Source organism: Stenotrophomonas sp. PFBMAA-4 (genome assembly GCF_030053215.1).
Classification (GTDB): domain Bacteria; phylum Pseudomonadota; class Gammaproteobacteria; order Xanthomonadales; family Xanthomonadaceae; genus Stenotrophomonas.
In genome coordinates, this window is sequence record NZ_JASGBW010000007.1 from 1 (window position 1) to 54,596 (window position 54,596).

Here is a 54,596-nt window from a genome sequence, read left to right on the forward strand (position 1 = left end):
TGGCGTGGATCTACCGCTCTGGTAGGTGCCGACCGTTGGTCGGCACGATCCCTCCGTGGTGGGTAGAGCCGGCCGCTGGCCGGCTGCGCCTTTCTGCTTTCTGTAGAGCCGAGCCATGCTCGGCTGCGTTCCGCACTTCAAAAGCCAGCCGACCAGCAGTCGGCTCTACCACTCGGTGCCCGGCCACCCGTCGGCATCCATCCACGCATGGCGTGGATCTACCGCTCTGGTAGGTGCCGACCGTTGGTCGGCACGATCCCTCCGTGGTGGGTAGAGCCGGCCGCTCGCCGGCTGCGCCTTTCTGCTTTGCGCCTTCTGTAGAGCCGAGCCAAGCTCGGCTGCGTTCCACACAGTCGAGCATGGCTCGACTCTACAAAAGCACCGTTACGAAGAAGGGCGGCCTCGTGGCCGCCCTCCAGAAGCAAGCCGACTGACAGTCGGCTCTACCATCAGCCAGCCGACCAACCGTCGGCGCTATCGTCGGCTTTACCGCTCGGTGGCCGACTCGACCACCATGTCCAGCACGTAGGCCTGCGAGGGGGCGTCGGCCGGCGGGTTCTTCACCGCGAAGCGCTTCACGCGCACCACGTTGCGCACGCCGTCTTCGTGGGTATAGCCCTCGATGGTGCCGTAGAAGTTCTCGAACTTGCCGGGCTCGCCCTGCTTCAGGCCCTTGTCGTCGAACTTCACTTCACGCACCTGCAGGCACTGGTAGTCCGGAATCAGCGGGTGCGAGCACTTCTCGGTCTTCGCGGCCACTTCCAGGAACACGGTTTCGCCCGGGCCACCGAAGCGGGTTTCGGCGGTGGGTTCCGGCGCGAACACCAGCACGTCGCCCTTGGCGGTGGTCAGGGTCAGCGTGCCGTCGGCATCCTGCGCGGTCTTCAACTCGCCCTGCAGGCGGCTGGAGACCGCTTCGTCCAGCGCCATCAGCGCCTTGTCGGTGCAGGCCATCATGGTCGATGCCATCGCGCCCACCTTCAGCGTGCCGTTCTCCAGCGTGTAGCCACCGCCCAGGCGGTTGCAGGTGTTGCTCACCGACAGGCGGCCGTCGGCGAAGTCCAGGGTGACCGGCTTGTCATCGCGGGCAAACAGCGCATCAATGCGCTTGCCGTCGGCCGCGGTGGCCTGCTTCAGCAACCAGTGCTGGCTCTGCAGGCGCTGCGCATCCAGATGCGCCAGCGTCTGCTGGTCCGCCGCCCTGGTCGCGGCCGGAGCCACGTCGTCGCCGCCGGTGCCGGCGGGGGCAGGGGTCTGGCTGCACGCGGCCAGCAGGGCCAGCGGGAGGAGCAGGGTGAGCTTGCGGTTCATGGTGATGAGTCTCCTTGAGGAACCAGGGAAAACGGACCGGCGCCGGCGATGGGGTTGCCCGGCGCCGGCGCTGTTCAGCTACCGGCAGGCAACCAGAGCAGCAGTGCAGCGCCCAGGGCGATGCGGTAGACGGCGAACGCGGTGAATCTGTGCGACTTGATGTAGCCCATCAGCCACTTCACTACGACGAAGCCGGTGATGGCGGCGGCAACGAAGGCCACGCCGACGTCGGTCCAGTTCTCGCTGGCCAGGTTTCCTTCCTTGGCCAGTTCCAGGAAGGTGTAGGCACTGGCGGCGAACATGGTGGGAATACCCAGCAGGAACACGAACTCGGCGGCCGCCGCGCGGCGGCTCAGGCCCAGCAGCATGGCCAGGAAGATCGCCGAGGCCGAACGCGAGGTACCCGGGAACACGCCGGCCACCACCTGCGCCAGGCCCACGCCGATCGCCACGGTCCAGGTCACCTGGTCACGGTCGGGCAGGCGGGCGGTATAGGCCTCCACCAGCAGCATCCAGACGCCGCCGATGATCAGCGCCCAGGCCACCGGGCCCACGGTCTCCGGCAGCGACCAGCCGGCCTTGCGCACCACCAGGCCGACCACTGCGGTCACCAGGAACGCCGCGCCCAGCTTGAACACGTACTCGCGGTTCTCGCGCTGGCCGAAGCCGGTGGCCAGCTGCAGCAGGCGCTGGCGGAACACCAGCACCACGGCCAGGATCGCGCCGGCCTGGATGATGATGTTGAAGAAGTCCGAGCGCGCGCCCAGCCAGTGCTGGGCGATCAGCAGGTGGCCGGTGCTGGAGATCGGCAGGAATTCGGTGAGGCCTTCGAGGATGCCCAGCAACAGGGCGGAGAGCAGATCGGACATGGGTGGAATGGGCGCCGGCAGCGGAAGGAAGAAGGTCGAGAGGATAGACGATCCCTGCCGCACCAAACGGGTGCGCTGGGGCGTGCATGCACCCCTTTGGTGCGCACTGGCCCGCACCGCGCCGGGGCGTGCTGTTTGAAATCAACAACTTGCGGGCGCGGAAAAGTTGGCACGGTCATTGCTCCACCTCAGTAGGCATTCATCCCCATCCGAGGTCGTACCGATGTCCGTGGAAACCGTTGAGAAGCTGATCAAGGACAACCAGATCGAGTTCGTCGATCTGCGTTTCGTGGATATGCGTGGCGTCGAACAGCACGTCACCTTCCCGGTCAGCATCATCGAACCGTCGCTGTTCGAAGAAGGCAAGATGTTCGACGGCAGCTCCATCGCCGGCTGGAAGGGCATCAACGAATCGGACATGGTCCTGCTGCCGGACCCGGCCAGCGCCTATGTCGATCCGTTCTACGCCGATCCGACCATCGTGATCAGCTGCGACATCCTCGACCCGGCCACCATGCAGCCGTACGGCCGCTGCCCGCGCGGCATCGCCAAGCGCGCCGAGGCCTACCTGAAGTCCTCCGGCATCGCCGAAACCGCGTTCTTCGGCCCGGAGCCGGAATTCTTCATCTTCGATTCGGTCCGTTTCGCCAATGAAATGGGCAACACCTTCTTCAAGGTCGACTCGGAAGAAGCGGCCTGGAACAGCGGCGCCAAGTACGACGGCGCCAACAGCGGCTACCGTCCCGGCGTGAAGGGCGGTTACTTCCCCGTTCCGCCGACCGACACCCTGCACGACCTGCGCGCTGAAATGTGCAAGACGCTGGAACAGGTCGGCATCGAAGTGGAAGTGCAGCACCACGAAGTGGCCACTGCCGGCCAGTGCGAGATCGGCACCAAGTTCAGCACCCTGGTGCAGAAGGCCGACGAACTGCTGCGCATGAAGTACGTCATCAAGAACGTGGCCCACCGCAACGGCAAGACCGTCACCTTCATGCCCAAGCCGATCGTCGGCGACAACGGCAGCGGCATGCACGTGCACCAGTCGCTGTCCAAGGGCGGCACCAACCTGTTCTCCGGCGACGGCTACGGCGGCCTGAGCCAGCTGGCGCTGTGGTACATCGGCGGCATCTTCAAGCACGCCAAGGCCATCAACGCCTTCGCCAACTCGGGCACCAACAGCTACAAGCGCCTGGTGCCGGGCTTCGAAGCCCCGGTGATGCTGGCCTACTCGGCCCGCAACCGTTCGGCCTCGTGCCGCATTCCGTGGGTGTCCAACCCGAAGGCGCGCCGCATCGAAATGCGCTTCCCCGATCCGATCCAGTCGGGCTACCTGACCTTCACCGCGCTGATGATGGCCGGCCTGGACGGCATCAAGAACCAGATCGACCCGGGCGCACCGAGCGACAAGGACCTGTACGACCTGCCGCCGGAAGAAGAGAAGCTGATCCCGCAGGTCTGCTCCTCGCTGGACCAGGCCCTGGAAGCGCTGGACAAGGACCGCGAGTTCCTCAAGGCCGGCGGCGTGATGAGCGATGACTTCATCGACGGCTACATCGCGCTGAAGATGCAGGAAGTGACCAAGTTCCGCGCGGCCACCCACCCGCTGGAATACCAGCTGTACTACGCCAACTGATCGGGCGGCGATGGCGGTGGGACCTCCCTCCCACCCGCCGCCATCGCCTCCGTTCGTCGCGGCTGGGGAGCCGCATGGCGGGCCCAGGCCCGTCGTGGTAGAGCGGACCGTTGGTCCGCTGCAACAGGGGCAAGAGAGACCGGATACGCGACATGGGCCGCCCTCCCTCCCGCGTCGGTCGTGCAAGGAGAGAGGCACGGCCGTCCCGGCCCATTGCGTGTCCGGTGCAACAGCCATGGCCATCACCACGATGGCCCATGGTTGCCTGATGCCATCGCGCCGCTGCGCGGTGGCCCCATCCACCATCGGGACATGCGCATGAAACTGATCTCCGCCATCATCCGGCCGTTCAAGCTCGACGAGGTCCGCGAGGCCCTCTCCGACGCGGGCGTGTCGGGCATCACCGTGACCGAAGTGAAAGGTTTCGGTCGCCAGAAGGGCCACACCGAGCTGTATCGCGGTGCCGAGTACGTCGTCGATTTCCTGCCCAAGATCAAGATCGAAACCGTGGTGACCGACGAGCGTGCCGACGCGGTGATCGAAGCGATCCAGTCGTCTGCAGGCACCGGCAAGATCGGCGACGGCAAGATCTTCGTCACTGCCGTCGAGCAGGTCATCCGCATCCGCACCGGCGAAATCGGTGCCGACGCGCTGTAACCCCTTCCGGAGACTCCCCCAATGAAGATGCGCCTTCTCACCGGGTGGCAAGCCCGGTTCCATCTCGTGTGCCTGTTGATGCTGCTCAGCGCGCTCGCCGCCGGTGCGTGGCCGGGCACTGCCCACGCCCAGGCCGAGGTTTCACCGCTGCCCAGCGAAACCGTCGCGGTCGAGCCGCTGCAGGCCCCGGTTGCCGCCGCGCCCGCCGCCGCTGAAGCCGCCGCCCCTGCCTTCGACCATGGCGACGTGGCCTGGATGCTCACCTCCACCCTGCTGGTGCTGCTGATGGTGGTGCCCGGCCTGGCCCTGTTCTACGGCGGCCTGGTGCGTTCGAAGAACGTGCTGTCGGTGCTCAGCCAGATCCTGGTGGTGTTCTCGCTGGTGCTGCTGCTGTGGGTGTCCTACGGCTACAGCGCGGTGTTCAGCGCCGGCAATCCGTTCTTCGGTTCGTTCACCGAGTTCGCCTTCCTGAAGGGCTTCACCCCCGATTCGGTCGGCAACACGCCCATCAAGGGCCTGCCGGATTACCTGTTCGTTGCGTTCCAGTCGACCTTCGCCGGCATCACCACCGCGCTGATCGTCGGCGCCTTCGCCGAACGCATCAAGTTCCGCGCGGTGCTGCTGTTCTCGGCGCTGTGGTTCACCCTCAGCTACATCCCGATGGCACACATCGTCTGGGGTGGCGGCTACCTGGGTGAGATGGGCGCGATCGATTTCGCCGGTGGCACCGTGGTGCACATCAACGCGGGCGTGGCCGGCCTGGTCGGTGCCTGGTTCCTGGGCAAGCGCCTGGGCTATGGCCAGACCGCGCTGAAGCCGCACAACGTGCCGTTCACCTACATCGGCGCGATGCTGCTGTGGGTGGGCTGGTTCGGCTTCAACGCCGGCTCGGCCGCAGCGGCCGACACCGTTGCCTCGCTGGCCTTCCTCAACACCGTGCTGGCCACTGCCGCAGCGGTGCTGGGCTGGACCCTCACCGAAGCGATCACCAAGGGCAAGCCGTCGGCCCTGGGTGCCGCCTCGGGTGCGGTGGCCGGCCTGGTCGGCATCACCCCGGCCTGCGGCACCGTGGGCCCGCTGGGTGCCATCATCATTGGCTTCGTCGCCGGTGTGGTCTGCGTGTGGGGTGTCACTGGCCTGAAGCGCCTGCTGAAGGTGGACGACACCGCCGACGTGTTCGGCGTGCACGGCGTCGGCGGCATCGTCGGTGCCATCCTCACCGGTGTGTTCAGCGCGCAGTCGCTGGGCGGCACCAAGGCTGATCTGGATATCGGCCATCAGGTGTGGGTGCAGGTGGTCAGCGTCGGCCTCACCGTGGTGTGGTCGGCGGTGGTGACGGCGGCCATCCTGCTGCTGGTGAAGGTGGTGGTGGGCCTGCGCGTGACCGAAGAGGCCGAGCGTACCGGCCTGGATGTCACCTCGCACGGCGAATCGGCCTACGAGGCCTGAGGTAACAGCGGGCAGCCTTCTGCCCTGGTGGCTGCCATGAGCCCTGGTGGGTGCCGACCGTTGGTCGGCACTCCCCTCGGCCCTCTGTTCTGGTGGGTGCCATGAGTTCCGGTGGGTGCCGACCGTTGGTCGGCACTGCAGCCCTCCAGCCACGCATGGCGTGGCTCTACTGCATCCTTCATGGCCGGCACCGCCCTCCGCCATGGTGGGTACCGACCGTTGGTCGGTACCGCGGCATGCATCCTCGCGCCTGATCGCGCACAATCGGGCACATGCACCCGATCCGCACGTCCCTGATGCTCTCGGCCTGCCTGCTGCTGGCTGCCTGTGCTTCCACCCCCCAGGCGCCGCGCAATCCGCTGGCCACCTGGGTTCCGTCGCCGAACCAGAACGCACGCGATCCGGTGGTCATCGTCATCCACCACACCGAACAGGATTCGGTGCAGCAGAGCCTGCACACGCTGCGCACCGCCAACAGTGGCGGCCGGGTCAGCGCGCACTACCTCATCGGTGCCGACGGCCACCGCTACCAGCTGGTCAGCGACGAGCGCCGCGCCTGGCATGCCGGCGCCGGCCGCTGGGGCACCATCACCGATCTCAACTCGGCTTCCATCGGCATCGAGCTGGACAACAACGGCAGCACGCCGTTCCCGCCCGCGCAGATCGCCTCGCTGATCCTGCTGCTGCGTGACCTCACCGAGCGCCTGAACATCCCGCCGCGGCAGGTGATCGGCCACGCCGATCTGGCGCCGACGCGCAAGGCCGATCCCAGCCGCTTCTTCCCGTGGCAGCAGTTGGCGCAGGCCGGTTTCGGCGTGTGGCCGCGCGCCAGCGATGGCCCCGCACCGGAAGGTTTCGACGCCTGGAACGCGATGGCCCGCTTCGGCTACCCGCTGGAGGATCGCGAGGCGGCCGTCGCGGCGTTCCATCGCCGCTTCCGCGGCAGCGACGACCTGCCGAAGACACTGGACGCCGAAGACGCACGCATCCTGCATTCGTTGCTGCTGCAGACGCCGTAGCCGGTAGCGCCGGGCCATGCCCGGCGAGCGCGCAGCGCGGGATCCGCTTTCCACCGGGCATGGCCCGGCGCTGCCAAAGGTTGCCCCGCCACCATCGGCCCCACTACATTGCGACGATGATCACTGTTCCGTCGTCGCCGCGCGCGCTCCTCACCCTCCTGGCCGTTGCCCTGCTGGCCGGCTGCGCCACCACCGGCACCCGCCCCGATGCAAAAGCCACGGCCAAACCCGCTGCTGCCACCTACGCCAAGGTGGACTGGAAGGCGCTGCCGGCGGTTTCCGATACCGACCTGCTGGCCGGCTTCAGTGCCTGGCGCAGCAGCTGCACGCGGCTGAAGAACGATGCGGTCTGGGCCGGGCCCTGCGCGACCGCGGCTACGGTGTCCGACCAGGACCCGGCGGCGATCCGCCAGTTCCTGCAGCGCGACCTCGAGGTGTACGCACTGCGCGCCGGTGGCCATCAGGCTGATGGCCTGATCACCGGCTACTACGAACCCATCTATCCCGGCAGCCTCACCCGCACGGCCACCGCGACGGTGCCGGTGTACGGCACGCCCGATGACCTGGTGGTGGTGCAGCTGGACAGCCTCTACCCCGAGCTGAAGGGCAAGCGCCTGCGCGGCCGCCTCGACGGCAAGGTGCTCAAGCCGTACGACGACGCCGGCACCATCGCCAGCAAGGGTTCCAAAGCGCCCGTGCTGGCCTGGCTGACCGACCCGATGGACCTGCAGCTGCTGCAGATCCAGGGCTCGGGCCGCGTGCGCCTGGCCGATGGCACCCAGGTGCGGCTGGCCTATGCCGAGCAGAACGGCCACCCCTACCGCGCCATCGGCCGCTGGCTGGTGGACCAGGGCGAGCTGAAGAAGGAAGACGTCACCATGGACGCGATCCGCGCCTGGGCGAAGGCGCACCCTGCGCGCGTGCCGGAGCTGCTGCGCAGCAATCCCAGCTACGTGTTCTTCGTGCGCAGCGCCGACAGCCCGGAAGGCCCGCGTGGTTCGCTGAACGTGCCGCTCACCGCCGGCTACAGCGTGGCCGTGGACCGCAGCGTGGTGCCGCTGGGCAGCCTGCTGTGGCTGTCCACCACGCGCCCGGACGGCAGCCCGGTGGTGCGCCCGGTGGCCGCGCAGGACACCGGCGGTGCCATCGCTGGCGAAGTGCGCGCCGACCTGTACTGGGGCAGTGGCGACGCCGCCGGCAAGCTGGCCGGTGACATGAAGCAGAAGGGCAACCTCTGGATGCTGTGGCCGAAGGGCACCTCCCTGCCGAACTGAACCAGAAGGGGTCGGATCACTTTACAGAGGAAAGGGCTCTGACCCCGGATGCCTGATAATGGCGCCATTCCGAACTCTCCGGCCGCCGCTGCGGCCAGGACCCCTGCAATGAAGAACGTCAAAAGCAACAACGCGAAGAAGTACTACAAGCACTGGGCCGAATCGGGCCTGGGCAAGGGCAACGTGCTGATGGAAGCCCGCGGCGAGAAGATCGTGCGCCAGGTGGAGATCTACGGCACCAAGCTGGTCTGGGCCGACGAGCACGGCCAGAGCGACGACCGTTTCCTGCTGGCCGACCAGCCGGTGTCGTTCCTGGATTTCGACGAGGACGACGAAATCTCCGCGCGCGAGTTTGAAAGCGCCTGGAAGAAGGCCAGGGAAGCCACCGGCTACCCGGTGTAAGCCGCCGCTCCACCCCGCTTTTGTAGAGTCGAGCTTGCTCGACTGCTTCACCTCGTAGAGTCGAGCTTGCTCGACTGCTCCCGGCAACGGCAGTCGAGCAAGCTCGACTCTACGGGTCTCGTGCGTGAAATGTTATATGATTACATTTCATCCGCGCCCTTCCATCCCCATGAAGACCTCCACGCTGGTGGCCGCCCTCGCGACCGCCCCGTTCGCCCCTGAAGCCTTCGCACAGTCCGCCGATGCCGCGCTCACCCTCGGCAAGGTGCAGGTGCACCAGCATGGCGAAGGCCAGTTGAGCGCCCACCAGGTCCTGACCTCGGTGGACGAGCTGGGCGCGGACCAGATCGAAGACCGCAATGTCTCGCACAGCTGGGAGCTGCTGGGGCAGATGCCCGGCATCCAGCTCACCGAAACGCGGCAGGGTGCCGAATCGGGCAAGGTCAGCTTCCGCGCCTTCAACGGCGAGGGCTACCTCAACGCCATCAAGACCCTCATCGACGGCATCCCCAGCAACGTCAACAGCGGCAACCAGCGCTTCATCGACATGCTGTTCCCGCTGGAAATCAGCTACATCGAAGTGGTGCGCGGGACCAACGATCCGCGCTACGGGCTGCACAACATCGGCGGCAACGTGAACTTCGGTACGCGCCAGGGCGGCAACTACACCGATGCGCGGCTGGCCTACGGCAGCTACAACACCCGCGATGCGCAGCTGGCAGTGGGCCGCGAAGCGGATGGCTTCGCGCAGAACTACTTCGTCGGCACCCAGGCCAGCGATGGCTACCGCGACCACGACACCTCGAAGAAGTACTCGCTGGGCGGCAAATGGTTCTACGGCTCGCTGGACGAAGGTCTGCGCGTGGGCCTGACCGCGCGCGCGTACCACCACGAAGCCGACGAACCCGGTTTCATGACCGCTGACGAACTGCACGCGCATCGCCGTGGCAGCGACCTGCGCAACGGCAACGATGGCGATGACCGCGACATGCAGCAGATCGCCGCGCACGTGGACCTGAAGCTGTCCGACGCGCTCACCTTCGGCACGCGGCTGTACTACAACCGCTACGAAGACGACCGCCGCGTGACCTTCAGCGACCTGCCCACCGGCAACCTGCCGCGCCAGCGCCGCGTCTGGGATGAACGCCAGACCGGTCTGCTCAGCACGCTTACGTGGCAGGCCAGCTCCGCGCTTACCGTCGAAGGCGGCCTGAACTACGAGCAGCAGGACAACGGCTATATCCGCGAGCGCTACGCCTACGCCGAACCCACCGATTTCAGCCAGGCACCGGCGCGCGTGCAGAACGACGACCGCCACAGCTTCGATAACTGGGGTGCCTACGTGCAGGCCATCTACCAGCCGGCCGAGGCATGGAAGATCGTGCCGGCCTACCGCGTGGACCGCTTCAGTGGCAGCACGCACCTGATGAACGGCGTCAGCGGCCGCCTGCAGGACTACGGCACCATCGGCCAGCCGAAGCTGAGCGTCATCCACAGCCTGGGCGACACCACCCACGTCTACGCCAACTGGGGCCGCACCTTCCAGGTGCTCACCGGCTCCACCGCACCGGCCTACCTCACGCCGGGGCAGGCGCCGGTGCAGCCGTCCACCAACACCGGCATGGAGCTGGGCCTGAAGTTCCAGCCCTTCCATGGCAGCCAGGCGCGCCTGGCGGTGTGGCAGCAGGACGCGGAAAACGAGGTGTCCAACATGCCGGCCACCGGCACCACGGTCACCCTGGGCAAGACCCGCCGCCGCGGCGTGGATGCGCAGCTGAGCCTGCAGTTGGGCGACGACTGGACGGTGTGGGCCTCGCACGCCTACCAGGAAGCGAAGATCACCCGCGACGACCGCGACGCCGCCCTTTCGCTGCAGGGCAGGGAAGTGGCCGCCACCCCGCGCCACATCAGCAACCTCGGTGTGGACTATCGCGCCAGCGACGCGTTGCGCCTGGGCCTGCAGGCACGCGCGCAGGGCGATTACTACCTGGAAGAGCGCAACGAGGCCGGCAGGTTCGGTGGCTTCGCCGTGCTCGACCTCAGCGCCGCGTACCAGATCACCCCGCGCTGGAGCGTGGACGTGCAGCTGAAGAACGTCACCGGCCGCGAGTACGCCTACGCGTGGTACGACAGCTTCTTCTGGGACAGCGCCCGCCCGATGTTCTCGCCCGCCCCGGGCCGCAGCGTGTTCGTCGGCCTGAACATGAAGCTGTAACCGGAATGGGGTCAGATCCCTTTCCCGACGGAAAGGGATCCGACCCCGGACCCCGCAGCGCAAGGGGTCAGAGCCCTTTCCTGACGGAAAGGGATCCGACCCCGGACCCCGGTTTTGCACTACATTGGTGCAATGTCCGACCCCGCACCCCCGCCATCCCTCGATGCCCTCGGCACGCCGCTGGCCTGGGCCGGGGCCGATGGCCGCATCATCGGCTGCAATCCGGCCTTCGCCCGCTGGCTGGGCGTGAGCGTCCGCCGCCTGATCGGCCAGCCGCTGGCCGCGCTGGAAGTGCAGGGCGAGGCGCTGGCCCATTTCCTGGCCCGTGACGAGCGCGACAGCCTGCGGCTCAACCGCCTGGCGCTGGCCCTGCCAGGCGAGGGCGCACGTTTTGCCGAGGGCTGGATGAGCCGCCGCGACGATGGCGGCTGGCTGCTCGAAGCCCATCCGGTTGACGAGTTTCCCGGGCTCGACCCGACCCAGGCCCTGCCCAGCGCGCTCAGTGCCGCGCTGAAGGGCCTGGCGCACGAGCTGCGCAACCCGCTGGCCGGGTTGAAGGGCGCGGCGCAGCTGCTGGCCCGCCGTGCCGCCCAGCGCGATGCCAGCGAGCGCGAACTGATCGAGCTGATCGGTTCGGAGATCGAGCGCCTCAACGGCCTGCTCGACCAGCTGCTGTCGCCGGCACCGGCCGCGCCGCATGCACCGCTGAACATCCACGCCTCGCTGGAACGCGTGCTGCGCCTGGCCGAAAGCGAGGCTGGCTGGGCCGTGCGCCTGCAGCGCGACTACGACCCCAGCATTCCCGAATTCGATGGCGATGCCGACCGCCTCACCCAGGCGGTGTGGAACCTGGTGCGCAACGCCATCCAGGCCGGCGCCGGGGTCATCACCCTGCGCACGCGCGTCGAGCACGGCGTGCGCATCGCCGAACAGCTGCACACGCTGGCCCTGCGCCTGGAAATCGCCGATGACGGCCGTGGCGTGCCTGAGGAGCTGGCCGAGCACCTGTTCCTGCCGCTGGTCAGTGGCCGCGCCGAAGGCACCGGCCTGGGCCTGGCACTGGCCCAGCAGGTCGCGCGCGAACACCGCGGCACGCTCACCTACCGCTCGCGCCCGGGCCATACCGTGTTCACCCTGCTGCTGCCGATCGGCAACGGCGCCGCCCCGGCCGAGGAGGCCCCGCGCGATGTCTGATTCCCCCACCACCGCGCAGCGCATCTGGGTGGTCGACGATGACCGCGCCGTGCGCTTCGTGCTGTGCACCGCGCTGCGCGAGGCGGGCTACCAGGTCGTCGATTTCGACAGCGCCGCCCCTGCGCTGAAGGCCCTCAACGAAGGCCCGGCGCCGGCGCTGCTGTTCACCGACGTGCGCATGCCTGGCGACGATGGCCTGGTGCTGCTGGACAAGCTGAAGGCCGCGCTGCCGCAGTTGCCGGTGGTGGTGATGTCGGCCTACACCGATGTGGCCAGCACGGCCGGCGCGTTCCGCGGCGGCGCCCACGAATTCCTGTCCAAGCCCTTCGATCTGGATGATGCGGTGGCCCTGGCCCAGCGCGTGCTGCCTGCCGTGGCACCGGCACTGGCCGCGCCCACGCCGGTGGCCGATGCGCCCAGCGACCAGCCACCGCAGCTGGTGGGCGATACGCCGCCGATGCGCGCGCTGTTCCGCGCCATCGGGCGCCTGGCGCAGGCGCCGCTGGCGGTGCTCATCACCGGCGAAACCGGCACCGGCAAGGAACTGGTCGCCAATGCCCTGCACCGCGAATCACCGCGCGCACAGGGACCATTCGTTGCGCTCAACACCGCCGCCATTCCGGCCGAACTGCTGGAAAGCGAACTGTTCGGCCACGAGGCCGGCGCCTTCACCGGTGCGCAGCGCCGCCACATCGGCCGCTTCGAGCAGGCCAACGGCGGCACGCTGTTCCTTGATGAGATCGGCGACATGCCGCTGCCGCTGCAGACCCGCCTGCTGCGCGTGCTGGCCCAGGGCGAATTCTTCCGCGTTGGTGGCCGTGAGCTGATCCACGTGGACGTGCGCGTGGTGGCTGCCACCCACCAGGACCTGGAAGGGCTGGTTGCGCAGGGGAAATTCCGTGCCGACCTGTTGCACCGCCTGGACGTGGTGCGCCTGCAGCTGCCGCCACTGCGCGAGCGCCGCGAGGACATCGCGCAGCTGGCCACCACCTTCCTGGCGGCCGCCGCGCACAAGCTCGACACGCCGCCCAAGCGGCTCACTGCTGCCGCCCTGCAGGCGCTGCGCGAGCACGACTGGCCCGGCAACGTGCGCGAACTGGAGAACGTCTGCTGGCGCATGGCGGCACTTGCCGCCGCCGACACCATCGGCGTGGCCGACGTCGATACCGCGCTGAACCGCACGCGCAGCCGCCGTGGCAGTGCCGCAGGCGCCGACCCGGGGCAGTGGGAAACGCTGCTGTCCGAATGGGCGCGGCGGCAGCTGGCCGAGGGCGCTGAAGGCCTGCACGCGCAGGTGCGCGAACGGGTGGACCACGCCTTGCTGGAGGCAGCGCTGCAGATTACCCATGGCCGCCGCGCCGAAGCCGCCGCGCGGCTCGGCCTGGGCCGCAATACGCTCACCCGCAAGCTGGGCGCGGGCCGCCGCCGCGGGAGCCATTGAACGGCCCGTGCACACGGTCCTCGCGCCCGCTTGCCGAACTGTTGATCCGCCATGGACGATGCCGTCCGTAGTGTTCCCTGCAAGGAGTTCCTGATGCGCCTGTCACCTGCCATCCTGCCGCTGTCCGCCGCCGTGCTGCTGTCTGCCTGTGGCAGCGCGCCGCAGAAGTCGCAGCCCACCCCGCCGCCGGTGGTCACCACGCCCGTGGCCCAGCTGGCCGAAGCGAACCTGGCGCCGGCCTCGGCCAGCATCGTCAGTGGCCGCCTGGTGCTGAAGACCGAAAGCGGTGGCGTGCACCTGACCGGCCTGGTCGGTGGCCTGCAGCCGATGCAGCAGGCCGGCTTCCACATCCACGAACGCGGTGACTGCAGCGCGGTGGATGCCAGCAGCGCCGGCAACCACTTCAATCCCGCTGGCAGCGCGCACGGCCGCGCCGGCAGCGGCAAGCACCACCTGGGCGACATCGACAGCCTGCAGGCCGATGCCCAGGGCCGCGCGAATATCGATGTGCACCTGAAGGGCGTTACCCTTGGGGGAGGCGCCGCCACCGATATCGCCGGACGTGCACTGGTCGTGCATGCCAACGCCGATGACTATCGCAGCCAGCCCGCCGGCAATGCCGGCGTCCGCATCGCCTGCGGTGTGATCCGGGTTACCCGCTGATCGCCACGGGCTTCATTCCAAGGAGAGTTCCATGCGTCTGATCCATACCTCGCTGTTCGCGGCCATCGCCGCCCTGGGCCTGGCGGCCTGCAACCAGCAGCCGGCCGCCCCGGAAGCCGAAGCGCCGGCCACCACTCCGGCCGAAGGCTCGGCAGCACCGGCTGATCCGGCCGCTGCACCGGCTACCGAAGCTGCACCGGCCACCGATGCCACGGCCACGGCCGAACTGGCACCGACCCAGGGCAACGAGACCAAGGGCAGCGTCACCTTCAAGGTGGTCGACGGCAAGGTGCACGTGACTGGCCAGATCAGCGGCCTGAAGCCGGGCAGCGAGCACGGCTTCCACATCCACGAGAAGGGCGACTGCAGCGCGCCGGACGGCATGAGCGCCGGCGGCCACTTCAACCCGGGCAAGCAGGACCACGGCAATGTATCGGCCGACCCGCACCACGGCGGCGACATGCCCAACATCAAGGCCGACGACAAGGGCGTGGCCACCATCGACGGCCCGGTCTCGAGCAACGTCAACATCGGCAAGGGTGATGACTTCGACATCATCGGCCGCGGCCTGATCGTCCACGCCGACGCGGACGACTACAAGACCCAGCCGACCGGCAACGCCGGCGCGCGCCTGGCCTGCGCGGTCATCCAGAAGGCCCCGTAAGGAACAATCGCTTCCTGTAGAGCCGAGCCCATGCTCGGCTGCTCTACAGGCGGCCTGAGCCGAGCATGGGCTCGGCTCTACAACTACCCGCACGGGCGTTGTGGATCAGCGCGCCAGCAGCTCGCGCGCGTCCTGCCCGGCCTCGCAGTGCACGAACAGGACCGGCACGCCGTGTGCTTCCAGCACCGCGGCCATCTGCCGCTGGCGCATCAGGAACTGCTCGTAGATGCCCTGCAGGCGGTCGCAGTCGCCCTTGCTGTGGTTGTAGTACGCGCACCAGCCGGCCGGATCGAACAGCGCCATGCGCGCCTCGCCCTGCGTATAGCGCAGCAGCGGCTCGGGTGCGTTCTCCAGCCACTCGTCCTGGCCCGGGGCCAGGATCGCGGTCTCGATCAGCGGCCACAGCGCGGCCAGGCCCTGGTTGTCGTACTGCATCGACATCATCGCGGCCAGGTCGTTCACGGTGAAGTAGCGCGCGTGCTCGATGCGGGCACCGAAGCTGTTCTGCGCCATCAGCGCGGTATCGGCGTGTGCCATGCCGTTAGCCAGCAGCACGTCTTCCAGGGCATCGGCCACGGCCGCGGTGGTGGCCACGTCGCTGCCGGTCAGCAGGAAGGGCACCACGCGCAGGCCACCGCCCACCAGCGTTGCATCGGCCTGGAACGGCAGCGGCACCTCACCATCGGCGCCGGCACCAAAGGCCAGCAGGCGCGGGCCCTGGCTGCGGCCCGGGGCACGCATCTGCAGCTCTTCCAGGCGGCGGTGGATCGGCCAGCCCGGGCGCAGGATTTCAGCGGGGTCGAAATGGGCGGCGGCGAACACCAGGTCCAGCTCGGCCACCTGCGGCACCAGCTTGGCCAGGTCACGGCCGATACGGTCGGCCAGTTCACCGGCCTGGTCGGCGCTGAGCACCGCCTGGCGGGGGATTTCGCCGTTGGCCAGTTCCAGGGCCAGCACGCCAAGGGCATTCATCGCGGGGTCGGGTTTGCTCATGGTTCCACGGTTGGCCCATCACAGGGCGGCAGCTACACTTGGCGCCATTATGCCTGCTCCGTCGTGCAGGCCATGTTGCAGACACCCTCATCCATGCCAGGTATCTCCATGCCCAACGCTCGTCCCGTCGCCATCCTCGGTGGCGTCCGCATTCCGTTCTGCCGCCAGAACACCGCGTATTCGGATGTCGGCAACCTCGGCATGTCGGTGCGGACACTGGGCGCGCTGGTCGAACGCTTCGGCCTGCACGGCCAGCAGCTCGGCGAAGTGGCGATGGGTGCGGTCATCAAGCATTCCAGCGACTGGAACCTGGGCCGTGAGGCCACGCTGTCCTCCGGCCTGTCGCCGTTGACCCCCGGCATCACCCTGCAGCGCGCCTGCGGCACCTCGCTGGACAGCATCATCACCGTGGCCAACAAGATCGCCCTGGGGCAGATCGAATCGGGCATCGGTGGTGGTTCGGACACCACGTCCGACGTGCCGATCGTCTACGGCAAGAAGCTGCGCGCGCGCCTGCTGGCCGCCAACCGTGCCAAGAGCACCGGCGACAAGATCCGCGCGCTCACTGCCGGCTTCAAGTTCTCCGAGCTCAAGCCCGAGTTCCCCGGCGTGGCCGAGCCGCGCACCGGCAAGAGCATGGGCGACCATTGCGAGGACATGGCCAAGGAATGGAACATCTCGCGCGATTCGCAGGACGAATGGGCGGTGTCCTCGCACAAGAAGCTGGCCGCCGCCTACGAGCGCGGCTTCTTCAACGACCTGATCGCCCCGTTCCGCGGCGTCGAGCGTGACAACATCCTGCGCGCGGACACCTCGCTGGAAAAGCTGGCCACGCTGAAGCCGGCCTTCGACAAGGTCTCCGGCCGTGGCACCCTCACCGCCGCCAATTCCACCCCGCTCACCGATGGTGCCGCGGCGGTGCTGCTGGCCAGCGAGGAATGGGCCCGCGCGCACGGCCACGAACCGCAGGCCTACCTGCGCGATGCCCATGTATCGGCAGTGGATTTCGTGCACGGCGAAGGCCTGCTGATGGCGCCGACCGTGGCCGTGCCGGAGATGCTCAAGCGCAACGGCCTGACCCTGCAGGACTTCGACATCTACGAGATCCACGAAGCCTTCGCCGCGCAGGTGCTGTGCACCCTGCGTGCGTGGGAGAGCGAGGATTACTGCCGCAACCGCCTGGGCCTGGATGCACCGATGGGCCGCATCGACCCGGACAAGATCAACCTGCTGGGTTCGTCGCTGGCCACCGGCCACCCGTTCGCCGCCACCGGCGCACGCGTGATCGCCACGGCGGCCAAGCAGCTGGCCGAACGCGGCGGTGGCCGCGCGCTGGTGTCGATCTGCACCGCCGGCGGCATGGGCGTGGTGGCGATCGTCGAACGTTGATTACCGCTGCTCTGGTGGGTGCCGACCGTTGGTCGGCACACCTCAGCCATGGTCACGGCACCCGCGGGTTGCCAAACTCGTCGCGGACCTCGTTGGCGTCGTACACCGGCGGCTGCACCGTGAGCGGCTGCTCTTCCACCGTGCTGCGCGGCGCGGCATCACCCGCATGCACCAGCGCCACGCTGTCCTCGCCACGCTGCAGGCGCAGCGCATTGGCCAGGCACTGCGCGGCCAGCGCGTGTTCGCCGCGCTGCGCAAACGCTTCACCCAGGGCCTCCCACGCCGGCGCACCGGCACCGGCGGCAATGGCTTCGTGCAGGAACGCATCGGCTGCGTCCCATTGCTGCTGCGCCAGGGCGATACGACCCTGCGCCAGCCGCAGCGCGGCCGAATGCTCATGCACGTTGCGCCAGCGCGCCAGATTGGCCTGGCGGGTGGCCAGCCGCTCGGCAGGCAGGCGGCCATACAGCGCAACCAGTTCGTCGTCCCAGCGATGGTCCAGCGCCTGCTCCAGCGCCAGCAGCGCCGGCTCATCCCAATCCAGCGCCACCGCGCGGGTGGCATAGGCCGCCACCACGTCCGGGGTCGGCCGCAGCGCTTTCGGCGTGGCTTCCCACTGCGCGGCCAGCGCGTTCACATCGCCAGCCTCCAGCAGGGCCTGCGCGGCCAGGCGGGCTTCCAGTTCGCTGCTGGCGTCGGCCGGCAGCACCTTGCTCTGCCGCAGCGCGCCCAGCTGGCCGTAGGCCTCGTGCGCGCGCCCGGCCTGCGCCAGCGCTTCGGTGCGCAGCCACAGGCCACGCGGCGGCAGCGGCTGGATCGCCGCCACGTCCAGCACGTTGATCGCATCCACCGGCAGGTCGCGGGCCAACAGCTGCTCGGCGCGCAGCAGCGCATGCAGCGTGGCATCGCTTTCACCCAGGCGTTGCAGCAGCGCCTCGCCGGATGCGGCATCGGAACGCGACTGCGCGCTCCGCACCGCATTGGCCAGCGCCACCGCACTCACTTCCGGGTCGGCGGCCGCGCCATCCAGCAGCTTTTCCGCACGCTGCCACTGGCCGTGTTCGTAAGCCTGCAGGCCGTCGATCAGGCGCACGCGGCCCTGCTTGCGGCGGTAGCGGCCCCAGGCGCGGAACGGTGCCGCCACCAGGCTCCACAGCAGCCACAGCACCAGCACGCCGATCACCGACAGCAGGGCCACCTTGGGCAGGTTGCTGTGGTAGTCGTAGCCGCCGTAGCGCAGGGTCACTTCGCCGTAGCGGTTCAGGTCATCGGTGCCAAGCCATTGCGCGGCCACCACGCCGATGGCCACGGCCAGCAGCAGTACGACCAGGGATTGCAGGGGTTTCATCGGGCGTTACCTCCGGTCGGTCTGGGAGCGCAGTTGTTGCAGGGTGCTGCCAAGCACGCTGCTTTCGGCCTGCAGCGGGGCCTTGCGCAAGGCCTGAAGTTCAGCATGTTGTGCGCGCAGGCCCGGTGAATCCGGCCAGCGGCGCTGCGCCCAGTGGGCCACGCGGTTCAGCGCGGCATCACGGCCGCTGCGGTCGCCACGCTCGATGGCCGCACGGGCCAGTGTCAGTTCCAACTGCAGCGCGTCATCGGCAGCGGCGCGCTCGGCCTGGGTCAGCGGGCCGTTCAAGCGGCTGGGGGTGATGTCCACGAAGGGCGCCAGCGCGGATTGCCACCACGGCTTGGCAGCCGCCTCGGCCGGCGAGGGCGGCAGTTCGGAGGGCAGCCCCTGCAGCGCCTGGGCGACCGCATCCAGCCGGTGCAGCGCCTGCACGCGCGGGCCACGGCCCAGCGCATCCAGCGCGTCGCGTTCCTGCACCAGCGCCTGGCGCAGATTCAGCCCGTCGTTGTCGGGCAGGTCGGCCAGCGCGGTGGCGGCCTGCGCATACAGGCGGCGCGCACCCTCCACATCGTCGGCAAAGGCCAGCCGTTGCGCGGCCTGGGTCAGCAGCAGCTCGGCCTCGTCGCGCTGCACGGCCTGGCGGCCCTGGTTGGCGCTCTCGGCCAGCCGGCCCAGGTTCTCTTCCAGCAGTGCGCTGCGCTGGGACAGGCCCAGCATTTCATCGCGCAGCACGCGGTTGGTGGCCGCCGCATCCTGCAGCCGCTGGCTGGTCGCGCGCTGGTCGCGGCGCAGTGCCTCGACGGTGGCCTGCAGCCCGGCCAGCCGCACGGCCGTGGTCTGCACCTGCGCTGCCCGGTCACTCTGCTGTTGCTGCCAGTAGTGCCAGCCGGCATAGCCACCGGCGCCCAGCACCACCAGCCCGGCAAGCGGCAGCAGCCAGCGCAGGGTGCGGCGGGAGGGGGCAGGTGGCGGGGTGTCGTTCATCGGGCTTCCTTGTCGGCGGCGTCGCCGGCGGGGAACCGGCAGGCAGCGTTGTGCACAGCATCACCGTTGGCGATGACCCCGGCAAGCGTGCGCCGGGTGCCTGTTCAGGTCGCTGCCGGGGCAGTGAGCGCGGCGTGTGCGGCCGCCGCCATCTGGGCCACGGTGGGCCCTTCGCTGCGCACCACGCGGAGCAGTCCCAGCGCCTGAGCCTGTTCGGCCAGGCGCGCACTGGCGGCCAGCACGATGGCGTCGGTGCGCAGGCGCTGCTGCCAACCGGGGGACAACTGCTGCCATAACCGCTGCAGCGCTTCACCGCTGCTCACCGCCAGCAGCCACGGCGTGCCCGAATGGGCCAATCGCGACAGTTTTCGCCGCGGCACCACCAGTGGCAGCCGCTGGTAGACGTCGGCGCGAAGGATTCGCGCGCCGGCCGCCTCCAGCTGCGCGGCAATCAGGCCACGGCCGCCCGGCGCGGTCACCAGGCCGATGTCCATGCCGCGCACCTCGGCCAGCACCGGCAGGCCCAGCAGGCCTTCGCTGTCCATCCGCTGCGGTGCGTGCACCTCGCTGATGCCCTGTGCGTGCAGGGCGCGCGCGGTGCCTTCGCCCACGGTCAGCCACGGGCTGCGCTGGGCCGCAGGCAGCTGCTGCAGCGCCGCAGCGGCTTCGACCGCCGCCGGGCTGGTGAATACCACCCGTGCGCAGGCCAGTGCGCGGTTCAGCCGCTGTTCGACCGCCGGACCCTGCAACCGCTGCAGCCGCCACGGCGACAATGCCACGGTCGCCCCGCCCAGCTTGGCCGCAGCCCGCCTCAGCCCGGCATGCTGCCCCTGCGGGCGCAGCGAGATCAGGGTCCAGCCAGTGGGTATCGTATGGTCGGCCATTGACGTCATTATGCGGGCCCTTCGTTGTCGTGGTTGCTGCTCGATGTCCGCTGATGCCCTGACCTCCTCGCTGGCCGCCCTGCAGGACGTGCTTGACTGCATGCCGGCGGTCCGTGCGATGCAGATCCGCCTGGACGGCTATGCCGACGGCGTGCTGCGCATCACCGCGCCGCTGGTGGCCAACGTCAACGACAAGGGCAACGCCTTCGGTGGCAGCCTGGCCTCGGTGCTCACCCTGTCCGGCTGGGCGCTGGTCAGCCTGCGCCTGCGCCTGGCCGGGCACGACGCCGAGGTCTACGTGGCCGACAGCAACCTGCGCTACCTGGCGCCGGTCTACGAAGACCTGCACGCCCACGCCGAAACCGCCGAAGCCAGCAGCTGGGACACCTTCCTGGCCACCTTCCGCCAGCGCGGCAAGGCCCGCATCAGCATCGTCGCCCGCCAGCCGGGGGCCGATGGCCGCTCTGCCGCCGAGCTGAGCGGTCGCTTCGTTGCCTTCGCCAAAGGGTAGGATGGCAGGCTGACGTCCTGGGGAAACCACCGATGCGCCGCCTGATCCAGATCCTGTTGTGCTCCCTGCTGCTGGTCAGCGCCGTGGCCAGTGCCGCTGCCGACGACCTCACCCGCAAGCAGCGCAAGCTGCTGGAAGAGACCCAGATCGCCTACGGCGCAACCATCCGCTGGGGCAGCATGGACGATGCCATTGCCTACCTGGACCCGGAGCTGCGCAAGGAAAAGCCGCCCACCGAGTTCGAGCTCAACCGCTACGCCCAGCTGCGCGTGTCCTCCTACCGCGAGCGCAGCAGCGCCTCGCTGGACGGCGGCCAGGTCGAGCGCCGGGTCGAAATCGGGGTGATCAACCAGAACACCCAGGCCGAGCGCACCGTGGTGGTGGTCGAGCGCTGGCGCTGGGATCCGGACGCCAAGCGCTGGTGGCAGGCCGCCGGCCTACCGGACCTGTGGCAGGGGCAGTGACCGGCCCGCTGTGGCTTGTGCGACAATCGGCGCCCGCTTAATCGACCCGTGACCTGAGTGAATTACGAAGAGTTGCTGGCCTTCGCTGGCCGAAACCCGATGCTGTCCGCGGCCCTGGTCGGCCTGACCGTGGCCCTCATCGTCACCGAAATCCGCCGCCTGTTCCGGGGCTACAAGGGCATCAAGCCGGCCGAGCTGACCCACCTGATGAATGCCGGTGGCGCGGTCGTGGTTGATCTGTCGCCCAGCGGTGACTTCGAAAAGGGCCACATCGCCGGCAGCCGCAACGCCCAGGCCAGCGCCTTCGGCGCCGAGCACAAGCTGGTGGCAAACGCCAAGCAGAGCCCGGTGGTCCTGGTGTGCCGCAGCGGCAACGCTTCGGAAACCGCCGCCAAGGCACTGAAGAAGGCCGGCTTCGAAAAGGTGTTCGTGCTGGAAGGCGGCATTCCCGCCTGGCAGCAGGCCGAATTGCCGCTGGTCAAGGGCCGCAACTGATTGCAGGGGATGGCGGAACTGGCCTTGTATGGGCCCGCCGCCGCCCCCATCGCTGTAGTTCGACCATCGTTTTAATCGCATTCATTGGAGTTACTGGAAATGTCCGAAGAGACCACCAACGGCGCCGTTGCGCCGGTCGATGCCGCCACCGGCCCCGCGTTCACCGTCGAGAAGATCTACGTCAAGGACGTTTCCTTCGAATCGCCGAATGCTCCGACCATCTTCAATGACCAGGTCCAGCCGGAACTGCAGCTCAACCTGAACCAGCAGGTGCAGCGCCTGGGCGAGAACGCCTTCGAAGTCGTGCTGGCTGTCACCCTGACCTGCCAGGCCGGTGAGCGCACCGCCTACGTGGCCGAAGTGAAGCAGGCCGGCGTGTTCGGCCTGGTCGGCCTGGACCCGCAGTCGATCGACGTGCTGCTCGGCACCCAGTGCCCGAACATCCTGTTCCCGTACGTGCGCCAGCTGGTCAGCGACCTGATCCAGGCCGGCGGCTTCCCGCCGTTCTTCCTGCAGCCGATCAACTTCGAAGGCCTGTACGCAGAAACCCTGCGCCAGCGCCAGGAGCAGGGCGACGCACCGTCGCTGGCTGACTCCGAGCCGGCCGGCAACGCCTGATCACCGCCGCGACGTCACGGATGAGCACTACCGCTGACAAGATCGCCGTGCTGGGCGCTGGTTCCTGGGGAACCGCGCTGGCCACCCTGCTTGCCCGGCACGGTCACCCGACCGTGCTGTGGGGGCGCGATGCCGCCGTGGTCGAAGCCATCGACCAGCGCCACGAGAACCCGCGCTACCTGCCGGGCATCCCGTTGCCGGACAGCCTGCGTGCGACCACCGACATGGCGGCCGCCCTGCAGGATGCCGCCTGGGTGCTGGTGGTGACGCCGTCGCACGCGTTCAACGAAACCGTGCGTGCGCTGGCACCGCTGCGTCCGGCCGGTGCCGGCGTGGCCTGGGCCACCAAGGGCTTTGAACCCGGTTCGGGCCGCTTCCTGCATGAAGTGGCGCGCGAGATCCTGGGTGACGACGTGCCGCTGGCCGTGGTCACCGGGCCCTCGTTCGCCAAGGAAGTGACCCTGGGCCTGCCCACCGCCATCACCGTGCACGGCGACGTGCCGGAGTTTGCGCAGGCCGTGGCCGAAGCCATGCATGGCCCGGCGTTCCGCGCCTATACGGGCGATGACATGGTCGGTGCCGAGCTGGGCGGCGCGATGAAGAACGTGCTGGCCGTGGCCACCGGCGTGGCCGATGGCATGCAGTTGGGCCTGAACGCCCGCGCCGGCCTCATCACCCGTGGCCTGAACGAGATGCTGCGGCTTGCCGCGGCCATCGGTGCCAAGCCGGAAACCCTGATGGGCCTGGCTGGCCTGGGCGACCTGGTGCTGACCTGCACCGGCGACCTGTCGCGCAACCGTCGCCTGGGCCTGGCCCTGGGCCGTGGGCAGACGCTGCAGGATGCCGTGCGCGAAATCGGCCAGGTGGTGGAATCGGTACAGACCGCCGACGAAGTGATGCGACAGGCGCGCCGCCATGGCATCGACCTGCCGATCTCCGACCGCGTGCGTGCCGTGCTGCACGGCGAACAGACGCCTGCAGAAGGCCTGCGCGCCCTGCTGGCGCGGGAACAGAAACCGGAATACCCGGACACGCTGTTCAAGTGAATCGAAAAGCCCCGGCCACGCGCCGGGGTTTTTTCTGCGGGTTCAACCCGGCGGAATGCCGGCACCGCGTAGAATCCCTCCGTCGCAGCCCACACACCCAAGGACAGGGAATGCAGTCCCGCAACATTGGCCTCTCATGGATGATCGCGCTGCTCGCCGCGTGTTCGCAGGCGCCGGCACCGCAGGCCGGCAGCGAGCCCACGCCCGCCGCTGAAGCCGCAACCGATGCAGCCGCCGCCACCGCCACGGCGGTCGAACCCGAACCCTCCGTTGAAGACGGCGTCGACCCGTCGGTGTGGGACAACGAGGGCGAGCCGGAACACGAAAGCCCCGGCGCGGAACTCACCTGCAAGGACAATCCGCTGGCCACCCAGTTTTTCACCCTGGTGGGCGGCAACACCGTGGATGACTGCGGGCGCAAGGACCCGAAGGTGCTGGCCGCATTCAACGCGCTGATGCAGAACACTGCAGCCGCCGAAGCCAGCAACAAGGAGATCCCCTCGCTGCGCGAACGCCTGCTGAGCGGCCCCAGCGGCCCCGGTGAGCTGGAGACGCTGCAGGGCGAGCCGTGGTGGTTCTACACCGCCTGCCAGGCCCACGATTGCCCGGGGACCGCGCTGGCGATGCTGTATTCGCCCGGGCAGTCGAAGATGGTCGGCCGCCTGACCGCGCGCTGCCGCGTGTGGTGGCTGGGCGAGCCCACGGCCGCACAGCGTGAGCTGATCGAGCAGCGGCGGCCGCTGGACGATGCTGCGTTGACGGAAGACAGCGCGCTCTGCGAGTGACGCAGCGGTGGCGCCGGGTCATGCCCGGCGCACCGCGGGTAGATCAGTCGTGCGGTTCCGTGCGCCACGCCATGCCGGGCGCAGGCCGCATGGCGGTCATGCCCGGCAGCAGGTCCGAGATCCCGGAAAGTTCAGGATGCTGGTGCACGACCCTTTGCATGGAAACGACGCGCGCCTGGGATGGATCGGCTTCGGTGCCATCGAGGAACGCCCAGGAGTGATCATCGGCATAGTGCGTCACGACCAGGACGGGACTGCCGTCCAGCACGGCCTGGCAGGTGATGCACGCTACGTTCGGAGCCTGATCGAATGTCCATTCCATCGTCGCGTTTTCCACGTGCAGGTCGCTCAACCGTCAAGCTGCTCAGCAAGCATTTCAGCCTGCTGCGCGTAGAAGCGGGCTGACACGTCGTTCTTCTGCGTTCTGAACACCGCACTCGCTGCGCGAGCGGCGCTGGCAGCGGTGGTGAAGGCATCGGCGCGATCCTGCCAGGGGTTGTCATCGTTGGATACCAGATCGCCGTCTTTCCAGCGGCCCAGCACAAAGCCGCCCTGATCGTCCCGGCGGGTATCGATGACGCCGATGACCGGCACCCCGTTTTTCAGTTCGCCGTAGAACGCCTCGCCCGCCACCGTCCCATCGCGACGGCGCAACACGCCCAGGCCCGTCGCTTTGCCGCCGGTACAGTCGCCGATCCAATAGGTCGGCCCCGAGGGCAGGGAGCGGGGCGCCTTGAAGCTGCATCCGCTCGCGGGGTCCTTTGCCCAGCCCGCGTCCGGCATTTCCTGGCTGGCGACCGAAGAGGCAAAGGCCAGCGCAAACAGGGCGCTGAGGAGGGCAGGTTTCATGTCAGATCTCCTTTCGACATTCAGCGGCAGGGGTCTTCATCGGGCGAAGCGTTGGGGTAAGGGCAGGGAAGGAAGCCGATGTTGCCCAGCTCGGCAAGATTGGTCTGCATGGCGCCGCCGGGCACCTGCCATCGGCCATCTTCCTTGACCGCGCCAAGCTCGGCGTGCTGTTCGTGGTCGATCAGCCGGGCAAGGAAGGGGAACACCGCGCGCATGTCACTGCGCAGGGCCCACGCGGGAGAATCCACGATGCGATAGCGGTAGCGCACCACGCCGTCTTCGCCGCGGCTGATGCTGGTGATCTGCTTCCGGCCAAAACAGAGGTAGGGCGACGGCGGACTGCCAGGACCGATCGCTTCCAGCTGCAGATAGGGCGTGCCGGTTTCGGTAATGGAAATGCGTGCCTGCGGCGTCACGTTGGCACGGTTCACCACCGGTTCGCGTCGAATGAGGTCGGCGGCGATCAGGGCCTCAATGCCGGGGCTGGCAAGATGTTCCGCGCTTTGCTCGATCGGCCACTCGGGTGCCACCAGCACCGCGCATACCTTCGAGCCGTCCATCTGGGCGCGCAGATCAGCGGTGATGGATGCCGCGTCATCGCGGGTACCGCACGCAGCCAGTACGAGCGGCAACATCGCAGCGCACGCAGTGCGCATCATGGTGCGGCGAACAGGGTGCCTCATGGCGCAGTCTCTCCTTGCGAAATTCCATTTTCCCGCCGCAGGCGACCAGGGATTTGTGAGCTTCGTCGCAAATGCTTTGGCTGTCTTGTTGAATCTAGCATGTCAGGCTCGCGGCCACGGCAAGACCGGCTTCCACTGTGAGGTCTGCCCGCTGTGCAGCGCACCGCTCCGTCTGGAGTCCGGCATACTCGGCGAATGCTGCGCCCAACTGTCGGCATCTCATTCAAGCCGATGTCGCTTTGCGGCGAAGCTTGATTCCAGCGTTTCGGACGACCGCAAAGAAGGAGCGCAACGATGTGCCAGTGGAGCCCTGCCGTTGTCTCCCATTGGGATGGGCTGTTCGACGACGGCATCCGTATGCCGACTGCAGGCGACTTCAGTCTGGTGATCAACCCGCATCTCACCGCCGAGCGCCGCGCAATGGTGATGGTGAATCCGCATGGCAGCACGCGTGCGGCACTGTCTCCCTCCATTGCTTCGGCCCTGGGAATCGCGCCGGACAGTCTGCCGGTGTCACTGCAAGGTCTGCGCGAGGCGCTCGGTGCTGCAGGCGTCGCGATGCACGCGCCCGATGTCATCTACTACGTGGCCGCTGCGGGCGCATCCACGACGCAAGCCGGCACGTTGCCCGAGGTGCGCGTGCTGAGGCCTGACGATGCAGCGCAGTTCGATGGCTTCATGGCACAGGTGCCTGCAGACGACCAGGACGATGCGTCCGTGGAACTGGGGCACTGGGCGACCTTTGGCGCGTTCGTCGAATCGGAGTTGCTGGCGGTCTCCAGCCTCTACCCCTGGGGCGGCGTGGCAATCGCCGATATGGGTGTGCTGACCATGCCGAGCGCGCGCGGAAAGGGCCTGGCAAGGTCGTTGGTGCGCGCGATGATTGAGTACGCCAGCGAGCGCGGACATGAAGCGCAGTACCGCTGCCAGTTCGACAACGTGGCTTCGAATGGCCTTGCAGAGTCCCTCGGGCTGACGGCGTATGGGAGGTGGGAAGTCGCCCGCTCGCCATAGGACTGCCGTGATTGTCGTGCGGCCAACTGTCCGTTCGTCGCGGGAACGGCGCACAGCAGGCGCGAGCGAACTGCCCGGCTTCAACCAGGCCCGGGAAGGTCCATGTTGGCCGCGTGGAACATCCTCGAAACGCGCGCCGCGTAAGCACGTGCACTGGGCATTCGAATCTTCCTCAGGTAGGCGGTGATGTCAGACGATTCGTCACGCAGGACCAGGTACTCGACCAGGTGGCCAATGGGCATATGCAGGGTGGCCGCTTCATTGACGATATTGTCCGCACCGCCCTCTGCTTCAGAGAAGGCAACGAGCTTCTGCGCGATGTAGTTGAACGTCTGGAGGCGTTCGGTTGTGATCAGCTCACGCAATGCGATGGGCGTGGTACCGGCGTGCTCCAGCCAGCCTTCATGCAGGGCTACGATCACCGGCTCCACGGCAGCGTCATGGTCGAAGCGTTGGTGCTCGAGATGCGCGTCCAGCGCGAGTATGTAGTCGCGATAGACAGCAGAGGCGAGCAGATCCTTCAGCGTCATGGGACATGACCTTGGAAAAACTCCGGTTATAGCGAAACGGGTCGCCATGGGCAAAGCCCCCGCACTGTGGTTCGGGGATAATGCGCGCAACCGGGGCCCGTGGGTCCGTCTGACAGGGAGTCGGATCTTCGAGCCGTACTGCACGTAACCGGGCGCATCGTCACCCACGTTCACCCCGCAGCGGCGAGAATGCATCACCGGGCACGCGTTGATGCGTGCCATTCACTGCCCGCAGGATCGCGAAGATGTCCAACACTCCCTTTGGCGAATCGTCATGCGCTGCCGCCGCCAGTGGCTGCGTCGAGGTTCGCGGTGCGCGCGAGCACAATCTCAAGAACATCGATGTCTCCATTCCGCGAAACGCACTGGTGGTGTTCTCCGGCGTCTCCGGCTCCGGCAAGTCATCGCTGGCCTTCGGCACCGTGTATGCGGAGGCGCAGCGACGCTACTTCGAGTCCGTCGCACCTTATGCGCGGCGCCTGATCGACCAGGCGGGCGTGCCCGACGTGGATGCCATCGACGGCTTGCCGCCGGCGGTGGCGCTGCAGCAGCAGCGCGGTGCCAGCAATGCGCGCTCATCGGTGGGCAGCGTGACCACGCTGTCCAGCCTGGTACGCATGATGTATTCGCGCGCCGGGTCCTACCCGGCCAACCAGCCCATGCTGTACGCCGAGGACTTTTCACCCAATACGCCGCAGGGCGCCTGCAGCACCTGCCACGGCCTTGGCCACGTGTATGAGGTGACCGAGGCGCTGATGGTGCCGGATCCTTCCCTCAGCATCCGTGAGCGGGCCATCGCTTCCTGGCCACCGGCCTGGCACGGCCAGAACCTGCGCGACATCCTGGTCACGCTGGGCTACGACATCGACGTGCCGTGGAAGACGCTGCCAAAGAGAGCCCGCGACTGGATCCTGTTCACCGAGGAGGCGCCGAGCGTGCCGGTCTATGCGGGCTTCACCCCCGCCGAGACCCGTGCCGCGCTCAAGCGCAAGCAGGAGCCCAGCTACATGGGCACCTACACCGGCGCGCGCCGCTACGTGCTGCACACGTTTGCCAATACCCAGAGCGCACTGATGCGCAAGCGCGTGTCCCGCTACATGGAGGGCAGGCTGTGCCCGGCCTGCAAGGGCAAGCGGCTGAAACCCGAGGCACTCTCGGTCACCTTCGCGGGCGTGGATATCGGCGAGTTCATGCGGCTGCCGTTGGACCAACTGGCGGACCTGCTGCAGCCGGTTGCCGACGGTGATTTCAGTGCATACAGCACGCGTGCCCGCGCGGGCCGGAAGGCAGCGCTGTCGGAAGAGAAACAGCTTGCGGCGCAGCGCCTCGCAGGCGGGGTGATGGCGCGCGTGCGCCAGCTGCGTGGCCTGGGCCTGGGCTACCTGTCACTGGATCGCGCGACGCCGACGCTGTCGGCCGGCGAACTGCAGCGCCTGCGGCTGGCCACGCAGTTGAGCTCGCTGCTGTTTGGTGTGCTGTACGTGCTCGATGAGCCATCGGCGGGCCTGCACCCGGCCGACAGCCAGGCGCTGTACGACGCGCTGGAGCGGCTGCGTGACGGTGGCAACTCGGTGTTCGTGGTCGAACACGATCTGGAGCTGATGCGTCGCGCGCAATGGCTGGTGGATGTGGGGCCGGAGGCGGGCGAGCACGGCGGGCGCGTCCTCTACAGCGGTGAGCCGGATGGACTGCGCCAGGTCGAGGATTCCCGGACGGCGCTGTATCTGTTCGATCGGGTGGCGGCGCCTGCCAGCCGGCAGCGCAGTGCCGGGAGCTGGCTGGAGCTGAAGGACATCCACCGGCACAACCTGAAGGGCGTGGACGCGCAGGTGCCGCTGGGCGTGCTGACCGCAGTGACCGGGATCTCCGGTTCGGGCAAGTCGAGCCTGATGGCGCAGGCGTTGCCCGAGCTGGTGCTGCTGCACCTGGGCCACGAGCCTGCGGAAGACACTGCAGATGCGCCGCCGACCGATGGTCCCACGGTGATCGAGGCAACACGCGGCCGGCTGGCCGGAGACGTGGATGCCCTGCAACGCGTTGTGCAGGTGGACCAGAAGCCCATCGGCCGTACGCCGCGATCCAACCTGGCGACCTACACCGGGCTGTTTGACCACGTGCGCAAGCTGTTCGCCGCGACGCCCACCGCGCGCCGCCGCCGCTTCGACGCCGGTCGCTTCTCGTTCAACGTGGCCAAGGGACGCTGCGAAACCTGCGAAGGCGAGGGTTTCGTCAGCGTCGAACTGCTGTTCATGCCCAGCGTCTATGCGCCGTGCCCCACCTGCCATGGGGCGCGCTACAACGAGGCCACGCTGAAGGTGCTGTGGAAGGACCGCAACATCGCCGAGGTGCTGCAGATGACAGTGGACGAGGCGCACGCGTTCTTCAGCGAGGAAGAGGCCATTGCGCGCCCGCTGCACCTGCTGCGGGACATCGGCCTGGGCTACCTGCGGCTGGGCCAGCCTGCCACCGAGCTCTCGGGTGGCGAAGCACAACGCATCAAGCTGGCCACCGAACTGCAGCGCAGCCAGCGCGGCCGCAGCCTGTACGTGCTGGATGAGCCCACCACGGGCCTGCACGCTTCGGACGCGGACCGGCTGATGGTCCAGCTGCAGCGCCTGGTGGATGCGGGAAACACGGTGGTGATGATCGAGCACGACATGCGCGCGGTCGCGCAGGCGGACTGGGTGATCGACGTCGGCCCGGGTGCCGGCGGGGCGGGCGGCACCATTGTGGCGAAAGGCACGCCGCACCAGGTCGCTCGGGCCAAGGGCAGCAGGACCGCACCCTTCCTTGCGAGCGAGCTGAAGCGAAGCGGCTGAGGCGAGGGCCGCGCGCTGGACGGCGCGCACCTCCACAGCGGTATGGCCATCGGCCAACAGTACATAACCACTGGGCATTTCTGCATTGGGGCGCGAGCGGGGTTAATGAATGTGCAATGTCTGGCGCGCCCGTCGTGGCGCGCAGGCAGCGCTTCCCCCACTACCCGTACGCCCCACGATGACGACAGCTCGTTCCTCACTTCGCCCGCGATTGCTGGCGTTGGCGGTGTTGCTTGCCACCGCGTCCCCCGCACTTCATGCGCAGTCCACCACCGGCGCGATCGCCGGCCTGGCCCCTCCCTCCGCGCAGCGCATCTTCGTCCGCAGCGATACCGGCCTCACCCGCGAGGTGACGGTGGATGCGCGCGGCCGCTACACCATCAGCCAGCTGCCGCTGGGCCGCTACTCCGTGGAGGCGCGCGACGCCGACGGCAAGGTGCTGCAGACCCGCGAGGGCGTTGCGCTGACGGTGGGCACCAGCACTGAAGTGTCGTTCGGCGAGGTGACCCGCCTGGATGGCGTGCAGGTCAGCGCCGATCGCGCGGCCGCCGCAATCGACGTCAGCAGCGTGGATTCGCGCACGGTGATCACCGCCGAACAGCTGCAGCGCCTGCCGCTGGGCCGCTCGGCCGAAGCCATCGCCCAGCTTGCGCCGGGCGTGGTCGGCAACGGTGGCAACGGCAGCTACGCCGGCCCGACCGGTGCGCAGCTGGTCAGCTTCGGCGGTTCGTCGGCGGCCGAGAACGCGTACTACATCAACGGCTTCAACAGCACCGATCCGCTGCGCGGCCTGGGCGGCCTGACGCTGCCCTATGGCAGCATCGACCAGCAGGAAATCTACACCGGCGGCTACAGCGCCAAGTACGGTCGTTCCGATGGCGGCGTCATCAACGCCGTCGGCAAGCGTGGCACCAATGACTGGCACTTCGGTGGACAGTTCACCTGGGGACCTGCCTCCACGCGCTCTGACAAGGACGACGTGCGCTATCCCGGCAACGGTGCGCTGTATTCGCCGGAGAGCAAGGACCGCGAGTGGGTGACCACGCAGAGCATCTACGCCGGCGGCCCGCTGATCGAAGACACGCTGTTCTTCTTCGGCTCCTACGAACTGGAGCGCCGCGAAGGCACCGACGTCAAGAACGTCGAGGCGACCAACTCCTACTCGAAGTATGAGTACAACCGTCCGCGCTGGTACGCCAAGCTGGACTGGAACATCACCGACAACCACCTGCTGGAACTGACCGGCGCCTCCAGCCGCAACGTGTTCCGCGGCGACATCTTCGCCTACGACTACGACACGCTGACCCGTGGCGCGCAGCGCGGCAAGGAAGACACCACCAAGACCGGCGGCGACCTGTGGACGGCCAAGTACACAGGCTACCTGACCGACCGGCTGACGGTGAGTGCACAGTACGGCGAGATGAAGACCGATGACTACATCGGCAACCCGGCCTACGACGGCGGCCTGACCTACATCAACAGTGCCAACCTGCAGAATCCGGCACTCAATGGTGGCACGCCGATCACCAACGCGCAGACCACCTCGCTGCTGGTCGATCCCGCGCGCGGCAACCGCAGCAACAACCTGCGGCTGGATGCGAACTATGTGCTGGGTGATCACAGCATCACGGTGGGCATCGACAACCAGAACGCCCGCGCGCTCAACCGTGGCTCGGTGGCATCGGCCGATGGCTACTACTGGATCTACGGCCAGTCGAACCCGAACGTGCCGATCAACACCGGCCTGGGCGTGCCGGCCACCGGTGGCATCCGCAATGGCCAGGACGGCTACTACGTGCGCCAGTACATCTACAGTGCACTGGCCTCGGTGCGCGCCTCGCAGCGTGCGCAGTACATCGAGGACAACTGGCAGGTGACCGACCGCCTGCTGCTGAACCTGGGCCTGCGCCTGGACCAGTTCACCAACTACAACCGCGATGGCGACGCCTACATCAAGCAGACAAGCGGGCAGTGGGCGCCGCGCTTGGGCTTCAGCTGGGATGTCGGCGGCGACGGCCGCTTCAAGGTGTTCGGCAACGTGGGCCGCTACTACCTCGCACTGCCGCTGAACCCGGCGTTCAACGCGGCCGGTGCAACGCTGGCGACGTCCACCTACTACACCTACGGCGGCATCGACAGCAACGGCTACCCGACCGACCTCACCGCGTTCTCCGATGCGGTGTCATCCAACAACAACTACGGCCTGCTGCCGGATGCAAGGACGGTGGCCACCTCCGGCATCAAGCCCTCCTTCCAGGATGAGTTCATCCTCGGCTTCACCAAGGCACTGGGGCAGGACTGGGTGTACGGCGCGAAGGCGACCTACCGCGTGCTCCGCAGTGGCGTGGACGACTACTGCGATATCGATGCGGTGCTCGGCAAGGCCAGCAGCCTTGGCTACAACGTCACCAAGGACAGCAATCCGGTCAGCTGCTGGCTGATCAACCCGGGCCGTGCCAACACCTTCAACCTGGTCGATACCAGCGGCAACTACGTGAGCGTGCCGCTGACCAATGCCGAGATGGGCTTCCCGAAGTTCAAGCGCAACTACTACGCGGTGAACCTGTCGCTGGAACACCCGTTCGATGGCCGCTGGTATGGCCGCGCCGACTACACCTGGTCGCGCAGCTACGGCACCACCGAAGGCCAGCTGCTGTCGGGCATCGGCCAGACTGCAGTGTCGACCACGCAGGCCTGGGATTACGCCCAGCTGATGGAGCACACCAACGGACCGCAGAGCAACGACCACACCCACCAGTTCAAGCTGCATGGCTACTACCAGCTGACGCCGGAATGGCTGCTCTCGGCCAACGTGCGGGTGATTTCGGGTACGCCGTTCAGCGCGCTGGGTTCCTATGGCCCGGACTTCGAGGATCCTTCCGGCTACGGCATCGCCTACCACTTCTACAACGGCCAGCCGGCGCCTCCGGGCAGCCAGGGGCGGCTGCCGTGGCTGAAGCAGCTGGACCTGGGCGTGTCCTACCGCCCGGCCGCGGCCGAGGGCCGGCTGGGCTTCAACCTGGATGTATTCAACGTGTTCAACAGCCAGGTGGCGCTGTGGAAGTCGCCGTACTCCGAGCTGGACCCGGGGCAGCCTGACCCGCTGTACGGGGCGGCGACGGTGCGGCAGGCGCCGCGCTCGCTGCGGGTGAGCGTGAGCTACGACTACTGAGGGAGAAATGCGTCTGGGTAGGGGAGGGAGCCCCTGCCCGAACGCGAACGGAGAGATCGGGTGCAGGCCCTGTGCGGGCATGGCACCATCCGACGAACGGCAGGCACGATCCTGGTGCGTGGTGAACGCAGCCATCTGCCCATCTTCGAGTGGAAGGAACCCCGGTGCGCGAGAGAGTCATCCGCTTCAATGAAGCCCAGGCGAAGCGATTCTGTACCCGGTTGTGGCTTGAGCTGACCGTGGCAGCCTGTGAGCAGGCCCCCGAACTGGGAGCGGCGCTGCGGAGTGCACTGGATCGGGCGGTGGACGCTTCGGAAGACGTCAATGATGCCCCGCATCCATAAGTCGACCGTACTCCGCCTGAGCATTGCAGGCGCCATCCTTCTGGCCGGCGTGGTCGCCTATCCGCTCGCTTGGGACAGCTGGCAGTCCCAACGTCCCCAGGAGCGCGAATTCGTCGCTGCGGATGACCTCGACCAGCAGGCCATCGTGAGGGCGCTGCTGATCCGGGAACGGGCCCGCGCCTGTCCCACTGCGGCGACCTGCCCGCCCCCCCTCATCCACTTTGACCGACGCGCCGCAACGCTTCGGCCCATCGGTGCGCCCGGTGCATGGGCGGCGTACGAGATCCGGACCTTGGAGCCGGAGGGGGCTTTGCGGGACAACGGCGATGCGTCACTGCCGCCGCCGCTGGACGAACTGCTGAGGCGGCTGGTGCAGCGCACGGAGGTCAATGCAGACCCGGCATTGCCGGGCATCATCTATGTCAGCGACCCCGCACTCCTGCCGCCGCTGGGCACACCCCACGCCTGCGACGGGCCGAGGGGGCCGATGCTGGTGAGGATCAGCAGGGCGGCCGTGCAGGCCTCACAGGGGGTGGCACTGGCGCTTGTGGTGCCGACCTACTGTGATCGAAGTGGGAACACGTGGGTGGCGAGGCTGCAGCGAAATGGCACGCAGTGGCAGGTTGTCGAGTAGCCCAGCTCTACCGTGGTCGGACGTCCCGTGTAGAGCCGAGCCCATGCTCGGCTGCGATAAGTCGGATGCAATGCAGCCGAGCGTGGGCTCGGCTCTACCGTCATCACCGCCCGGCCAGCTCCTCGCGCACGATCTGTGCGCCGGCACTGAGCGCCCGCAGCTTGCCGCGTGCCACCTCACGCGACAGCGGCGCCATGCCGCAGTTGGTGCAGGGGTAGAGCTTGTCGGCATCAACGAACTGCAGCGCCTTGCGCAGGGTGTTGGCCACTTCTTCCGGCGTTTCCACCGTGCTGGACGCCACGTCGATGGCACCGACCATCACCTTCTTGCCGCGCACCAGCTCGATCAGGTCGATGGGCACGTGCGAGTTGTGGCATTCCAGCGAGATGAGGTCGATGCTGGACTGCTGCAGCTTCGGGAAAGACTCTTCGTACTGCCGCCATTCCGAGCCCAGCGTCTGCTTCCAGTCGGTGTTGGCCTTGATGCCATAGCCGTAGCAGATGTGCACGGCGGTTTCGCACTTCAGCCCTTCGATCGCGCGCTCCAGGGTCGCCACGCCCCAGTCGTTCACCTCGTCGAAGAACACGTTGAAGGCGGGTTCGTCGAACTGGATGATGTCCACGCCTGCGGCTTCCAGCTCCTTCGCTTCCTCGTTGAGGATCTTCGCGAATTCCCAGGCCAGCTTCTCGCGGCTCTTGTAGTGCGCGTCGTACAGCGTGTCGATCATGGTCATCGGGCCGGGCAGCGCCCACTTGATCGGCTGTGCGGTCTGCCGGCGCAGGAACTTCGCATCCTCGACGAATACGGATTTCGGACGGCTGACCGCACCGACCACGGTCGGCACGCTGGCGTCGTAGCGGTTGCGGATGCGCACGGTCTCGCGCTTGTCGAAGTCGACGCCGTCGAGGTGTTCGATGAAGGTGGTGACGAAATGCTGCCGTGTCTGCTCGCCGTCGCTGACGATGTCGATGCCGGCGTGCTGCTGTTCCTGCAGGGACAGGCGCAGCGCGTCGTGCTTGCCTTCGGTCAGTGCGTCATCCTGCAGCTTCCAGGGCGACCAGAGCTTTTCGGGCTCGGCGAGCCAGGAGGGCTTGGGCAGGCTGCCGGCGGTGGAGGTGGGCAGTAGTTTCTTCATCGTGTGTGGGGTCTTGTGTCCTGGGGGAGGGAGATGCGATGGATCAGCGGGCAGCCCACTGCTCGAGCACGGCGCGGTAGGGCTTGATGAAGTGCTCTTCGGTGAACCTGCCCTGCTTGACCGCCAGCTGGCTGCGCTCTTCCCGGTCGTAGACGATGCGGGTGGACGAGTAGTCCTGGTGCTTCAGGCTGGGCTGGTAGACCTTGCCGGCCACCGAGTTGGCGTTGTAGATCTCCGGGCGGTAGATCTTCTGGAACGCTTCCATGGTGCTGATGGTGCCGATCAGTTCCAGGTTCGAGTAATCGCCCAGCAGGTCGCCCTGGAAATAGAACGCCAGCGGTGCAACGCTGCCCGGCGGCATGAAGTAGCGCACCTGCAGGCCCATCTTGTCGAAGTACTGGTCGGTGGGCGAGAACTCGCCCTGGCGGTACTCCACGCCCAGGATGGGATGGTGGTTCTCGGTGCGGTGGTAGGTCTTGCTGCTGGACACGCTGATGCAGATCACCGGTGCCTTGCTGAAGTTGGCGCGGTAGGCATCCGATTCCAGGAAGTGCTTGAACAGCTTGCCGTGCAGGTCGCCAAAGCCTTCGGGAATGCCGAACGTCGCCTTGCCCTCGTTGCTGGCCGGCAGCACGATGCTGAAATCGTAGTCGCGCACGTAGGACGAGAAATTGTTGCCGACGATGCCGTCGGTGCGCGTGCCGGTGTGCGTGTCGACGATGGTCGGGCGCAGCACTTCGATCAGCGGAAACGGATCGCTGCCTTCATCGCCATCGACGTGCATCTCCACCGAGATGATGTCCAGCTCGACCGCGTAGCGATCCGCGCTGGGGTTGTCCCAGTGCGCCAGATCGTTGAAGCGGTTGTTGATCATGCCGATCGTGTTGCGCAGGTTTTCCTGGCGCGAGGCGCCGCGGGCCAGGTTGGCGAAGTTGGTGGTGATGCGCGTGCCGTCGGCCGGCTGGTAATCCTCGTTGAAGGGGATGCGGGTGATGCGGAAGGTGAAGGCGTCGGTGGTCATGGGCGGCGTTCCGGTTACTTAGAGGGCGTCGGCGGTTTCGGCGGGCACGGGCGCTGGGCGGTGGGACAGCGCCAGCAGGGGCAGGGCCCGCTGCACGGCCAGGCGCGCCCGCTGCAGCAGGGCCTCGTCGTGCACGCGGCCGTCGGCGAAATCCTTGTCGGTGGCGTAGACGCCCAGCGGCAGGGTGCGTGCCTGGAAGAAGCTGAAGAGCGGCCGCAACTGGTGGTCGATCATCAGCGCGTGGCGCTCGCTGCCGCCGGTGGCAGCCAGCAGGGTGGGGGTGTCGACCAGCGCGTCCTGGTGGATGAAATCGAAGAAGTGCTTGAACAGGCCGGTGTACGAACCGCGGTAGACCGGGGTGGCGACCACCAGCACGTCGGCCTGTTCGACCGTGGCCAGGGCCTGCTCGGCGGCGGCGGGCAGCTGCGAGCGCCATAGCGCACCGGCCAGCTGCGGGGCCAAGTCACCCAGTTCGACCAGGTGCGGTTCGCTGGGCACGTGCCCGCCGATCAGGTCCAGCAGGTGCTCGCACAGGGTGGCGGCGCGCGAGGGGCGCTGCAGGCCACCGGAGACGGCGACGATACGGAGGGGGCGGTGGGGAGAAAGCATGACCCGATGCTAGTCAGCCCTTCCCATGACGTAAAATGGTTTTACTTCACACATCCATGAGTGGGATTCATCGACATGCTGGAACGGATCCACCTGAGCATCGTCCAGCAGGTCGAACTGCAGGGCTCGCTGACCGCCGCCGCCGGCGTGCTGAACCTGACCCAGTCGGCGCTGAGCCACAGCATGAAGAAGCTGGAGCAACAGCTGGGCACCGATGTCTGGCTGCGCGAGGGCCGCAGCCTGCGCCTGACCCAGGCCGGCCAGTACCTGCTGGCGGTAGCCAACCGGGTGCTGCCGCAGCTGGACCTGGCCGAGGAACGGCTGGGCCAGTTCGCACAGGGCGAGCGCGGTTCGCTGCGCATCGGCATGGAATGCCACCCCTGCTACCAGTGGCTGCTGAAGATCGTCTCGCCCTACCTGGCGTCGTGGCCGGACGTGGATGTGGACGTGAAGCAGAAGTTCCAGTTCGGTGGCATCGGTGCCCTGTTCGGCTACGAGATCGACCTGCTGGTGACCCCCGACCCGCTGTTGAAGCCGGGCCTGAAGTTCGTTCCCGTGTTCGATTACGAGCAGGTGCTGGTGGTGGCCAAGGACCACGCGCTGGCCAAGGCGGAGTACGTGAAGCCACGGCAGCTGACCCAGGAAGTGCTGATCAGCTACCCGGTGCCGTTCGAGCGCCTGGACATCTACAACCAGTTCCTGCTGCCGGCCGGGGTCACCCCGCGCCGCCACAAGGCCATCGAAACCACCGACATCATGATGCAGATGGTGGCCAGCGGCCGCGGCGTGGCCGCCATGCCGCGCTGGCTGGTGGAGGAGTACGCGGCGCGCATGGACGTGGTGCCGGTGCGCCTGGGTGCCAAGGGCATCCCCAAGCAGATCTACCTGGGCGCGCGCGAGGCGGACACCGGCATCGACTACCTGCAGGCCTTCGTTGAACTGGCACGGGGCAGCTCGATTGCCGGCCCGCTGCGCGGGGCCAAGTGATGCCTGCAGCCACCACGCAGGCTGCACGCGCCTTCATCGATGCCTGTTCGCTGGAGGTGAGCGCGAAGGCCATGCCCGCGTTGCACGCCGAAGCAGCCCGCATCGCACCCGGCACGACCATTTCCATTCCTTACCTGGCCAGCGAGGACGACGACGCGCGGATTGCTGCCGCGCGCCGCGTGCGCGAGCTGGGGCTGCAGCCGATGCCGCACCTGTCGGCACGCCGCATCGGGTCGCTGGCAGCGCTCGAGCGGTTCATCGCGCGTGCGGCGGGCGAGGCCGGTGTCGAACAGTGCCTGCTGGTTGCCGGTGATCTGGCCACGCCCGCCGGCCCGTTTGCCGACAGTGCGTCCCTCATCGACACCGGCCTGCTGGAACGCGCAGGCATCAAGGTGGTTGCCGTCGGCGGGCACCCGGAAGGCCATCCGGTGATGGGCGCTGACGAGCGCTGGCAGGTGCTGGAGCGCAAGTGCCAGGCCATCGCAGCACGTGGCATGGCGCCGAAGATCATCACCCAGTTCGCCTTCGATGCCGAGATCGTGCTGGCCTGGCTGGATGCACTGCGCGCGCGTGGCATCGGCCACCCGGTGCTGGTGGGTGTGCCCGGGCCGGCCAGCGTCAGCCGCTTGCTGCGCTATGCCGCGATGTGCGGCGTGGGTGCCAGCGCATCGATGCTGGCGCGGTATGGCATCTCGATCGGCCGGTTGCTGGGTACCGCCGGGCCGGATGTGTTCGTGGATCGCCTGGTGGGAGGCCTGACCGAAGCGCATGGGCAGGTCAGCCCGCACCTGTTCCCGTTTGGTGGCATCGCGCCGTCGCTGGACTGGGTGGCGCAGTACCGGCGGCTTTGATCCTTGGAGTGCCTCGCTCATCAGCTACAGGTTGGGATAGATCACTGTCCACTGGATGATGCTCAGGTTGATCAGACCGTGCACAACCGCTCGTTGCCACGTGTCCAGCGAAAACTTGTAGATGCACGCGCAGATGATGATTGAGAACAGGAAGGCCAGAATCCTCGCGTCGGGGTGGACCCATGCGAAGAGAAGGCTGACAGCAATCGACGCAACGATCCTGCCAAGGTAGTGCGCAGCGCCGGTGAGAAGGAGGTGTCGTACCACTTTCTCTTCGAACAGCGGAGCAGCAACACAGCTCGTAAACACGCCCAGCAGGTAGTAAGCGAGTGGGATCTGATCCCAAGTCAGGAACTGCGAAGTATTGCGGCTGGGGTACCCGATAACAGCAATCCATAGCGCGCCACCGAGCAGGCCAAGCAACACGACAAGTACTGACGTCCTTGCGGTCCAGCGTGCCCTTGGCTCGTTCGGGAACATCCATAAGCAGACAAGAAAAGCAGCCAGTTCCGTCAGTGCTTTTGAGCCGAATACGTCGAGCGCCTCGAGGGCGAAATGGCCCAGGCCCACTGCAAGGGTCGCCATCCCCGCAGCGAAAACCCTGTTCTCAGGCTTATCTGCGGGTCTCCACGTCAAGGCTTGGAGGAAGGTCATGCCGATCTCTCGTTGAAGACGTTGACCCATGATGTGCCAACGCTCACCGTGCCTGCCTAAGCTGGACGCTTGGCGGCTGCACGGTGATAAACGAGCATCACGAAACCCACACCGGGAAATCCAAAAATGGCTGCTTGAGCCGCTTCCCGCTAGATCGACCACCGATACATCAAGAGCAAGCGTTTCATCGCTTGCCCCGTCCGCGAACCTACTTGCCTGCGTGCTGGGCTTGGGTCATTTCAACGCCCTTTTCCGCACCGCGGCTCTGCGCGAAATCAGGGAAGGTCTTCTCGATCGAATCCTTGTCCGGCAGCACGTAGAACACGCCGCCCTTCTCGAACGTGGACTGCACGACCTGCTCATAGAACCCGGGGCTGACATTGATGCAGCCATGGGTCACGCGGTTGTCGTCCGGCGTCGGCGTTGCCAGCCGCTCGGCGCGCTTTTCCTTCGGGGTGCCCGGCGGCAGCGGGTGCATCGAGACGGCGGAATCGTAGTCCACCCACAGCACGCGGCCGGCGTCGTCGGACGGGCCGTAGCCACCAATGAAGCGGCCTGCAGGGGTCGTGCGGTCGTGGCCGGGAATGGCGCTCAGCGCGACCTTGGCCACGTTCGGGGCAGAGTGATCGCCCTTGGCCGAGCCAAACAGCGCAGGTGCCGCGCCGCGCAGCTTGCCGTCACTGCCGAAAATCAGGACCTGTGCTGCGGCCTTGTCCATGATCGCGAACGGATAGCCCTGGCTGTCCTTGCTGGCGACCACCCAGCCGGCGAGTTCGATCACCGTCTCGGACACCTCCTGTCCTTCCGGCAGCTCATCGACGGCAGCCGTGGGTTGCGTAGCGGCATCCTTGGCGCCCCTGGCGCTGGCCACGCCGGTACCGGCCAGAGCCAGCGCAAGGGTCAGCGCGACGCAGGCGGTGCGGATTGCGGGGGATGTGTACGTACGGATAGCGCGGTTCCTCGGATGAATACGGTGACTCAAGGGAACCAGTGGCCGGGGGAGACCACTGGTTCCCGGTTCAGCTTAGCCGCGCGGGGTGCGGCGGGGAGCGGATTCGAGCTGCTGCACGCGACCTTCGATCTGGTCCAGGCGCTGGTTGGCCTGCTGGGCGGACTGGTTGGCGGACTCGGCGCTCTGCGCCGCGCCCTGGACCTTCACGTCAAGCGCGTCGAGGCGCGTGTTGACCTTCGCGAAGTCTTCTTTGTAGCTGGCGCACGCGCCGAGGCTGAGGGCAAGGATTGCCACGCCGAGGGGACGAGCGATCTTCAGGTGCTGCGTGGAAAGGGTCATTGCATTCCCTCCTTCGTCTGGGGAGTCTGGAATATAGCGGGCTTTTTGTTAGTTCCATGAATGCCTTTTCAGCTGGAGTTCGCGGACGTGGAGACACCGTGAAGAGTGCGCAGTCATGTTCGATTTGCCGCGAATTCAGCTGTCTGCGATGCACATGTGCTAACGCCGATGACGCCTGAATGAGTGGAGTGTTCGCTGCGCAATGCCATCGCATGGCGCAGATGCATCGCCACGTGCGTGCTGCGTAGCCGTTGTGCATTTGTGGCGAGCAGAGGCCGCTGATAGCCTGATCAACTGCACATGATGTTGCTGCATCAATCAACGCGTCGAACGTGTCGCCAGCACACTGCCAGTGCGATCAGGAATGTCATCGGCAGCGACCACGCAATCCAGGTTGACAGCTGCCGGAACAGTGCCGGTCCGTGCAGGATGCGATCGTAGTACGACGCGTCGAGCAGCACGAACCCATGCGGCAGGAACACGGTGATGATCGGCGTAGGCACCGGCGCTGCCAGCAGGGCGAACACGAAGGCCAGCAGCACGACGACAGCGGCCGAGCGGATGCCCCTGCGACGCAGGGCGCGAAGCGCGATATGGAGCGCAAGCGCAAACGGTGAAGCGAGTGCTGCCCAGAGCAGCAGCACACCGGCAAAGGCGAGGATGTGCGGCATGCCTGCTCCCAGGTGGTGTGACCGATCAGCGGGGTGGTGGTGCGACGGGGCAGGCGACAGTGGCTTCAAGCCGGTAATCGCCGGGGAAATCCGCAGGCAGCGGCCGTCCCGACAGATAGCCTTGGACAGGCGTGATGGCGCCTGTTTTACCCGCGCCACCCTTGTCGGTGAAGTCATCGGTCACGTCGATGATCGACTGGTCACCGCGGACCAGTTGCAGCGTTGCCGCGTCGTTCGGCACGGCGGCCAGGTAATACCGTCCTACGATCAGTTTCGGAGCGCAGCAGTCGACGGAGTAGGCCAGGCGGGATGCCTTCGGCGTGCTGCCCTTGAGGCTGCTGACCACGTTGATGCGCCCGTTCAAAGTGCTGTACCACGGTCGCCCGTCGGTAACCTCGAGCGACATGAGCCGGAACACGTAAACGTTGCTGGCGCCGCGCAGGTTGTCCATGAACGTGGGCGCGTCCGGCGGCGGACAGGCCAGCGCCGCCATGGGGGCGGTAGCCAGCGACAACAGGAGTGCCAGCCTTGCTGATGGAAATGCCACGTTGCCTCTCATCCTTGATGAACCTGCACGAGGCGCAGCGTAGCGTGGCCGGTGGTGGCGGTACAGCAGGCGGCCCGCTTCCACTCGCCTGCTAGACTGTCCGCCCCCTGCCTCATGGATGGATGCATGGCTGTCCAGCGCCTCAAGCCCCTGCCAAAGAAGGACATTGCAGCGTTGCGCGCGCGCTGGACCCCGGACCTCGTGCCGAACCTGTCCCATCCACGGCGCAAGCATGACTGGCGCGACAAGACCATCAGCAACCGCCACTGGGAACCGTCGCCGTTCGGCACAACGGCCGATGGCCGGCTGGACTATCGCGGGTTTCCTTATCCGGTTCCGCATTACCAGAACCTGCAGTCCGTGGATCTTTCCCATGCCCAGGAGGGCGGCGGGGCGACCTTCCTGACCTACGCCGTCATGCAGGACTGCGATTTCACCGGTGCAGCGCTGGGGAACGTTTCGGAAACGCTCATCCGTTGCTGCTTCAATCGGTCCGAGTTCATCCATGTCACACTCGGCGGCGCGTTCGATGGGTGCAGCTTCGTGCAGGCAAAGCTGCGCAAGTGTGGGTCAACGGCCACCTTCACTGATTGCGATTTCCGCGATGCCAACCTGTCAGGCACGGATTTCTCGCGAGCGCGCTTCGTGCGCTGCATCTTCGATGGCGCCAGCTTCAAGGGCTGCGACCTGCACAAGGCGGTGTTCGTCGGGTGCCGGCCCAGCGAGGAGCAGCTGGCCGCCTGCTACGAGAACGGGGGCATCCGCTTCGAGGATGACAGTGGCCAGCAGGTAAGCGTGGAGACGCCACCGGCAGCGGAAGATCCGGTGATCGAGGCGTGGGACCGGCTTGCGCAGCGGCTGGCGGGCCAATCCTAGGCATCGCCGTCTGGGCATTGCTGCCCGCGCCCTTGGCACGCGGGCGTTCCAGGGCCACGGCCCACGTTTGCTATCATGCGCGCCAATGGCCGCCCGCCCGCTGCTGATCGTGCGCCTGCGCATCCTCCTTCCTCGAAAGAGGACGCATCTGCGGCCATTCACAGCGAAACCCTGCCCGGCCAGGCGCCGCCTGCCACCCGGGCCCCCGTACTGATCGAATAAGGAAGGCCGGCCGCATGCCTGCGGCCGTAATACATGAAATCACCTGCAACTTCGCGTCCCGGGTTGATCCCGGTGCTGGCCCTTCTGCTGGTCGGCCTCAACCTGCGCCCGGTGCTGGCCGTGGTCAGCCTGCTCACCGATTCCATCCGTGCCAGCAACGGCATGAGTTTCGAACAGATCGGCTGGCTCACCAGCCTGCCGATGATGGCCATGGGCCTGATCGCCATGGCCGGTGGCCTGGTCTATCGCCTGGGTTATCGGCGCGGCGTGGCCATCGGCCTGGCGCTCACGGCGGCTTCGGCACTGGCCAAGCTGGCCTCGCATGAACCGCTGTGGCTGATGGGCTCCAGCGTGGCCGCAGGCCTGGGCATCGGCATCGTGCAGTCGCTCATTCCCGGCTACATCAAGACCCGCTTCCCGCACCGCGTCGATCTGCTGATGGGCCTGTACGTAAGCATGATCATGGGCGGCGCGGCACTGGCCGCGGCCAGCGCATCGGCGCTGCTGCAGTGGCTGGACTGGCAGGGCACGATGGCGTTCTGGGCGGTGCTGGCCATCGCCGGCATCGCGCTGTGGCTGCCCAACAGCGGGCATGCCGACGCACCGGCCGCCAGTGTGTCCGCCACCGCCGGCAGGCCCGCCGCTTTCCGGCCCTGGCAGCATGGACGCACCTGGTTGCTGGTCGCCCTGTTCTGCGTGTCCAGCAGCTGCTACACGCTGTGCCTGGCGTGGATCGCGCCGTACATGATGGAAGCGGGCGTGCGCGCCAACGAGGCCGGTTTCATGCTGGCGGCGTTGAGCCTGTCCGAGGTGGCCGGTGGCTTCCTCGTCTCCTGGCTGGCGCCGCGCTTCCGCGACCGCCGCGTGCTGCTGGCGCTGTTCCTGGCGGCCACCGCACTGACCTATGTGCTGATCGGCGTGGCGCCGATGTATGCCCCGTGGCTGATGATGTGCCTGCTCGGCCTGTCGATCGGTGGCCTGTTCCCGATGACCCTGATCCTGGTGATGGACCACTGCAGCCAGCCGGCCAAGGCGGGCATCCTGGTGTCGTTCGTGCAGGGCGTGGGCTATCTGGTGGGCGGCGTGCTGCCCTTCGTGGCCGGTTCGATCCGCGACACCGTGGGCGACCTCAGCGTGGCGTGGGTGGCGATGGCCTGCGTGACGGCCGCGGCGCTGGTGCTGGCGGCACGCGCAACCCCGGCCAGTGCGGAGCGCTTTGACGCGCGCTGATCGTGCATGATGCAGCGGCGTGGCGTTTGGCCACGCGCTGCCAGGGAAGGTGAATCAATGGATGGGATGCCGGCGCGACAGATCCGCGCGCACTACGACGATCGCGTGATCCGCGTATACCAGGCCTACTCCGATGCCATCGCCGACAGTGCGCTGGAGCGGCAGACCTTTGTCTCTCCGCCGTTCAAGATGGAACGGATGACATGGATAAAACCGTCCTTCCTCTGGATGATGTATCGCGCCGGATGGGGCGGGAAGGAGGAAGGCCAGAAGCGGATCCTGGCAATCGACATCCGTCGCGACGGTTTCGAGTGGGCGCTGACCCATGGCTGCGACAGCCGTGCCGAGCCCGGGATGGATGCGGCGGCGTGGGAGCAGCTCAAGGCTCGTTCCCCGGTGCGTATCCAATGGGATCCCGAACGCGATCTGCTGCTGCGGCCGTTGCCCCACCGCGCGATCCAGATAGGTCTCGGCAGGGAGGCGGTGCGTGCCTATGTCGATGAATGGATTCAAGGCATCACCGATGTGACGGCGCAGGCACACGCCATCCATGCGCTGGTGGAGGCGGGAAGGATGGAGGAAGCGCAGTCTGCGCTGCCTCGCGAGCGGGCCTATCCCTGGGGTTAGGCGCAGCCGCTCAGCCTTCGTAGAAGTAACGGCGGCGATCACGCGACCACTGCTCGATCTCCGCCTGTGAATCCTCGGGCAGGCACTCTTCGATGTAGTCAGCGGCTTCGTCGGCGCCTTGCTGTCGCAGGTACTCGATGGTCTGCCCGGCACCGGCGCCCACCATGTTCTCGACATCGAAGCCGCAGCCGGTATCCATGTTCAGATGCTTGGCGACCCACATCGACTCGACGTCGCGCAGGTCCGCAACATGGAACAGCAGATAGGCGCACCAGTAGAGGTTCTCGAAGTACTCCTGGTCGCCTTCGCTTTTCCTGTACTCCATCTCCCGGCGAAAGATCTCCTGCAGAAGTGGCTGATGCTGCTTCGCATCCTCCGGGAGGATGCTGCGAAGTGCCTGTTCCCGCGAAGAAGGGGAGTGGATATCAGCTTCTGTCATGGATAGAACCGGGCAGGAGACGGGGCAGCGGTGGATGCTAGCAGCACGACCGGTGCTCGCCGGCGGGCATTGGGGAAATGGCGGCGCTACACGGCCTCGACAGAGTTCCCTGAACAGCAACTTCATTCATGTACTGGTCAGTTCAATATTCAGGGTCGATTTCATCAGTAAACGGATAATTCACACCTGTCGACCGCCTCTTCTCTCTTCTCTGCCTCTCCCGGGGAGGCGGCCGGCGAAACCAAAAATAATTAAAGGTGTGTCCCGATGAACAAGAATTCGCTGCTTGCCCTGGGTCTGCTGGCTGCCCTGCCGTTCGCTGCATCGGCTGCCGATGGCCTGTCGTACAACTACGTTGAAGGCGGTTACGTGAACACCGATGCCAAGGGCGGCGACGCCGATGGCTGGGGCGTCAAGGGCTCGGTTGCGGTGCACCCGAACTTCTCGGTCTTCGCTGATTACAGCAAGCAGGAAACCGACACCTTCAAGAACGACGTTGACCAGTGGCGCATCGGCGCCGGCTACAACTACGGCATCGCACCGAACACCGACCTGGTGGCTCGTGTTGCGTACCAGAAGTTCGACATGAAGCACGGCCTGGACTTCAACGGCTACTCCACCGAAGTGGGCCTGCGCACTGCCTTTACCCCGAACCTGGAAGGCTACGCGCTGGCCGGCTACGAGGATTACAGCAAGAAGCACGGCATCAACCCGGAAGGCGAGTTCTACGGCCGCGTCGGCGCCACCGCCAAGTTCACCCCGAACTGGGGCCTGAGCGGCGAAGTGAAGCTGGCCAAGGCCGGCGACCGCGAGTGGTTCGTGGGCCCGCGCTTCACCTGGTAAGAACAGCAGTGCAGTAAAAGCGTGTTACCGGCGTGTGCTCTCTCTCTCTCCCACACGCCACCGAAGCCCGGCCTTGCGCCGGGCTTCTTTTTTGTGGATGACGGTTGGGCTTCCACCAGGCCCAGCCGCAGCAGGCTCTCGGCCGTGGCCACGATGGCGTCCTCGCGCGAACGCGGTGCCCAGCCCAGCAGGCGCTGCGCCTTTTCGCTGGTGGCGTTCATCGTGCGGCCCAGCAGCGGCACCGAACCACGCAGCGCTGGGTCCTTCAGCGCACCCAGGCGTACCACCCAGTTGGGGATGACCCGCGTGCTGACCTTGTCGGCGGCCGCACCCAGGCGCTGCTTCAGGACCTGCGCCACTTCACCCAGCCACAGGCTGTCGCCGGCGATGGCGATGAAGCGCTCGCCATTGGCGGCCGGGTGGGTCATTGCGCGCAGGTGCAGGTCGGCCACGTCGCGGACATCGACGAAGCCGCAGTTGATCTTCGGCGACCCCTTCTGGCCCTGCAGCAGGTTGCGCACCAGGCGGATGGAATGTGAGTAGTCGCCGCCCAGCACCGGGCCGAGCACGGCGGTGGGATTGACCACCGACAGCTGCAGGCCATTGCCCTCGCGCGCAATGAAGTCCCACGCAGCGCGCTCGGACAGGGTCTTGGACTTCTGGTACAGCCAGACATCGCCGGACAGATCGCTCCAGTCGGTCTCATTGAAGGGCCGGCCGATGTCGCCGTGGCCGGCGCAGATGGCACCGAAGGCCGAGGTCAGCACCACCCGCTGCACGCCGGCATCGCGCGCGGCACGCAGCACGCGCAGGTTGCCGTCCACGGCCGGGCGCACCCATTGCTCCTCGCGGGTCTGTTCGCCGGTGGGCGTGGGCGAGGCGCCATGCATCACATGGCTGCAACCCGCAACGGCTTCGGCCCAGCCCTCGTCGCGGCCGAGGTCGGCCACCACGAAGCTGAGGCGATCGCCCGGCTCGGCGCCGCCGACCTTCAGCTGCTGGCGCACCTCCGCCTCGCGTGACAGCGAGCGCACCGTGGTGCGGACGTCGTAGCCGGCCGCGAGCAGGGCCAGGATGCAGTGCTGGGCGATGAAGCCGGTACCACCGGTCACCAGGACGGTCGTTTTCATGGGAACTCTCCAGATACGTGGGGGATGGGCAAGCCACCCCCGACGGGGATCCGGCGGTGCAGGCGGCTATGTCTACAGCTGTATACATGCGTTGCCTGCCATTGTCTACAGCTGTATACTTAACGCATGAACACGCCCGCCGCACCGTCTGCCAGCAAGCCCCGCCAACGTGATGCCGAAGCCACCCGCGAGGCGATCCTGGTCTCTGCCCGCCGGGCCTTCGCCCAGTCCGGCTATGACGGCGCCGGCGTGCGTGAAATCGCCGCCGGCGCCGGGGTGACGGCGATGATGGTCAACCGCTACTTCGGTTCAAAGGAGCAGCTGTTCGCGGAGGTGGTGGAGGACACCATGACCCAGGGCAGCCTGATTGCCGGCGGCATCATGGACCAGCCGGAACCGGGCAAGGCGCTGGCGCGCGCGCTGGTGAAGATGACCCGCGCCGACGCCACGCCCATGGATGGCTTCCTGATCACTTTCCATTCCGCATCCAGCCCGCTGGCAGCGGAGATCGGCCGCGACAAGATCGCCGCGCACCACCTGAAAACGGTAGCCGCCTCGCTGCAGGGCACGCAGCGGGCCGAGCGCGCCGCGCGCGCCGCGCTCATCCTGGCGATGATTTCCGGCTTCCAGGTGATGCGGCAGATGATCGCGTTGCCGGCCCTCGCCCATGCCGACGAGGATGAGCTGGCCGAGCTGCTGGGCACGGTGTTCGAGCGCCTGATCCAGCGGCCCGCATCCGGGCCGTAGGATCAGTTCACCGGCTTGCCGTAACTTTCGGCGAGGATGGCCTTGTACTCGGCCAGTGACGGCAGGCCCATGGCGCTGCGCCGCGCGTCCAGGCCGGGCATGTCCTCGGTAGGGCGCAACTGCATCGCGCCGTCGTCGCCCTGCACGAACTGGCTGCCGTAACGCTGCGGCTTGCCCTGCGCCACCAGCACGCGGTCGGTGAGCAGGGCCACGTCGGCACGGTCGGCCTCATCTGCCTTGGCGGCGTGTTCGATCAATGGCAGCACCTGGGCCTGGAATCCAGGGTCCTGGTCGGCGTGCTGCACCAGCAGCCAGGCTGCCTTGGCGCCATCGCCGCCGACCTTTGAACGGGTTGGCCAGCCCTTCTCGGCGATCACGGTCTTCAGCCACTCTGCATTGGCCTTGGCTACGGGCAGGGTGCTCTTGAAGGCCTCGCCGCCGCCAGCCGCAATCGCCGCATGCTGCGCGGCCTGGTCACGCGCTTCGCGGTCGAGCAGTTCCTTGCGCAACGGTTCGTCCATCTGTGCGGCACGCTGCGTCTGCATCGCTTCGGCCCGCGCCAGCATCTGTGGCCACGCCGGTTCGGCACGCAGGGCATTCAGGCCGGGGCGATCCTTGTGCAGCAGGTCGTCGAGGGGCAGGCGGTCCTGGCCCAGCAGCGCGACGACGTAGGCCATCGCTGCGGCGTGGTCGCCGGCGGCGGCAGTGCATTCGACCAGCAACAACTCGCCGCCGTCCGGGAAGCGCTCGCCCTTGTGGTACATCGCGCCGAGCGTATCGGCACAGCCTTTGACGTCGTCGTCCTGATAGCGCTGCAGGGCCTCGAAGAACGAACCGGCTTCGGCCGCGTGGGCGCTGCCGGCCGCAGCCAGCAGTGCAAGCAGTGCCGGTGCCAGGCGGAATGCGTGGATGGATGCCATCGGGTCTTCCTCCATGAAGGGCGTTGCATGGGCAAGGCCATGCTGCCGGAGCCTGCAGTGTGCCAGTGTTCGCCGCTTTGGTTGTAGAGCCACGCCGCGCGTGGCTGCTTCCTTCCATCCACGCATGGCGTGGCTCTACTGCAGCTGTGCTTCCAGGTCAGCCAGCCTATCCAGCCGCCGCTGCCGGCGTCGGCCAGCCCAGGCGCCGGCCAGTGCTGCCACCACGACGACCGCGCCGTTCAACCACAGGTTCAGCGCCAAGGTCTGGGGCGGCAGTGCACCTGGAACGTCGGGGCCGGCCTGCATCGCGGTGTGCGAGATCCACACGAGTCCGATCCAGACGGCCAGTGACAGCCAGATGTTGAGCCGCCAGATCCGCATCGAGATGTGCGCGCGCTGGCGCTCGAAAGCCAGCAGTGCGGCCGGCGCAAGACCGCGGCTACGCCATTGCCGGCGGCGCTGCACGAAAATCCAGCCAGCGAAGGCCAGTATGAACACGATCAGGCCCCAGAGCACCCCATGGGCGATCAGCTTGCGCGGGTCGAGCAGGGCGCGGATGCAGTTGCCCACGGCCGCGACGGTAACCAGCAGTTCCAGCGCAGACCGCAGGCGTATCCAGCGGCTGCGACGCTCGGCCTCGCGCTGCAGCGCGCCGACATCCACCGCAGGCACGTCGGGCTGCTGCTGCCACAGCGCCTGCAGGTCACTCCAATCGTCTCTGTCGGTTGCCGGATTCATCGCGTCCCTCCCATACGTTCGCGCAGTTGCCGGCGTGCACGGCTCAGGCGCTGGGCAACGGTGTTCTCTTCCACCCCCAGCACCTGCCCGATCTCACGCTGTGAAAAGCCTTCCAGTGCCAGCAGCACCACCTGGCGCAGGCCCAGTGGAAGCTGACGCACTGCCTGCAGCAGACCATCGTGCTGCTGCGCACGTGCGGCCTGCTGCAGCGGATCGGCGTCGGGATCCGGCAACTGTTCGTCCAGGCTGCTGACGCGGTGCCGCCGCTCGTTGGCCAGCGCATCCATCGCACGGTTGTGTGCCACCCGCGCAATGAATGCGCGCAACGTGCCTCCTTCGCCACGCCAGCGTGGCAGTGCCTGCCACAGCGCGATGCTGATCTCCTGCAGCAGATCGTCGCGGCGTGCGGGCTCGCGCGTGTAGCTGCCTGCCATGCGCGCAAGCATCGGCCAGTGCGTCTGCAGCACGACGGCAATATCGAGGGACTGCGTGTTACCCAACCGTGCCGCTCCTCAGCCGATGTCATCCGCGAAAGCGTCGCGGTAGACCCAATAGGATACGTAGCCAAGCAGCAGCAGGGGCAGCAACAGATACGGCTGGTACGGCAGGGCGAACAGCAGGACCGCGTTGAGCAGCAGGTAGGCACACAGCGGGCGCCAGGCTTCACGCAGGAGCCGCAGGTTATCGCGCAACGCCACCAGCACCGGCATGCCATCCAGCAGTGCACGCGGAACGGTGGTCAGCAGCAGCATGCCCAGCGGCAGGCCGCTGGCCAGTACCAGGGCGATCTGCAGGCGAGTGAATGTGGCGGCCAGCACCGCGCTGTCACCCAGTGCGAAGGCACCAGCGGCCGCAGGCCCGGCCAGCACGCCGGCCATCGCCACCTGGCCGGCGAAGACCACTGCCGAGAGCAGCGCCAGTACCGCGACCGTCGCGGGACGTGCACGCAGCCGGCGGCCAGCCTGCAGCGGCGCGAAGCGCCCATCGCGGACGAACTGATCCAGCATCAGCAGGGCCCACATCGATACCAGTGGAACCACCAGCTTGGACACCACCACGCCGACGACCGGCACGCCCAGCTGCAGCATGAGTTCCACCAGCATCGGCAGCAGCACCAGCAGGAACAGCCGCAGCGGTGCGCGCCGCAGCATGCCCGCGCTGCGCGCAAGCCAGTGCAGGAGGCGACCGGTGGGCCAGCGGCGGCTTGCTTGAGTGGTGGTGGCAGCGATGTCCGGGGCGTGCATGCGGGCTCCAAGCGGCGTGTAGTGATGATTGAAGACGCCGCCGGCGGAAAAAACCTGACATCGATCCGCATCACGCCGACCCGTGTGGCCGCGCCGAACTGAGAACCCAACGCTTCGGTAGCGCCACGTCATGCGTGGATGCTCTCCTCAGCCACGCATGGCGTGGCTCTACTGCAGCTCCACCATCTGCAGGGGGGCTTCCGCTAGAATCGCCCGCACTTCGCCGCGCGCGATGCGCCCGCCCCACGCCAGCAGGATGTACCGTGAATTCCCAGCCCGCACCGATCACCGCCCTCAACCACACCCTCGACAACGAGCCGCAGCAGATCACCGCGCCGTTGACCCACTCGGCCGCGTTCCTGGTGCTGAAGGTGAAGGACGATGCCGGTTCCATCGCCAAGGTGCGCGAGGTGCTGGGCAGCACCGACGACCTGATCAAGAACACCGCCATCCGCGATATCGAGCGCACCTTCACCTGCAACGTGGCCATCGGCCACCGCGTGTGGGAGCCGTTGGTGGGCACCGCGCCGCCGCGCGAGCTGAAGCCGTTCCGCGAGATCAAGGGCGCCACGCATACCGCCGTGTCCACCCCGGGTGACCTGCTGTACCACGTGCGTGCGCGCACGATGGACCTGATCGTGGCCTTCGAGCGCAACCTGCTGATGGCCTTCGGCGATGCGGTGGAAACGGTCGATGACGTGGCCGGCTTCCGCTACTTCGATGGCCGTGACCTGCTGGACTTCGTCGATGGCACGGCCAACCCGGAAGGGCTGTCGCTGCCCGAAGCCACCATCGTCGGCGACGAAGACCCCGAGCATGCCGGCGGCAGTTACGTGGTGGTGCAGAAGTACCTGCACAACCTCGATGCCTGGCGTGCCCAGAAGACCGAGGCGCAGGAGGCCATCATCGGCCGCACCAAGCACGACAACATCGAACTGGACGATGCCCCGGCCGACGCGCAGAAATCGCACAAGACGCTCTGCACCATCGAGGATGCCGATGGCGAGCACGAGATCCTGCGCGACAACATGCCCTTCGCCAACCCGGGCCGCGGCGAGTACGGCACCTACTTCATCGGTTACACGCGCCGCTTGTGGGTGATCGAGCAGATGCTCGAGCGCATGTTCATCGGCAACCCCGCGCCGCTGCACGACCGCATCCTGGATTTCTCCACCGCCACCACCGGCGTCACCTTCTTCGCGCCCTCGCGCAAGGTGCTGGCCGACCTGGGCGACTGACCCTCACGCCACGCGTGAAGGCCATGTCCAGTAGAGCCACGCCATGCGTGGATGAGCGTCCGGTAGATGCCAACCTTGGTTGGCAGAAGCACGCCAACCAAGGTTGGCGACTACCGAAGCTCCTGCTCGCGCGCCGCAGCGCTCCACGCGCGCAGGCCGAATGCGGCCAGGCCCAGGAAGAACACGTACAGCGCCGCGGTCACGTGCAGCGACTTGAACAGGTACGCGCCCACATAGACCACGTCCACCGCGATCCACACCCACCAGCACGCCACATGGCGGCGCGCCTGCCACCACTGGCCGACCAGGCTGAGCGCGGTCAACATCGCATCCAGCCACGGCAGCGCCGCATCGGTGAAGGTGTGCATGGCGGTGCCCAGGGCGATGCCACCGCACAGGCCGATGGCCAGGTCGCGCAACGCCTTGCCGCGCGCCAGCGGCACGATGCGGATGCTGCCCTCGTCGGCAGCATGCTGGCGCCAATTGATCCAGCCATAGACCAGGAAGCCGCCGAAGGCGACCTGCAGCAGCGTGTCCGAGTACAGCTTGGCCTCGGCGAACACCAGGCCGTACAGCGCCACCGACAGCAGGCCCACCGGCCACGCCACCAGCCGCCGCCGGGCCATCAGCCAGACGCCGAGCACGCTGCACAGCGCTGCGGTCCACTCGAGCAGGACGCCGCTCACAGCGCGAACGTCACCGACAGGCGGGCCTGCCGCGGTGCGCCGGGGAACAGGTAGTAATCACCACCGCTGCTGCCGGTATCGCGCCAGTAGAAGCGGTTGAACACGTTGTCCACCGACAGGTTCCAGGTCACGGCACGCTCATGCAGACGATGCTGGAAGCGCAGGCCGGCGTCGAACACCGAGTAGTCCGGCGCGCGCACGCCACCATCGGCGCGGGCGACGTTGGAGGAGGCATAGCGCCAGCCGCCGGTCACGTCCAGGCCCTGCACGAAGGGCAGCGCATAGGCCAGGTGCACGCTGGCGCGCACCTTGGGCACGTTCACCAGCTGGTGGCCTTCATAGGCCGGCGTGCCGGCATCGCGCGCACGCGCCTGCAGCACGCTGGCACTGGCCACGATCTGCAGGGCATCGGTCAGTTGGCCGTTGGCGGTCAGCTCCAGGCCGGTGTGGGTCTGCGTGCCCTGCTGCACGAAGGTGTAGCCGGCCTCGCTGTCGTCCGGCTGGGCGAACTGATACGGCTGGGAGATGCGGAACAGTGCCGCGCCCACGGTCAGTGTGTCGGCCGGCACGTACTTCACGCCCACTTCCAGCTGCCGCGACTGCACCGACGGCAGGAATTCATCGGCATTGGAGGTCCAGAACGGGGCCTCCTGGCCCAGCGAGATGCCGCGCACGTAGCTGCCGTAGACGTTGAGCTGGTCATTGGCCTTCCACACCAGCGCGGTCTGCGGCAGGAAGCGCGACAGGCGGCTCTGCCGCTGCGGGGTGCCGCGCTTGTCGTTGGCACGCTCGTCCAGGCGCACGAAGCGGCCACCGGCCAGCCACTGCCAGTCATCGCCGAGGCTGATGCGGTCCAGCGCGAACACGGACGTCTGGCGGCTGTCGAGGCGGCGTGCGGAGGGGCCGGGCTGCAGCGGCGAGGGCGCGTACACCGGCACCTGTGCGTCGTGGATGTTGGCGCTGCCCACGTACTCGTTGACGCTGGGGCGGCGGTCGACGGTGCGGCGGAAATGGTCGGCGCCGACGGTCAGTTCGTGGCTGATGCTGCCGGTGTCGAAGCGGCCGCGCAGTTCGGCGCGCGCCTGCTGGTTGCGGCGGGTGTCGTCCGGGCTGCGGTAGTCGTAGATGTCGTAGTCGCCATTGGGCGCGAAGTAGTTGCCCGGCGTGCTGCCATCGGCGCACTGCGCGGTGTAGTAGCAGCCATAGGCGAAGGCCACGTTGTCATCGATGACCGAGCGGCTGTAGCCCACCGACACGCGCGACTGCCAGCGCTCGTTGAAATCGTAGGTGTGCAGCGCGGTGATATTGGTGCTGGCGATATCCACCGGCCGCTGCCACGGCTGGTAGCCCAGCAGGTGCTTGCGGTCGACGCCGCGCGGCAGCTCGCTGGCGCCCAGCAGCTGGTAGCCGGACACCGAGCGCTGCGTGCTGGTCTGGTAGTTGGCATCCACTTCCAGCTTGCCGCGTTCGCCGATCAGCCAGTCCGCCGCCAGCGAGTAGAAGTTGCGGTTGCCATCGGCGTGCTCGACGTAGGAAT

The 54,596-nt window shown here is 67.3% G+C and carries 56 protein-coding genes (1 of these 56 running past the window's edge); 30 read left to right on the plus strand and 26 right to left on the minus strand.

Features of this window, described 5'->3' with window-relative positions; all coding sequences use genetic code 11:
• Window positions 1–486 precede the first annotated feature (486 nt).
• Together QMZ26_RS06435 and QMZ26_RS06440 are read right to left on the minus strand one after the other, a co-directional pair.
• Window positions 487–1,311: an META and DUF4377 domain-containing protein gene (locus QMZ26_RS06435; RefSeq protein WP_200734515.1), complete on the minus strand. Its 825-nt coding sequence runs from the start codon at window positions 1,309–1,311 to the stop codon at window positions 487–489.
• A 74-nt stretch (window positions 1,312–1,385) separates the two neighbouring features.
• Entirely contained in the window at window positions 1,386–2,180 is a 795-nt protein-coding gene (locus QMZ26_RS06440; RefSeq protein ID WP_164074323.1) for an undecaprenyl-diphosphate phosphatase, read from the minus strand.
• A 223-nt stretch (window positions 2,181–2,403) separates the two neighbouring features.
• On the opposite strand from QMZ26_RS06440, the gene glnA reads away from it, so the two are divergent.
• The 11 genes from glnA (at window position 2,404) to QMZ26_RS06495 (ending at window position 14,791) form a co-directional block, all read left to right on the plus strand.
• Complete coding sequence (gene glnA / locus QMZ26_RS06445) at window positions 2,404–3,813, plus strand: type I glutamate--ammonia ligase (RefSeq protein ID WP_200734514.1); 1,410 nt, start codon at window positions 2,404–2,406, stop codon at window positions 3,811–3,813.
• 318 nt (window positions 3,814–4,131) lie between these two features.
• On the plus strand, window positions 4,132–4,470 hold the full coding sequence (locus QMZ26_RS06450; protein WP_004134334.1) for a P-II family nitrogen regulator: 339 nt from the start codon (window positions 4,132–4,134) through the stop codon (window positions 4,468–4,470).
• A 21-nt stretch (window positions 4,471–4,491) separates the two neighbouring features.
• Window positions 4,492–5,919 (plus strand): ammonium transporter, encoded by a 1,428-nt coding sequence (gene amt, locus QMZ26_RS06455; protein ID WP_283220938.1) that lies wholly within the window; start codon window positions 4,492–4,494, stop codon window positions 5,917–5,919.
• 272 nt (window positions 5,920–6,191) lie between these two features.
• On the plus strand, window positions 6,192–6,938 hold the full coding sequence (locus tag QMZ26_RS06460) for an N-acetylmuramoyl-L-alanine amidase (protein ID WP_283220939.1): 747 nt from the start codon (window positions 6,192–6,194) through the stop codon (window positions 6,936–6,938).
• 116 nt (window positions 6,939–7,054) lie between these two features.
• Window positions 7,055–8,212 (plus strand): MltA domain-containing protein, encoded by a 1,158-nt coding sequence (locus QMZ26_RS06465; RefSeq protein ID WP_283220940.1) that lies wholly within the window; start codon window positions 7,055–7,057, stop codon window positions 8,210–8,212.
• A gap of 108 nt (window positions 8,213–8,320) precedes the next feature.
• Entirely contained in the window at window positions 8,321–8,614 is a 294-nt protein-coding gene (locus QMZ26_RS06470) for a hypothetical protein (protein WP_200734351.1), read from the plus strand.
• A gap of 169 nt (window positions 8,615–8,783) precedes the next feature.
• Window positions 8,784–10,829 carry a TonB-dependent receptor gene (locus QMZ26_RS06475; RefSeq protein ID WP_283220941.1) on the plus strand — a complete coding sequence of 682 codons (2,046 nt, stop codon included), beginning with the start codon at window positions 8,784–8,786 and terminating at the stop codon, window positions 10,827–10,829.
• Between the two features lie 132 nt (window positions 10,830–10,961).
• The gene (locus tag QMZ26_RS06480) at window positions 10,962–12,023 is read left to right on the plus strand and encodes an ATP-binding protein (protein ID WP_004153540.1); all 1,062 of its coding nucleotides are present in this window, start codon (window positions 10,962–10,964) and stop codon (window positions 12,021–12,023) included.
• Window positions 12,016–13,464 carry a nitrogen regulation protein NR(I) gene (ntrC, locus tag QMZ26_RS06485; RefSeq protein ID WP_283220942.1) on the plus strand — a complete coding sequence of 483 codons (1,449 nt, stop codon included), beginning with the start codon at window positions 12,016–12,018 and terminating at the stop codon, window positions 13,462–13,464. Before QMZ26_RS06480 ends, ntrC begins: the two co-directional genes overlap by 8 nt.
• 93 nt (window positions 13,465–13,557) lie before the next feature.
• The gene (locus tag QMZ26_RS06490) at window positions 13,558–14,127 is read left to right on the plus strand and encodes a superoxide dismutase family protein (protein ID WP_283220943.1); all 570 of its coding nucleotides are present in this window, start codon (window positions 13,558–13,560) and stop codon (window positions 14,125–14,127) included.
• A 31-nt stretch (window positions 14,128–14,158) separates the two neighbouring features.
• A complete protein-coding gene (locus tag QMZ26_RS06495; protein ID WP_108745663.1) occupies window positions 14,159–14,791 on the plus strand; it encodes a superoxide dismutase family protein in 633 nt (210 codons plus the stop codon).
• Window positions 14,792–14,896: 105 nt separating this feature from the next.
• On the opposite strand, the gene QMZ26_RS06500 is transcribed toward QMZ26_RS06495, so the two are convergent.
• Window positions 14,897–15,784 (minus strand): hypothetical protein, encoded by an 888-nt coding sequence (locus QMZ26_RS06500; protein WP_200734346.1) that lies wholly within the window; start codon window positions 15,782–15,784, stop codon window positions 14,897–14,899.
• A 93-nt stretch (window positions 15,785–15,877) separates the two neighbouring features.
• On the opposite strand from QMZ26_RS06500, the gene QMZ26_RS06505 reads away from it, so the two are divergent.
• Entirely contained in the window at window positions 15,878–17,173 is a 1,296-nt protein-coding gene (locus QMZ26_RS06505) for an acetyl-CoA C-acetyltransferase (RefSeq protein WP_152027154.1), read from the plus strand.
• Window positions 17,174–17,225: 52 nt separating this feature from the next.
• Here QMZ26_RS06505 and QMZ26_RS06510 read toward each other — a convergent pair whose 3' ends face one another.
• The 3 genes from QMZ26_RS06510 to QMZ26_RS06520 all read right to left on the minus strand — a co-directional run bounded on the left by QMZ26_RS06510 (window position 17,226) and on the right by QMZ26_RS06520 (window position 20,398).
• A complete protein-coding gene (locus QMZ26_RS06510) occupies window positions 17,226–18,521 on the minus strand; it encodes a heme biosynthesis HemY N-terminal domain-containing protein (protein WP_283220944.1) in 1,296 nt (431 codons plus the stop codon).
• Between the two features lie 6 nt (window positions 18,522–18,527).
• Window positions 18,528–19,505: a uroporphyrinogen-III C-methyltransferase gene (locus QMZ26_RS06515; protein WP_283220945.1), complete on the minus strand. Its 978-nt coding sequence runs from the start codon at window positions 19,503–19,505 to the stop codon at window positions 18,528–18,530.
• A 104-nt stretch (window positions 19,506–19,609) separates the two neighbouring features.
• The gene (locus tag QMZ26_RS06520; RefSeq protein WP_283220946.1) at window positions 19,610–20,398 is read right to left on the minus strand and encodes a uroporphyrinogen-III synthase; all 789 of its coding nucleotides are present in this window, start codon (window positions 20,396–20,398) and stop codon (window positions 19,610–19,612) included.
• A 34-nt stretch (window positions 20,399–20,432) separates the two neighbouring features.
• Between QMZ26_RS06520 and QMZ26_RS06525 the strand changes: the two genes are divergently transcribed.
• The 6 genes from QMZ26_RS06525 (at window position 20,433) to QMZ26_RS06550 (ending at window position 24,308) form a co-directional block, all read left to right on the plus strand.
• Window positions 20,433–20,900, plus strand: a complete 468-nt coding sequence (locus QMZ26_RS06525) for a YiiD C-terminal domain-containing protein (RefSeq protein WP_079224696.1) — start codon at window positions 20,433–20,435, stop codon at window positions 20,898–20,900.
• Between the two features lie 32 nt (window positions 20,901–20,932).
• Complete coding sequence (locus tag QMZ26_RS06530; protein WP_079224697.1) at window positions 20,933–21,364, plus strand: hypothetical protein; 432 nt, start codon at window positions 20,933–20,935, stop codon at window positions 21,362–21,364.
• A gap of 57 nt (window positions 21,365–21,421) precedes the next feature.
• Complete coding sequence (locus tag QMZ26_RS06535; RefSeq protein WP_079224699.1) at window positions 21,422–21,859, plus strand: rhodanese-like domain-containing protein; 438 nt, start codon at window positions 21,422–21,424, stop codon at window positions 21,857–21,859.
• A 99-nt stretch (window positions 21,860–21,958) separates the two neighbouring features.
• The gene (gene secB, locus QMZ26_RS06540; RefSeq protein WP_108763643.1) at window positions 21,959–22,477 is read left to right on the plus strand and encodes a protein-export chaperone SecB; all 519 of its coding nucleotides are present in this window, start codon (window positions 21,959–21,961) and stop codon (window positions 22,475–22,477) included.
• A gap of 20 nt (window positions 22,478–22,497) precedes the next feature.
• Entirely contained in the window at window positions 22,498–23,523 is a 1,026-nt protein-coding gene (locus QMZ26_RS06545) for an NAD(P)H-dependent glycerol-3-phosphate dehydrogenase (protein ID WP_283220947.1), read from the plus strand.
• 110 nt (window positions 23,524–23,633) lie between these two features.
• Window positions 23,634–24,308, plus strand: a complete 675-nt coding sequence (locus tag QMZ26_RS06550) for an Ivy family c-type lysozyme inhibitor (protein WP_283220948.1) — start codon at window positions 23,634–23,636, stop codon at window positions 24,306–24,308.
• A gap of 43 nt (window positions 24,309–24,351) precedes the next feature.
• On the opposite strand, the gene QMZ26_RS06555 is transcribed toward QMZ26_RS06550, so the two are convergent.
• From QMZ26_RS06555 to QMZ26_RS06565, 3 genes are read right to left on the minus strand one after another with little or no spacing between them, the layout of a single operon-like run.
• The gene (locus tag QMZ26_RS06555) at window positions 24,352–24,660 is read right to left on the minus strand and encodes a hypothetical protein (protein WP_283220949.1); all 309 of its coding nucleotides are present in this window, start codon (window positions 24,658–24,660) and stop codon (window positions 24,352–24,354) included.
• On the minus strand, window positions 24,657–25,157 hold the full coding sequence (locus QMZ26_RS06560; protein ID WP_283220950.1) for a hypothetical protein: 501 nt from the start codon (window positions 25,155–25,157) through the stop codon (window positions 24,657–24,659). Before QMZ26_RS06560 ends, QMZ26_RS06555 begins: the two co-directional genes overlap by 4 nt.
• Window positions 25,158–25,177: 20 nt before the next feature.
• Window positions 25,178–25,816 carry a hypothetical protein gene (locus QMZ26_RS06565; protein WP_283220951.1) on the minus strand — a complete coding sequence of 213 codons (639 nt, stop codon included), beginning with the start codon at window positions 25,814–25,816 and terminating at the stop codon, window positions 25,178–25,180.
• Window positions 25,817–26,134: 318 nt separating this feature from the next.
• Between QMZ26_RS06565 and QMZ26_RS06570 the strand changes: the two genes are divergently transcribed.
• A complete protein-coding gene (locus QMZ26_RS06570) occupies window positions 26,135–26,854 on the plus strand; it encodes a GNAT family N-acetyltransferase (protein WP_283220952.1) in 720 nt (239 codons plus the stop codon).
• An 80-nt stretch (window positions 26,855–26,934) separates the two neighbouring features.
• Here the strand turns inward: QMZ26_RS06570 and QMZ26_RS06575 are convergent, their stop codons facing one another.
• Window positions 26,935–27,384 carry a hypothetical protein gene (locus QMZ26_RS06575; RefSeq protein ID WP_283220953.1) on the minus strand — a complete coding sequence of 150 codons (450 nt, stop codon included), beginning with the start codon at window positions 27,382–27,384 and terminating at the stop codon, window positions 26,935–26,937.
• A 245-nt stretch (window positions 27,385–27,629) separates the two neighbouring features.
• On the opposite strand from QMZ26_RS06575, the gene QMZ26_RS06580 reads away from it, so the two are divergent.
• The 3 genes from QMZ26_RS06580 (at window position 27,630) to QMZ26_RS06590 (ending at window position 34,353) form a co-directional block, all read left to right on the plus strand.
• Complete coding sequence (locus QMZ26_RS06580; RefSeq protein ID WP_283220954.1) at window positions 27,630–30,203, plus strand: excinuclease ABC subunit UvrA; 2,574 nt, start codon at window positions 27,630–27,632, stop codon at window positions 30,201–30,203.
• A 178-nt stretch (window positions 30,204–30,381) separates the two neighbouring features.
• Entirely contained in the window at window positions 30,382–33,375 is a 2,994-nt protein-coding gene (locus tag QMZ26_RS06585) for a TonB-dependent receptor (RefSeq protein WP_283220955.1), read from the plus strand.
• A gap of 324 nt (window positions 33,376–33,699) precedes the next feature.
• The gene (locus QMZ26_RS06590) at window positions 33,700–34,353 is read left to right on the plus strand and encodes a hypothetical protein (RefSeq protein WP_283220956.1); all 654 of its coding nucleotides are present in this window, start codon (window positions 33,700–33,702) and stop codon (window positions 34,351–34,353) included.
• A gap of 103 nt (window positions 34,354–34,456) precedes the next feature.
• Here the strand turns inward: QMZ26_RS06590 and QMZ26_RS06595 are convergent, their stop codons facing one another.
• Genes QMZ26_RS06595 through msuE form a run of 3 tightly spaced genes read right to left on the minus strand, consistent with a single transcriptional unit; the run spans window position 34,457 to window position 37,118 of the window.
• Complete coding sequence (locus QMZ26_RS06595) at window positions 34,457–35,488, minus strand: methionine synthase (protein WP_200732257.1); 1,032 nt, start codon at window positions 35,486–35,488, stop codon at window positions 34,457–34,459.
• A 43-nt stretch (window positions 35,489–35,531) separates the two neighbouring features.
• Window positions 35,532–36,509, minus strand: coding sequence for a DUF1852 domain-containing protein (locus tag QMZ26_RS06600; RefSeq protein ID WP_283220957.1), 978 nt, complete (start codon window positions 36,507–36,509; stop codon window positions 35,532–35,534).
• Window positions 36,510–36,527: 18 nt separating this feature from the next.
• Window positions 36,528–37,118: an FMN reductase gene (gene msuE / locus QMZ26_RS06605; RefSeq protein ID WP_283220958.1), complete on the minus strand. Its 591-nt coding sequence runs from the start codon at window positions 37,116–37,118 to the stop codon at window positions 36,528–36,530.
• A 75-nt stretch (window positions 37,119–37,193) separates the two neighbouring features.
• Between msuE and QMZ26_RS06610 the strand changes: the two genes are divergently transcribed.
• On the plus strand, window positions 37,194–38,105 hold the full coding sequence (locus QMZ26_RS06610; protein ID WP_108757957.1) for a LysR family transcriptional regulator: 912 nt from the start codon (window positions 37,194–37,196) through the stop codon (window positions 38,103–38,105).
• Window positions 38,105–38,956 (plus strand): methylenetetrahydrofolate reductase, encoded by an 852-nt coding sequence (locus QMZ26_RS06615; protein ID WP_283220959.1) that lies wholly within the window; start codon window positions 38,105–38,107, stop codon window positions 38,954–38,956. The genes QMZ26_RS06610 and QMZ26_RS06615 overlap by 1 nt, the downstream gene beginning before the upstream one ends.
• Window positions 38,957–38,980: 24 nt before the next feature.
• On the opposite strand, the gene QMZ26_RS06620 is transcribed toward QMZ26_RS06615, so the two are convergent.
• From QMZ26_RS06620 to QMZ26_RS06640, 5 genes are all read right to left on the minus strand, one after another.
• Entirely contained in the window at window positions 38,981–39,610 is a 630-nt protein-coding gene (locus QMZ26_RS06620; protein ID WP_283220960.1) for a CPBP family intramembrane glutamic endopeptidase, read from the minus strand.
• A 208-nt stretch (window positions 39,611–39,818) separates the two neighbouring features.
• Window positions 39,819–40,514: a hypothetical protein gene (locus tag QMZ26_RS06625; protein WP_283221020.1), complete on the minus strand. Its 696-nt coding sequence runs from the start codon at window positions 40,512–40,514 to the stop codon at window positions 39,819–39,821.
• A 120-nt stretch (window positions 40,515–40,634) separates the two neighbouring features.
• Entirely contained in the window at window positions 40,635–40,901 is a 267-nt protein-coding gene (locus QMZ26_RS06630; protein WP_079224744.1) for a hypothetical protein, read from the minus strand.
• Between the two features lie 314 nt (window positions 40,902–41,215).
• Window positions 41,216–41,572 (minus strand): hypothetical protein, encoded by a 357-nt coding sequence (locus QMZ26_RS06635; protein ID WP_283220961.1) that lies wholly within the window; start codon window positions 41,570–41,572, stop codon window positions 41,216–41,218.
• A 25-nt stretch (window positions 41,573–41,597) separates the two neighbouring features.
• Window positions 41,598–42,065, minus strand: coding sequence for a hypothetical protein (locus QMZ26_RS06640; RefSeq protein ID WP_283220962.1), 468 nt, complete (start codon window positions 42,063–42,065; stop codon window positions 41,598–41,600).
• Window positions 42,066–42,245: 180 nt separating this feature from the next.
• Between QMZ26_RS06640 and QMZ26_RS06645 the strand changes: the two genes are divergently transcribed.
• The 3 genes from QMZ26_RS06645 (at window position 42,246) to QMZ26_RS06655 (ending at window position 45,074) form a co-directional block, all read left to right on the plus strand.
• The gene (locus QMZ26_RS06645; RefSeq protein WP_283220963.1) at window positions 42,246–42,995 is read left to right on the plus strand and encodes a pentapeptide repeat-containing protein; all 750 of its coding nucleotides are present in this window, start codon (window positions 42,246–42,248) and stop codon (window positions 42,993–42,995) included.
• 294 nt (window positions 42,996–43,289) lie between these two features.
• Complete coding sequence (locus QMZ26_RS06650) at window positions 43,290–44,447, plus strand: MFS transporter (RefSeq protein WP_283220964.1); 1,158 nt, start codon at window positions 43,290–43,292, stop codon at window positions 44,445–44,447.
• 57 nt (window positions 44,448–44,504) lie between these two features.
• Window positions 44,505–45,074: a DUF4291 domain-containing protein gene (locus QMZ26_RS06655; RefSeq protein WP_345782663.1), complete on the plus strand. Its 570-nt coding sequence runs from the start codon at window positions 44,505–44,507 to the stop codon at window positions 45,072–45,074.
• A 10-nt stretch (window positions 45,075–45,084) separates the two neighbouring features.
• On the opposite strand, the gene QMZ26_RS06660 is transcribed toward QMZ26_RS06655, so the two are convergent.
• Complete coding sequence (locus tag QMZ26_RS06660; protein ID WP_283220965.1) at window positions 45,085–45,513, minus strand: hypothetical protein; 429 nt, start codon at window positions 45,511–45,513, stop codon at window positions 45,085–45,087.
• A 267-nt stretch (window positions 45,514–45,780) separates the two neighbouring features.
• Here QMZ26_RS06660 and QMZ26_RS06665 point away from each other — a divergent pair, with 267 nt between their 5' ends.
• A complete protein-coding gene (locus tag QMZ26_RS06665; RefSeq protein WP_079224758.1) occupies window positions 45,781–46,356 on the plus strand; it encodes an Ax21 family protein in 576 nt (191 codons plus the stop codon).
• Here the strand turns inward: QMZ26_RS06665 and QMZ26_RS06670 are convergent.
• Complete coding sequence (locus QMZ26_RS06670; protein WP_283220966.1) at window positions 46,239–47,486, minus strand: aldehyde reductase; 1,248 nt, start codon at window positions 47,484–47,486, stop codon at window positions 46,239–46,241. The two genes, QMZ26_RS06665 and QMZ26_RS06670, sit on opposite strands and share 118 nt — an antisense overlap.
• Before the next feature lie 126 nt (window positions 47,487–47,612).
• On the opposite strand from QMZ26_RS06670, the gene QMZ26_RS06675 reads away from it, so the two are divergent.
• Entirely contained in the window at window positions 47,613–48,233 is a 621-nt protein-coding gene (locus QMZ26_RS06675) for a TetR/AcrR family transcriptional regulator (protein WP_283220967.1), read from the plus strand.
• Between the two features lie 2 nt (window positions 48,234–48,235).
• On the opposite strand, the gene QMZ26_RS06680 is transcribed toward QMZ26_RS06675, so the two are convergent.
• From QMZ26_RS06680 to QMZ26_RS06695, 4 genes are all read right to left on the minus strand, one after another.
• Window positions 48,236–49,153: a DUF6624 domain-containing protein gene (locus tag QMZ26_RS06680; RefSeq protein ID WP_283220968.1), complete on the minus strand. Its 918-nt coding sequence runs from the start codon at window positions 49,151–49,153 to the stop codon at window positions 48,236–48,238.
• 135 nt (window positions 49,154–49,288) lie between these two features.
• Window positions 49,289–49,891, minus strand: coding sequence for a hypothetical protein (locus tag QMZ26_RS06685; protein WP_283220969.1), 603 nt, complete (start codon window positions 49,889–49,891; stop codon window positions 49,289–49,291).
• On the minus strand, window positions 49,888–50,391 hold the full coding sequence (locus QMZ26_RS06690) for a sigma-70 family RNA polymerase sigma factor (RefSeq protein WP_283220970.1): 504 nt from the start codon (window positions 50,389–50,391) through the stop codon (window positions 49,888–49,890). The genes QMZ26_RS06685 and QMZ26_RS06690 overlap by 4 nt, the downstream gene beginning before the upstream one ends.
• A 12-nt stretch (window positions 50,392–50,403) precedes the next feature.
• Entirely contained in the window at window positions 50,404–51,135 is a 732-nt protein-coding gene (locus tag QMZ26_RS06695) for a hypothetical protein (protein ID WP_283220971.1), read from the minus strand.
• Between the two features lie 263 nt (window positions 51,136–51,398).
• On the opposite strand from QMZ26_RS06695, the gene QMZ26_RS06700 reads away from it, so the two are divergent.
• Window positions 51,399–52,373: a Dyp-type peroxidase gene (locus tag QMZ26_RS06700; protein WP_283220972.1), complete on the plus strand. Its 975-nt coding sequence runs from the start codon at window positions 51,399–51,401 to the stop codon at window positions 52,371–52,373.
• A gap of 110 nt (window positions 52,374–52,483) precedes the next feature.
• On the opposite strand, the gene pnuC is transcribed toward QMZ26_RS06700, so the two are convergent.
• Window positions 52,484–53,047 (minus strand): nicotinamide riboside transporter PnuC, encoded by a 564-nt coding sequence (pnuC, locus tag QMZ26_RS06705; protein WP_079225464.1) that lies wholly within the window; start codon window positions 53,045–53,047, stop codon window positions 52,484–52,486.
• 8 nt (window positions 53,048–53,055) lie between these two features.
• Window positions 53,056–54,596 carry the 3' portion of a TonB-dependent siderophore receptor gene (locus tag QMZ26_RS06710; protein ID WP_283220973.1) on the minus strand. Its footprint extends 649 nt past the window's final position, so the window shows 1,541 of its 2,190 coding nt (coding positions 650–2,190); the start codon falls outside the window, past its right edge — the gene reads right to left on this strand; the stop codon is at window positions 53,056–53,058.

Bases quoted from the DNA above. Each gene is read 5' to 3' on its own strand.
- QMZ26_RS06435 (WP_200734515.1), bottom strand. From the start codon at position 1,311: ATGAACCGCAAGCTCACCCTGCTCCTCCCGCTGGCCCTGCTGGCCGCG.
- QMZ26_RS06440 (WP_164074323.1), bottom strand. From the start codon at position 2,180: ATGTCCGATCTGCTCTCCGCCCTGTTGCTGGGCATCCTCGAAGGCCTC.
- glnA (WP_200734514.1), top strand. From the start codon at position 2,404: ATGTCCGTGGAAACCGTTGAGAAGCTGATCAAGGACAACCAGATCGAG.
- QMZ26_RS06450 (WP_004134334.1), top strand. From the start codon at position 4,132: ATGAAACTGATCTCCGCCATCATCCGGCCGTTCAAGCTCGACGAGGTC.
- amt (WP_283220938.1), top strand. From the start codon at position 4,492: ATGAAGATGCGCCTTCTCACCGGGTGGCAAGCCCGGTTCCATCTCGTG.
- QMZ26_RS06460 (WP_283220939.1), top strand. From the start codon at position 6,192: ATGCACCCGATCCGCACGTCCCTGATGCTCTCGGCCTGCCTGCTGCTG.
- QMZ26_RS06465 (WP_283220940.1), top strand. From the start codon at position 7,055: ATGATCACTGTTCCGTCGTCGCCGCGCGCGCTCCTCACCCTCCTGGCC.
- QMZ26_RS06470 (WP_200734351.1), top strand. From the start codon at position 8,321: ATGAAGAACGTCAAAAGCAACAACGCGAAGAAGTACTACAAGCACTGG.
- QMZ26_RS06475 (WP_283220941.1), top strand. From the start codon at position 8,784: ATGAAGACCTCCACGCTGGTGGCCGCCCTCGCGACCGCCCCGTTCGCC.
- QMZ26_RS06480 (WP_004153540.1), top strand. From the start codon at position 10,962: ATGTCCGACCCCGCACCCCCGCCATCCCTCGATGCCCTCGGCACGCCG.
- ntrC (WP_283220942.1), top strand. From the start codon at position 12,016: ATGTCTGATTCCCCCACCACCGCGCAGCGCATCTGGGTGGTCGACGAT.
- QMZ26_RS06490 (WP_283220943.1), top strand. From the start codon at position 13,558: ATGCGCCTGTCACCTGCCATCCTGCCGCTGTCCGCCGCCGTGCTGCTG.
- QMZ26_RS06495 (WP_108745663.1), top strand. From the start codon at position 14,159: ATGCGTCTGATCCATACCTCGCTGTTCGCGGCCATCGCCGCCCTGGGC.
- QMZ26_RS06500 (WP_200734346.1), bottom strand. From the start codon at position 15,784: ATGAGCAAACCCGACCCCGCGATGAATGCCCTTGGCGTGCTGGCCCTG.
- QMZ26_RS06505 (WP_152027154.1), top strand. From the start codon at position 15,878: ATGCCAGGTATCTCCATGCCCAACGCTCGTCCCGTCGCCATCCTCGGT.
- QMZ26_RS06510 (WP_283220944.1), bottom strand. From the start codon at position 18,521: ATGAAACCCCTGCAATCCCTGGTCGTACTGCTGCTGGCCGTGGCCATC.
- QMZ26_RS06515 (WP_283220945.1), bottom strand. From the start codon at position 19,505: ATGAACGACACCCCGCCACCTGCCCCCTCCCGCCGCACCCTGCGCTGG.
- QMZ26_RS06520 (WP_283220946.1), bottom strand. From the start codon at position 20,398: ATGACGTCAATGGCCGACCATACGATACCCACTGGCTGGACCCTGATC.
- QMZ26_RS06525 (WP_079224696.1), top strand. From the start codon at position 20,433: ATGTCCGCTGATGCCCTGACCTCCTCGCTGGCCGCCCTGCAGGACGTG.
- QMZ26_RS06530 (WP_079224697.1), top strand. From the start codon at position 20,933: ATGCGCCGCCTGATCCAGATCCTGTTGTGCTCCCTGCTGCTGGTCAGC.
- secB (WP_108763643.1), top strand. From the start codon at position 21,959: ATGTCCGAAGAGACCACCAACGGCGCCGTTGCGCCGGTCGATGCCGCC.
- QMZ26_RS06545 (WP_283220947.1), top strand. From the start codon at position 22,498: ATGAGCACTACCGCTGACAAGATCGCCGTGCTGGGCGCTGGTTCCTGG.
- QMZ26_RS06550 (WP_283220948.1), top strand. From the start codon at position 23,634: ATGCAGTCCCGCAACATTGGCCTCTCATGGATGATCGCGCTGCTCGCC.
- QMZ26_RS06560 (WP_283220950.1), bottom strand. From the start codon at position 25,157: ATGAAACCTGCCCTCCTCAGCGCCCTGTTTGCGCTGGCCTTTGCCTCT.
- QMZ26_RS06565 (WP_283220951.1), bottom strand. From the start codon at position 25,816: ATGATGCGCACTGCGTGCGCTGCGATGTTGCCGCTCGTACTGGCTGCG.
- QMZ26_RS06570 (WP_283220952.1), top strand. From the start codon at position 26,135: ATGTGCCAGTGGAGCCCTGCCGTTGTCTCCCATTGGGATGGGCTGTTC.
- QMZ26_RS06575 (WP_283220953.1), bottom strand. From the start codon at position 27,384: ATGACGCTGAAGGATCTGCTCGCCTCTGCTGTCTATCGCGACTACATA.
- QMZ26_RS06580 (WP_283220954.1), top strand. From the start codon at position 27,630: ATGTCCAACACTCCCTTTGGCGAATCGTCATGCGCTGCCGCCGCCAGT.
- QMZ26_RS06585 (WP_283220955.1), top strand. From the start codon at position 30,382: ATGACGACAGCTCGTTCCTCACTTCGCCCGCGATTGCTGGCGTTGGCG.
- QMZ26_RS06590 (WP_283220956.1), top strand. From the start codon at position 33,700: ATGATGCCCCGCATCCATAAGTCGACCGTACTCCGCCTGAGCATTGCA.
- QMZ26_RS06595 (WP_200732257.1), bottom strand. From the start codon at position 35,488: ATGAAGAAACTACTGCCCACCTCCACCGCCGGCAGCCTGCCCAAGCCC.
- QMZ26_RS06600 (WP_283220957.1), bottom strand. From the start codon at position 36,509: ATGACCACCGACGCCTTCACCTTCCGCATCACCCGCATCCCCTTCAAC.
- msuE (WP_283220958.1), bottom strand. From the start codon at position 37,118: ATGCTTTCTCCCCACCGCCCCCTCCGTATCGTCGCCGTCTCCGGTGGC.
- QMZ26_RS06610 (WP_108757957.1), top strand. From the start codon at position 37,194: ATGCTGGAACGGATCCACCTGAGCATCGTCCAGCAGGTCGAACTGCAG.
- QMZ26_RS06615 (WP_283220959.1), top strand. From the start codon at position 38,105: ATGCCTGCAGCCACCACGCAGGCTGCACGCGCCTTCATCGATGCCTGT.
- QMZ26_RS06620 (WP_283220960.1), bottom strand. From the start codon at position 39,610: ATGACCTTCCTCCAAGCCTTGACGTGGAGACCCGCAGATAAGCCTGAG.
- QMZ26_RS06630 (WP_079224744.1), bottom strand. From the start codon at position 40,901: ATGACCCTTTCCACGCAGCACCTGAAGATCGCTCGTCCCCTCGGCGTG.
- QMZ26_RS06635 (WP_283220961.1), bottom strand. From the start codon at position 41,572: ATGCCGCACATCCTCGCCTTTGCCGGTGTGCTGCTGCTCTGGGCAGCA.
- QMZ26_RS06640 (WP_283220962.1), bottom strand. From the start codon at position 42,065: ATGGCGGCGCTGGCCTGTCCGCCGCCGGACGCGCCCACGTTCATGGAC.
- QMZ26_RS06645 (WP_283220963.1), top strand. From the start codon at position 42,246: ATGGCTGTCCAGCGCCTCAAGCCCCTGCCAAAGAAGGACATTGCAGCG.
- QMZ26_RS06655 (WP_345782663.1), top strand. From the start codon at position 44,505: ATGGATGGGATGCCGGCGCGACAGATCCGCGCGCACTACGACGATCGC.
- QMZ26_RS06660 (WP_283220965.1), bottom strand. From the start codon at position 45,513: ATGACAGAAGCTGATATCCACTCCCCTTCTTCGCGGGAACAGGCACTT.
- QMZ26_RS06665 (WP_079224758.1), top strand. From the start codon at position 45,781: ATGAACAAGAATTCGCTGCTTGCCCTGGGTCTGCTGGCTGCCCTGCCG.
- QMZ26_RS06670 (WP_283220966.1), bottom strand. From the start codon at position 47,486: ATGAAAACGACCGTCCTGGTGACCGGTGGTACCGGCTTCATCGCCCAG.
- QMZ26_RS06675 (WP_283220967.1), top strand. From the start codon at position 47,613: ATGAACACGCCCGCCGCACCGTCTGCCAGCAAGCCCCGCCAACGTGAT.
- QMZ26_RS06680 (WP_283220968.1), bottom strand. From the start codon at position 49,153: ATGGCATCCATCCACGCATTCCGCCTGGCACCGGCACTGCTTGCACTG.
- QMZ26_RS06685 (WP_283220969.1), bottom strand. From the start codon at position 49,891: ATGAATCCGGCAACCGACAGAGACGATTGGAGTGACCTGCAGGCGCTG.
- QMZ26_RS06695 (WP_283220971.1), bottom strand. From the start codon at position 51,135: ATGCACGCCCCGGACATCGCTGCCACCACCACTCAAGCAAGCCGCCGC.